This window comes from Gordonia sp. Swx-4 (assembly GCF_030316175.1).
GTDB classification, from domain to species: Bacteria; Actinomycetota; Actinomycetes; order Mycobacteriales; family Mycobacteriaceae; genus Gordonia; species Gordonia alkanivorans.
This window is the reverse complement of record NZ_CP128197.1, coordinates 4,940,797-4,998,014: the sequence shown is the minus strand read 5'-3', so window position 1 is coordinate 4,998,014 and position 57,218 is coordinate 4,940,797. Positions and strand designations below refer to the sequence as shown.

The 57,218-nt window shown below is 67.9% G+C and carries 52 protein-coding genes and 2 pseudogenes (2 of these 54 only partly in view); 31 read left to right on the top strand and 23 right to left on the bottom strand.

All coding sequences use genetic code 11. From position 1 onward, the window contains the following. Positions 1-364: the end of an OPT family oligopeptide transporter gene (locus tag PWF70_RS22635; RefSeq protein ID WP_006358057.1), read on the top strand. The gene continues 1,664 nt to the left of window position 1, outside the view; the window shows 364 of its 2,028 coding nt (coding positions 1,665-2,028); its start codon lies beyond the left edge, outside the window; its stop codon occupies positions 362-364. Positions 365-388: 24 nt separating this feature from the next. Here the strand turns inward: PWF70_RS22635 and PWF70_RS22630 are convergent. Next, positions 389-1,710, bottom strand: a pseudogene (locus tag PWF70_RS22630) (aspartate aminotransferase family protein). 136 nt (positions 1,711-1,846) lie between these two features. Here PWF70_RS22630 and PWF70_RS22625 point away from each other — a divergent pair. Then, positions 1,847-2,464: a maleylpyruvate isomerase family mycothiol-dependent enzyme gene (locus PWF70_RS22625; protein ID WP_006358054.1), complete on the top strand. Its 618-nt coding sequence runs from the start codon at positions 1,847-1,849 to the stop codon at positions 2,462-2,464. 2 nt (positions 2,465-2,466) lie between these two features. Here the strand turns inward: PWF70_RS22625 and PWF70_RS22620 are convergent, their stop codons facing one another. Further along, positions 2,467-3,036 carry a type 1 glutamine amidotransferase domain-containing protein gene (locus PWF70_RS22620; RefSeq protein WP_006358053.1) on the bottom strand — a complete coding sequence of 190 codons (570 nt, stop codon included), beginning with the start codon at positions 3,034-3,036 and terminating at the stop codon, positions 2,467-2,469. 227 nt (positions 3,037-3,263) lie between these two features. Here PWF70_RS22620 and PWF70_RS22615 point away from each other — a divergent pair, with 227 nt between their 5' ends. Beyond that, positions 3,264-4,331, top strand: a complete 1,068-nt coding sequence (locus tag PWF70_RS22615) for a polyhydroxyalkanoate synthase family protein (protein WP_006358052.1) — start codon at positions 3,264-3,266, stop codon at positions 4,329-4,331. Here PWF70_RS22615 and PWF70_RS22610 read toward each other — a convergent pair. Both PWF70_RS22610 and PWF70_RS22605 read right to left on the bottom strand, forming a co-directional pair. After that, positions 4,328-5,464: an Rv3169 family protein gene (locus PWF70_RS22610; protein ID WP_035753664.1), complete on the bottom strand. Its 1,137-nt coding sequence runs from the start codon at positions 5,462-5,464 to the stop codon at positions 4,328-4,330. The genes PWF70_RS22615 and PWF70_RS22610 overlap by 4 nt on opposite strands. Before the next feature lie 4 nt (positions 5,465-5,468). Further along, complete coding sequence (locus tag PWF70_RS22605; RefSeq protein ID WP_006358050.1) at positions 5,469-6,602, bottom strand: phosphotransferase family protein; 1,134 nt, start codon at positions 6,600-6,602, stop codon at positions 5,469-5,471. 104 nt (positions 6,603-6,706) lie between these two features. Between PWF70_RS22605 and PWF70_RS22600 the strand changes: the two genes are divergently transcribed. From PWF70_RS22600 to PWF70_RS22590, 3 genes are read left to right on the top strand one after another with little or no spacing between them, the layout of a single operon-like run. After that, positions 6,707-7,339: a TetR/AcrR family transcriptional regulator gene (locus tag PWF70_RS22600; protein WP_035753667.1), complete on the top strand. Its 633-nt coding sequence runs from the start codon at positions 6,707-6,709 to the stop codon at positions 7,337-7,339. 58 nt (positions 7,340-7,397) lie between these two features. Continuing rightward, entirely contained in the window at positions 7,398-7,838 is a 441-nt protein-coding gene (locus tag PWF70_RS22595; RefSeq protein WP_006358048.1) for a CoA-binding protein, read from the top strand. Positions 7,839-7,856: 18 nt separating this feature from the next. Then, a complete protein-coding gene (locus PWF70_RS22590) occupies positions 7,857-8,633 on the top strand; it encodes a hypothetical protein (RefSeq protein WP_006358047.1) in 777 nt (258 codons plus the stop codon). A gap of 10 nt (positions 8,634-8,643) precedes the next feature. Here the strand turns inward: PWF70_RS22590 and PWF70_RS22585 are convergent, their stop codons facing one another. Next, on the bottom strand, positions 8,644-9,522 hold the full coding sequence (locus PWF70_RS22585) for a LysR family transcriptional regulator (RefSeq protein WP_006358046.1): 879 nt from the start codon (positions 9,520-9,522) through the stop codon (positions 8,644-8,646). A gap of 98 nt (positions 9,523-9,620) precedes the next feature. On the opposite strand from PWF70_RS22585, the pseudogene PWF70_RS22580 reads away from it, so the two are divergent. From PWF70_RS22580 to PWF70_RS22565, 4 genes and pseudogenes are all read left to right on the top strand, one after another. After that, positions 9,621-9,996, top strand: a pseudogene (locus PWF70_RS22580) (YybH family protein). A 115-nt stretch (positions 9,997-10,111) separates the two neighbouring features. Then, on the top strand, positions 10,112-11,506 hold the full coding sequence (locus PWF70_RS22575; RefSeq protein ID WP_035753826.1) for a phosphotransferase family protein: 1,395 nt from the start codon (positions 10,112-10,114) through the stop codon (positions 11,504-11,506). A gap of 31 nt (positions 11,507-11,537) precedes the next feature. Further along, positions 11,538-12,809, top strand: coding sequence for an acyl-CoA dehydrogenase family protein (locus PWF70_RS22570; protein WP_006358043.1), 1,272 nt, complete (start codon positions 11,538-11,540; stop codon positions 12,807-12,809). Between the two features lie 58 nt (positions 12,810-12,867). After that, positions 12,868-13,344, top strand: a complete 477-nt coding sequence (locus tag PWF70_RS22565; protein ID WP_006358042.1) for a hypothetical protein — start codon at positions 12,868-12,870, stop codon at positions 13,342-13,344. A gap of 13 nt (positions 13,345-13,357) precedes the next feature. Here PWF70_RS22565 and PWF70_RS22560 read toward each other — a convergent pair whose 3' ends face one another. From PWF70_RS22560 to PWF70_RS22550, 3 genes are all read right to left on the bottom strand, one after another. After that, positions 13,358-13,897: a DUF1697 domain-containing protein gene (locus PWF70_RS22560; protein ID WP_006358041.1), complete on the bottom strand. Its 540-nt coding sequence runs from the start codon at positions 13,895-13,897 to the stop codon at positions 13,358-13,360. A 21-nt stretch (positions 13,898-13,918) separates the two neighbouring features. Further along, positions 13,919-15,205 (bottom strand): glycoside hydrolase family 183 protein, encoded by a 1,287-nt coding sequence (locus PWF70_RS22555; RefSeq protein WP_006358040.1) that lies wholly within the window; start codon positions 15,203-15,205, stop codon positions 13,919-13,921. 101 nt (positions 15,206-15,306) lie between these two features. Continuing rightward, complete coding sequence (locus PWF70_RS22550) at positions 15,307-16,074, bottom strand: methyltransferase domain-containing protein (RefSeq protein WP_006358039.1); 768 nt, start codon at positions 16,072-16,074, stop codon at positions 15,307-15,309. A gap of 117 nt (positions 16,075-16,191) precedes the next feature. Here PWF70_RS22550 and rnhA point away from each other — a divergent pair, with 117 nt between their 5' ends. Genes rnhA through PWF70_RS22535 form a run of 3 tightly spaced genes read left to right on the top strand, consistent with a single transcriptional unit; the run spans position 16,192 to position 18,439 of the window. Beyond that, complete coding sequence (gene rnhA / locus PWF70_RS22545; protein ID WP_006358038.1) at positions 16,192-16,680, top strand: ribonuclease HI; 489 nt, start codon at positions 16,192-16,194, stop codon at positions 16,678-16,680. Continuing rightward, a complete protein-coding gene (locus PWF70_RS22540) occupies positions 16,677-17,588 on the top strand; it encodes a D-isomer specific 2-hydroxyacid dehydrogenase family protein (RefSeq protein WP_006358037.1) in 912 nt (303 codons plus the stop codon). Before rnhA ends, PWF70_RS22540 begins: the two co-directional genes overlap by 4 nt. Before the next feature lie 59 nt (positions 17,589-17,647). Then, complete coding sequence (locus tag PWF70_RS22535; RefSeq protein WP_006358036.1) at positions 17,648-18,439, top strand: SDR family oxidoreductase; 792 nt, start codon at positions 17,648-17,650, stop codon at positions 18,437-18,439. A gap of 44 nt (positions 18,440-18,483) precedes the next feature. Here the strand turns inward: PWF70_RS22535 and PWF70_RS22530 are convergent, their stop codons facing one another. Next, positions 18,484-19,053, bottom strand: a complete 570-nt coding sequence (locus PWF70_RS22530) for a YdeI/OmpD-associated family protein (RefSeq protein ID WP_006358035.1) — start codon at positions 19,051-19,053, stop codon at positions 18,484-18,486. A 46-nt stretch (positions 19,054-19,099) separates the two neighbouring features. Between PWF70_RS22530 and PWF70_RS22525 the strand changes: the two genes are divergently transcribed. Further along, positions 19,100-19,795: a hypothetical protein gene (locus tag PWF70_RS22525; RefSeq protein ID WP_042377118.1), complete on the top strand. Its 696-nt coding sequence runs from the start codon at positions 19,100-19,102 to the stop codon at positions 19,793-19,795. A gap of 101 nt (positions 19,796-19,896) precedes the next feature. On the opposite strand, the gene PWF70_RS22520 is transcribed toward PWF70_RS22525, so the two are convergent. The 6 genes from PWF70_RS22520 to PWF70_RS22495 all read right to left on the bottom strand — a co-directional run bounded on the left by PWF70_RS22520 (position 19,897) and on the right by PWF70_RS22495 (position 28,796). Further along, positions 19,897-21,816 carry an ABC transporter ATP-binding protein gene (locus tag PWF70_RS22520; protein WP_286352780.1) on the bottom strand — a complete coding sequence of 640 codons (1,920 nt, stop codon included), beginning with the start codon at positions 21,814-21,816 and terminating at the stop codon, positions 19,897-19,899. Next, on the bottom strand, positions 21,813-23,546 hold the full coding sequence (locus PWF70_RS22515; RefSeq protein ID WP_127962151.1) for an ABC transporter ATP-binding protein: 1,734 nt from the start codon (positions 23,544-23,546) through the stop codon (positions 21,813-21,815). The genes PWF70_RS22520 and PWF70_RS22515 overlap by 4 nt, the downstream gene beginning before the upstream one ends. Before the next feature lie 63 nt (positions 23,547-23,609). Next, a complete protein-coding gene (locus PWF70_RS22510; protein ID WP_280072668.1) occupies positions 23,610-24,410 on the bottom strand; it encodes a family 1 encapsulin nanocompartment shell protein in 801 nt (266 codons plus the stop codon). Between the two features lie 50 nt (positions 24,411-24,460). Beyond that, positions 24,461-25,465: a Dyp-type peroxidase gene (locus PWF70_RS22505; protein ID WP_127962152.1), complete on the bottom strand. Its 1,005-nt coding sequence runs from the start codon at positions 25,463-25,465 to the stop codon at positions 24,461-24,463. Between the two features lie 115 nt (positions 25,466-25,580). Further along, on the bottom strand, positions 25,581-27,242 hold the full coding sequence (locus tag PWF70_RS22500; RefSeq protein WP_035753677.1) for an FAD-binding dehydrogenase: 1,662 nt from the start codon (positions 27,240-27,242) through the stop codon (positions 25,581-25,583). A gap of 75 nt (positions 27,243-27,317) precedes the next feature. Next, complete coding sequence (locus PWF70_RS22495) at positions 27,318-28,796, bottom strand: amidase (RefSeq protein WP_075863723.1); 1,479 nt, start codon at positions 28,794-28,796, stop codon at positions 27,318-27,320. 410 nt (positions 28,797-29,206) lie between these two features. Between PWF70_RS22495 and PWF70_RS22490 the strand changes: the two genes are divergently transcribed. Continuing rightward, a complete protein-coding gene (locus PWF70_RS22490) occupies positions 29,207-30,169 on the top strand; it encodes an alpha/beta hydrolase (protein WP_006358027.1) in 963 nt (320 codons plus the stop codon). Between the two features lie 321 nt (positions 30,170-30,490). Here PWF70_RS22490 and pgfA read toward each other — a convergent pair whose 3' ends face one another. Together pgfA and PWF70_RS22480 are read right to left on the bottom strand one after the other, a co-directional pair. Continuing rightward, complete coding sequence (pgfA, locus tag PWF70_RS22485) at positions 30,491-31,849, bottom strand: cell envelope lipid trafficking protein PgfA (RefSeq protein WP_035753681.1); 1,359 nt, start codon at positions 31,847-31,849, stop codon at positions 30,491-30,493. A 104-nt stretch (positions 31,850-31,953) separates the two neighbouring features. Continuing rightward, entirely contained in the window at positions 31,954-33,330 is a 1,377-nt protein-coding gene (locus tag PWF70_RS22480) for an ABC1 kinase family protein (protein WP_035753683.1), read from the bottom strand. Between the two features lie 199 nt (positions 33,331-33,529). Here PWF70_RS22480 and PWF70_RS22475 point away from each other — a divergent pair, with 199 nt between their 5' ends. After that, positions 33,530-34,573: an NAD(P)-dependent alcohol dehydrogenase gene (locus PWF70_RS22475; protein WP_006358024.1), complete on the top strand. Its 1,044-nt coding sequence runs from the start codon at positions 33,530-33,532 to the stop codon at positions 34,571-34,573. Positions 34,574-34,870: 297 nt separating this feature from the next. On the opposite strand, the gene PWF70_RS22470 is transcribed toward PWF70_RS22475, so the two are convergent. After that, complete coding sequence (locus PWF70_RS22470; RefSeq protein WP_035753689.1) at positions 34,871-35,116, bottom strand: DUF6480 family protein; 246 nt, start codon at positions 35,114-35,116, stop codon at positions 34,871-34,873. A gap of 140 nt (positions 35,117-35,256) precedes the next feature. Here PWF70_RS22470 and PWF70_RS22465 point away from each other — a divergent pair, with 140 nt between their 5' ends. The 3 genes from PWF70_RS22465 (at position 35,257) to PWF70_RS22455 (ending at position 38,107) form a co-directional block, all read left to right on the top strand. After that, positions 35,257-35,463 (top strand): hypothetical protein, encoded by a 207-nt coding sequence (locus PWF70_RS22465; protein ID WP_006358022.1) that lies wholly within the window; start codon positions 35,257-35,259, stop codon positions 35,461-35,463. Positions 35,464-35,538: 75 nt separating this feature from the next. Next, positions 35,539-36,588, top strand: a complete 1,050-nt coding sequence (locus PWF70_RS22460) for a hypothetical protein (protein WP_035753692.1) — start codon at positions 35,539-35,541, stop codon at positions 36,586-36,588. Positions 36,589-36,637: 49 nt separating this feature from the next. Next, entirely contained in the window at positions 36,638-38,107 is a 1,470-nt protein-coding gene (locus tag PWF70_RS22455) for an aminotransferase class I/II-fold pyridoxal phosphate-dependent enzyme (protein WP_035753828.1), read from the top strand. A 53-nt stretch (positions 38,108-38,160) separates the two neighbouring features. Here the strand turns inward: PWF70_RS22455 and PWF70_RS22450 are convergent, their stop codons facing one another. Both PWF70_RS22450 and PWF70_RS22445 read right to left on the bottom strand, forming a co-directional pair. Next, positions 38,161-38,595, bottom strand: coding sequence for an SRPBCC family protein (locus PWF70_RS22450; protein ID WP_006358018.1), 435 nt, complete (start codon positions 38,593-38,595; stop codon positions 38,161-38,163). A gap of 14 nt (positions 38,596-38,609) precedes the next feature. Further along, positions 38,610-40,205, bottom strand: coding sequence for a phytoene desaturase family protein (locus tag PWF70_RS22445; RefSeq protein ID WP_035753694.1), 1,596 nt, complete (start codon positions 40,203-40,205; stop codon positions 38,610-38,612). Positions 40,206-40,329: 124 nt separating this feature from the next. Between PWF70_RS22445 and PWF70_RS22440 the strand changes: the two genes are divergently transcribed. After that, on the top strand, positions 40,330-41,226 hold the full coding sequence (locus PWF70_RS22440; protein WP_051405965.1) for an SDR family NAD(P)-dependent oxidoreductase: 897 nt from the start codon (positions 40,330-40,332) through the stop codon (positions 41,224-41,226). Positions 41,227-41,237: 11 nt separating this feature from the next. Here the strand turns inward: PWF70_RS22440 and PWF70_RS22435 are convergent, their stop codons facing one another. Beyond that, positions 41,238-42,773, bottom strand: a complete 1,536-nt coding sequence (locus PWF70_RS22435; RefSeq protein ID WP_006358015.1) for an FAD-dependent oxidoreductase — start codon at positions 42,771-42,773, stop codon at positions 41,238-41,240. Positions 42,774-42,905: 132 nt separating this feature from the next. On the opposite strand from PWF70_RS22435, the gene nadB reads away from it, so the two are divergent. The 7 genes from nadB to PWF70_RS22400 all read left to right on the top strand — a co-directional run bounded on the left by nadB (position 42,906) and on the right by PWF70_RS22400 (position 49,992). Then, a complete protein-coding gene (gene nadB, locus PWF70_RS22430) occupies positions 42,906-44,558 on the top strand; it encodes an L-aspartate oxidase (RefSeq protein WP_006358014.1) in 1,653 nt (550 codons plus the stop codon). A gap of 74 nt (positions 44,559-44,632) precedes the next feature. After that, a complete protein-coding gene (locus PWF70_RS22425) occupies positions 44,633-45,637 on the top strand; it encodes an alpha/beta fold hydrolase (protein WP_035753695.1) in 1,005 nt (334 codons plus the stop codon). A 165-nt stretch (positions 45,638-45,802) separates the two neighbouring features. Then, complete coding sequence (locus PWF70_RS22420; protein WP_035753696.1) at positions 45,803-46,723, top strand: hypothetical protein; 921 nt, start codon at positions 45,803-45,805, stop codon at positions 46,721-46,723. Between the two features lie 171 nt (positions 46,724-46,894). Further along, on the top strand, positions 46,895-47,188 hold the full coding sequence (locus tag PWF70_RS22415; RefSeq protein ID WP_006358011.1) for a metal-sensitive transcriptional regulator: 294 nt from the start codon (positions 46,895-46,897) through the stop codon (positions 47,186-47,188). Positions 47,189-47,235: 47 nt separating this feature from the next. Beyond that, positions 47,236-47,442 carry a heavy-metal-associated domain-containing protein gene (locus PWF70_RS22410; RefSeq protein WP_006358010.1) on the top strand — a complete coding sequence of 69 codons (207 nt, stop codon included), beginning with the start codon at positions 47,236-47,238 and terminating at the stop codon, positions 47,440-47,442. Between the two features lies 1 nt (position 47,443). Further along, positions 47,444-47,668 (top strand): hypothetical protein, encoded by a 225-nt coding sequence (locus PWF70_RS22405; protein ID WP_035753697.1) that lies wholly within the window; start codon positions 47,444-47,446, stop codon positions 47,666-47,668. Then, positions 47,668-49,992, top strand: coding sequence for a heavy metal translocating P-type ATPase (locus tag PWF70_RS22400; protein ID WP_035753699.1), 2,325 nt, complete (start codon positions 47,668-47,670; stop codon positions 49,990-49,992). The genes PWF70_RS22405 and PWF70_RS22400 overlap by 1 nt, the downstream gene beginning before the upstream one ends. 134 nt (positions 49,993-50,126) lie before the next feature. On the opposite strand, the gene PWF70_RS22395 is transcribed toward PWF70_RS22400, so the two are convergent. Beyond that, positions 50,127-51,602: an FAD-binding protein gene (locus PWF70_RS22395; RefSeq protein WP_006358007.1), complete on the bottom strand. Its 1,476-nt coding sequence runs from the start codon at positions 51,600-51,602 to the stop codon at positions 50,127-50,129. A 169-nt stretch (positions 51,603-51,771) separates the two neighbouring features. Between PWF70_RS22395 and PWF70_RS22390 the strand changes: the two genes are divergently transcribed. The 4 genes from PWF70_RS22390 to PWF70_RS22375 all read left to right on the top strand — a co-directional run bounded on the left by PWF70_RS22390 (position 51,772) and on the right by PWF70_RS22375 (position 56,592). Further along, the gene (locus tag PWF70_RS22390) at positions 51,772-53,334 is read left to right on the top strand and encodes a molybdopterin-dependent oxidoreductase (protein ID WP_006358006.1); all 1,563 of its coding nucleotides are present in this window, start codon (positions 51,772-51,774) and stop codon (positions 53,332-53,334) included. A 332-nt stretch (positions 53,335-53,666) separates the two neighbouring features. Further along, on the top strand, positions 53,667-54,758 hold the full coding sequence (locus PWF70_RS22385) for a Re/Si-specific NAD(P)(+) transhydrogenase subunit alpha (RefSeq protein ID WP_006358005.1): 1,092 nt from the start codon (positions 53,667-53,669) through the stop codon (positions 54,756-54,758). After that, positions 54,758-55,063, top strand: coding sequence for an NAD(P) transhydrogenase subunit alpha part 2 (locus PWF70_RS22380; protein ID WP_006358004.1), 306 nt, complete (start codon positions 54,758-54,760; stop codon positions 55,061-55,063). Before PWF70_RS22385 ends, PWF70_RS22380 begins: the two co-directional genes overlap by 1 nt. Beyond that, positions 55,060-56,592 carry an NAD(P)(+) transhydrogenase (Re/Si-specific) subunit beta gene (locus tag PWF70_RS22375; RefSeq protein ID WP_006358003.1) on the top strand — a complete coding sequence of 511 codons (1,533 nt, stop codon included), beginning with the start codon at positions 55,060-55,062 and terminating at the stop codon, positions 56,590-56,592. Before PWF70_RS22380 ends, PWF70_RS22375 begins: the two co-directional genes overlap by 4 nt. A gap of 69 nt (positions 56,593-56,661) precedes the next feature. Here the strand turns inward: PWF70_RS22375 and PWF70_RS22370 are convergent, their stop codons facing one another. Continuing rightward, positions 56,662-57,218: the 3' end of a thiamine pyrophosphate-binding protein gene (locus PWF70_RS22370; protein ID WP_085948632.1), read on the bottom strand. Its footprint extends 1,738 nt past the window's final position; 557 of the gene's 2,295 nt are visible here — the last part of the coding sequence; its start codon lies off the right edge, out of view — the gene reads right to left on this strand; it ends in the stop codon at positions 56,662-56,664.

Here is a 57,218-nt window from a genome sequence, read left to right as displayed (position 1 = left end):
GATCATCCCGGTGGGCGCCTTCCTCGGTCACTTCTACAACCGCTGGGCCGAGCGCAGCGGCGGCGCAGTCGAACACAAGAAGCGCATGGGAGTGCTGCTCGCGACCGGCCTGATCGTCGGTGAGGCACTGTTCGGCGTGGTCTTCGCGGGCATCGTCGCCGCGACCGGCGACGACTCCGTGCTGGCCATCGTCGGCGACGGCTTCGAGACCTGGGCGCAGATCCTCGGCGTCATCGTGTTCGCCGGCGTCGTCGCCCTGCTCTACGACCGCATCGCCAAGCTGGCCGCCGCCAGCGGTGTGGTGCCGGAGAAGGCGGCTGCTTTCGACGCCGGTGACACCACCAAGACCGACCCCAAGGGCTGAGACCGAGAGGTCAGTCTCGGCGGATCAGACTGCCGCCGAGACGCATTCGGCGATGGCGGTGTCGAGGATGTCGAGACCGGTGCGGATCTCCTCGTCGGAGGCGGTCAGCGGGGGTGCGATGCGGAAGATCCCGCCCATGCCCGGTAGCTGGACGACGTTCATGTGGAGTCCGAGCTCGAAACACCGTGCGGTCACGGCAGACCCGAGCCGGTCGGCGCCCTGCTTGGTCGCACGGTCGGTGACGAGTTCGATGCCCTGCATGAGTCCGCGGCCGCGTACGTCGCCCACGCATTCGTGGCGCTCCTGTAGTTCGAGCAGTCCGGCGCGTAGGGCCGAACCTGCTTGTGCTGCACGGGTGTCGAGGCCGTCGCGCTGCAGGACGTCGAGCACGGTCACGCCGACGGCCGCCACCAGCGGGTCGGACACGTGGGTGGTGAAGAAGAGGTAGCCCCGGTCGTGGGCTGCCTGCTCGATCTCGGCGGTGGTGATGACCGCGGCGAGCGGGAGCCCCGCACCGAGCGTCTTCGACAGGGTGAGGATGTCGGGCACGATGCCGTCGCGCTCGAAGGCGTACCAGGAACCGGTGCGGCACAGTCCGGTCTGCGCCTCGTCGACGATGAGCAGCATCCCGCGCTCCTCGCACTTGCGTTTGAGTGCGGCGAAATAACCGGCCGGTGGGTCGATCACACCGCCCGAGGAGAGGATCGGTTCGACGATGCACGCCGCCAACGATCCGGTCGACTGGGCGTCGATGAGTTCGAAACCGAAGTCGAGCTGGCGCTGCCAGTCGAGAGCGCCGTCGGGGTTGGTGAAGTCGGGGCGGTAGGGGTTGGGCGTCGGCAACGCGAAATTGCCGGGCGCGACCGGACCGTACCCGTGCGGCCGGCGCTGTAGGTCGACGCCGCCGCGGCATGCGTCATGCCGTGCCACGACCGCGCGAAGGACACGATCTCGTGCTTGCCGGTGACGAGCTTGGCCATGCGGATCGCGGCCTCGTTGGACTCCGCGCCGGTGCTCAGCAGCAGCACCTTGTCGAGAGCGTCGGGCAGCGTGTCCGACAGCCGGGCCGACAGTTCCAGTACCGGAGGCGAGATCATCCCGCTGAACAGGTGATCGAGTTCGCCGATCTGCCGGGTGACGGTCGCGACGATGTCCGGATGCGAATGCCCGAGGATCGCCGACATCTGTCCCGAGGTGAAGTCGAGAACGGGTCGATCGTCCGCGGTGTGGACCCAGCTGCCCGATGCCCGGACGATCAGCTCCGGCGAGAACTGGCCGCCGTAGCGGACGAGATTGCGGGTGTCGACGCCTGCGGCGCCGGTGATGCTGTCGGGCTGCGTGGTCATGACAGACACCGTACGAGCGACGACCACTCCGCGCGCATCCAGACCGGGGCCCAGGTGACCTCGGACACCACGGCGGCACGACGCCGAATATCGTGTGCTGTGCAGTCGGTTTCCTCCGAAGAACCAGGGAGACACCATGGCAGTCGAGCAACCGTTGAGCGCGGCGATCGAGGACTACCTCGCGGGCGCCGACCATTATCTGGCACTGGTCGCCGAGGTGAGCCCGCAGCAGTGGGACCAGCCGGGACTGGGGGACTGGTCGGTCCGTTCACTGGTCGGACACACGAGCCGCTCGTTGACGACGGTCGCCGACTATCTCGCCCAACTCGAGCCGGACGTCGTCGACATCGATTCGGTGGCAGGCTATTACGCCCGAATCCAGGGGCTGGCGTCCTCGCCGGAGGTGACCGCGCGCGGCGTCGCCGCCGGCGTCGACCTCGGCGAAGACCCGCTCCGAAGGGCGACCGAACGCCGGGACCGCGCGGCCGAGGCGATCAGCGGTATCGCCGACCGGCGGGTCGCCACCCCGTGGGGCTCGATCCTGTTGTCCCACTATCTGCCGACGAGAACCTTCGAACTGGCCGTCCACGGACTCGACATCGCCCGCGCCATCGGATCGTCGTCGACGCTGCCGCGGACGGTGCTCGCCTCGGCCCTGGCCACGGCGGTGGAGGCGGCCGAGCTGACCGGCCAGGGCGAGCAGGCGTTGCTGATCCTCACCGGACGCGAGCAGGGTCCGATCTCGGTGGTGTGACCTCAGCCGGGAACCCGGCTGTGGGCGAACTCGGCGACGATCGCGGCGTTGAACGCCGGGAGGTCGTCGGGCTTGCGGCTGGTGATCAGCACGTTGTCGCCGCTTCGACAGGTCACGACCTCTTCGTCGATCCAGTTGCCGCCGGCGTTGATGACGTCGGTCTTGATGCTGGGGAACGAGGTGAGGGTGCGGCCGCGTACGACGTCGGCCTCGATGAGGGTCCACGGTGCGTGGCAGATCGCGGCGACCGGTTTACCGGCCTCGAAGAAGCCACGCACGAAGCGCACGGCCGGCGCCGAGGCGCGCAGGAAGTCGGGGTTGGCGACGCCACCGGGGAGAACCAGGGCGTCGAAGTCGGCGATGCGGGCATCCTCGAGGACCTTGTCGACGGGGAAGGTGTCGGCCTTGTCCAGGTGATCGAAGGCCTGGATGGTGCCGGAATCGGTGGACACCAGAACCGGCTTCCCGCCGCAGGCCTCGACAGACTTCCAGGGCTCGGTGAGTTCCACCTGCTCGGCACCCTCGGTGGCCACCAGGAATGCGACGGTGACGTTGTTGAGTTCTTCGGCCATGGTGTCTCCTCCTCGTACGCACCGGCGGACAGGGATGTGCAACGCCGTGCGGGCTGATCGGTTCGACCGCGTCTTGATCGCCGGCACCGGCCTCCCGCCGTGGTGCCTCGATCCGGACATACCCGCCCACGCTCTGCCCCAACCATGTCGCTCGCCGACGCACCGTGTTGAATGGCCTGCGATCACGCGCGCCCGCGGGGGCGGACGAAGTGAAGGGGGAAGCGGTCATGGGTGGTCTCGACGGCGTCGCGACGCTGGTTCACCTGGCCCGAGGCGGGGAGATCGGGGAATCGCACCAAACCCCGCACACCGTGCTCGTGACCGCGCCGCACCGGCAGGTGCGGCGGTACGGCACGGTCGAACAACTCGACTCCGCCCGGCGGGCCTCGACGCGGCCGGTGCTGCTCGTCCCGCCGCTGGCGGTGTCGACCGACTGCTACGACCTCTCCCCGGGACTGAGCGTCGTCGAACACCTGCTCTCCACCGGACGGGTGCCGTACGTGCTCGACTTCGGGGACATGACCCGCGGCGACCGCCACCTCGGGTTCGCCGACTTCTTCGCCGACATCGTGCCCGGCGCGATCGCCGCGACCCTGGCGGACTTCGATGGCGGCCGGTCGACCGGCGAGGGCGTCGACCTGCTCAGCTGGAGTCTCGGCGGCACCATCTCGTTCCTCACCGCCGCCGCGGACCCTGGTCTGCCGGTGCGGTCGATCACAGCGGTCGGAACCCCCCTGGACTACGACCAGGTCCCGCCGTACCCGCTGGTGAAGACCCTGATGCGGCCCATCGGGACCAAACCGGTGTCGCTCGCGCTGCGAGCCCTGGGTGGCATCCCGGCCCCGCTCGTGCGGACCGCCTACCGCGGCACCGCCTGGCAGCGGGAACTCAAGAAGCCCGGCTACATCATCCGCAACGCCGACGACACCGAGGCGCTGACTCGGATGAAGGCCATCGACCGTTTCCAGGAGACGATGCCCGGATATCCGGGCAAGGCGTCCGAGCAGATGTGGGAAAACTTCATCATGCGCGGCGAGCTGGCACGCGGCGTCCTCACCTTCGACGACGTCACCGTCGACCTCGCGAAGGTCTCGGTGCCGGTGCAACTGTTCGGCAGCCACCGCGACGCCATCGTCAGCTGGGCGGCGGCCCACCACGGCGTCGATCTGTTCACCGGGTCACCTCGCGTCGAGTTCGCGACCGTCGAGACCAGCCATCTCGGACTCATCGCCGGGTCGGCGGCCGTCGAGCAGACGTGGCCGCGGATCGACGAATTCCTGTCGAGTCTGAACTAGGGTGCGACGCTGAGCCAGTCGGCGAAGCCCGACGGGTCGTGGCGGCCGAGCGCACCGTGCTCGAACAGGCCCCAGCCCGTGCGGGTGGTGCCGTCGCCTTCCCGGCAGGTCGCCCGTCCCACGTGGTCGATGACGCCGAACGGCATGCGCCCCACGATCTCCGGGCTGGTCATGTCGTAGGTGAGCCGCTCGGTGAAGTCCTCACCTCGCCAGACACCGTGGAGCCAGTCGGGATCGCCACCGTAACCGCCCCCGACGTGGATCGGGACGGGGAGAAGTGACTCCACCTCGAACGTCACCGCCGATCCGTCCGATGCGGTGGCGGAAATGGTTGCACCGGTGGGAATCCGGGTCCCTGAGGCGTAGTGCACCGAGATTCGCGGCCAGCCGAGTTGTTCGACGCGGCCGTCCTTCCACACGCGGGAGCAGTCGTTGAGGGTGTGGAATCCGTTGGGCTCCTCCTGGACGATGAGGACGAGCTGGAAGTCGTCGAAGGCCATCGGCACGTACAGCCACCACATGCCTTCGAAGGGCGGATCTGCCGGTCGCCCTGCGGGTTCCGGCTCGCCTACCGGCCGGATTCCCCAGGATCGGTCGCGGGTCCCGATCCATGTGGACGGGTCGACCGCGATGTGTTCGCCGTCGACGGTGATGGACCCGCGCCAGGTGCCCACCTGGGCGAAGCGCTGTGCATCGAGGGTGACCTTGGTGCCCTGCCGCATGATGTGGGGCTGCTCGAGGACTGGGTCGAACAGGCCTTCCCAGTGCAGGTCGACGGCGATACCCTCGGTCTCCTCGAGAGTGAGATGCAGTGAGCGCAAGGGCTCGTCGACGGCGAGCCGGTAACCGCCGACATGCTGGTCGAGGCGATCACCGTCGATGGCATCGGACAGGTGCACCGCGGTCTGGGTGTCCGGACCGTCGTCCTGGCGACGCCGGATCAGGACGAAGGCATCCTTGATCCCGAGGTTGGGGTAGTAACCGATCCCGGTTATCAAGAAGATGCTGCCGCTGCGATCGTGGGCGTTGAGATAGGCGCGGTCGTAGAAGTTGCGATCGGAGTTCGCGGGCCACGCGATCGGTTGTGGCAGTTGATGAATCGGGAACTCGTCGAGCGGTCCGAGACCGGACATGCGATCAGCCTTCCTCGAGGAGACGTTCGAGCAGTGGACGGTGGTAGAAGAGCGTGCCGTCGACGTCGTCGGGCCGCTCGAGTTCGCCGAAGTGCACGCGTCGGGCGCCGGTACGCATGAAGACGCAGCACCACTGCACGGCGGCGTAGACATAGAACCAGCGCAGGTCGCCCAGCTCGGCGCCGGAACGTTCCCGATAGGTTGCGCGGACGTCCTCCTCGCGGAGGAGGTCGGGTAGGCCGGGAAGTCCGGCCATCGTCGCGAGCTCCTGGAACACGCTGTGCGCGAATATCACCCATGCCGCATCGAGCTCGCGTGGGCCGATCTTCGCCATCTCCCAGTCGAGCACGGCGGTCGGTTCGAAGTCGACGAACATCATGTTGCCCAGCCGGGAGTCGCCCCACGACAGCACGGGGTCGGCGGAGGCGGCGTCGTCGGGGAAGTTCGTGGTGAGCCACTCCAGAGCCCGTTCGACGAGGGGTGACCTACCGATGTCCTCGACCGACAGGTCGTACCAGTCCTGCAGCCAGGCGAGCAGTCGCGCCAGGATCGAGTCCCCCGCGGGCAGGTCGTCGAGCAGGAAATCGAAGTGCTCCGCCGCGTCGGGGATGGCGTGCAGGTCGGCGATGACGTGGACCGCGGAGTCCTGCGCACGACGACGATCGGCCGGGTCCGCGTCGGCAAACCAGTTGTCGCCGAACGTGTACGGCATGACATCGGGCGGCACGTCACCCTCCAGACGGTCCATGAGGAAGAACGGCGCACCGAGTAGCGATCCCGTCGGCTCGAGGTGATGCACGCGCGGGACCGGGACGTCGGTCAGTGCGGCGACCTTGCGCATGACCTCGAACTGATGGTCCATCCGGTAGGTGCGGAACACCGGGATGTCACCGGCCGCGGGCGCCATCCGCATCACCCACTCGCGGGTGTCGGAGCCCGGCCAGGTCGCGGTGACCGGGATGGTCTCCGACGACATGCCGTTGGCGTCGCCACCGGCCGCGACCGTCACCTCCGGAGTGGCGTCGGGGGTGTCGGGTTGTCGGGCGAGCCAAGACGCGAGGATGTCCGGGACCGAGGTGTTGTCCCTGCTGGATCGTTGTAGGTGGTCGATGCGTTCGACGGCGGGTTCGGTGGCCACGGGCACCCCCAAGATTCGCTACGGTGAGTAGCGTAATGACAGCAGACGGGTCGCGGGACCGCAGCGACTTCGGCAAAACAGCGACTGCGACGAGAGTTGGGCCCATGGACGCTGGACGTGATGGTGCTGGTCTCGCTGCTGCCGGCCTTGATCGAGCGGAATCCGTCGAGGCGGCAGCCGGCCGGCCCCGTGATGCGCGGATCGACTCCGCGGTGCTCGACACCGCGGCCCGACTCGTCGTCGAGGTGGGCTACCACCGCCTGACGATGGCCGCGATCGCCGAGCGGGCGGGTACCACCAAGACGGCGCTGTACCGGCGATGGTCGGGTAAGGCCGAGCTCGTACACGACGTGGTGTTCGCGCAGATGACGCGCTTACCTCCGTCGACCGGAGAGATGGAGGCCGATCTGCGGTCGATGGTCGACGCCGCCCGGGACCTGTTCGCGAGACCGGTGACCCGGGTCGCGCTGCCCGGCCTGATCGCCGACATGTCCGCCGACCCGGCCCTCGCCGCCCGTGTCCACGCCGGCTTCGCCGCGGTCTTCGGCGGTGTGCGCGAGAGGTTGGTGGTCGCGGTCGAACGCGGCGAGGTGCACCCCGACGTCGACCCCGACCGTCTGATCGAGGTGGTCGGCGGATCGGCGATGTTGCACGTGCTTCTGCTGCGGGACCAGGAATTCGACGACACCTGGGCAGAGCGATTGGTGGCCATCGTCCTTCACGGTGTGATGCGCTGACCCTTCCGATCGCCGGTGACGTGGCGAATCGTCCGTCGTCGGCACATACACTCACAGAATGGCTACCCCAGACTCCGCCGGCCCCCGCACCACAGACGAGATCGTCGAGAAGATCCTGTCCACCTACGACACCATCACCGTGGTCGGTGCCAGTGCCAACACGGCCAAGCCCGCCAACGAGGTGCCCGCGCACATGAAGCACCTCGGGTGGCGGATCATCCCGGTCAACCCGACCGCCGACGAGATCGTCGGCGAGAAGGTCCACCGATCGCTCGCCGACGTCCCCGAACAGGTCGGCCTCGTCGACGTGTTCCGCCCCGGTCCCGAGTGCGCCGACGTTGCGCGCGCCGCGGTCGAGGCCGGCGCGACGGCGCTGTGGCTGCAGCTCGGAATCCGGTCGGAGGAAGCCCGCAAGATCGCCGAGGACGCCGGACTGCTCTACGTGGAGGACCGCTGCCTGATCATCGAGCAGCGGCGCACGGGCATCGTGCCCGCATGATGAGGGAGTGAGTCGACGGTGGAGTTCCTCGATGATCTGACACATCAACGACTTCCGCTGTTCCTGTTGTTCGCCTCGTTCACGGTGACCTTCGTGGTGACACGGGTGATCACCCGGCTGATCCGCGCCGGCAAGGGACCGTTCAAGAACAACGTGTCCGATGGCCTCCACGTCCACCACATGGTCCCGGGGCTCGCCCTGATGATCGTCGGGGCGTTCATCTCCGTCGGCGTGAACGGCGTCGAACCGGGTGCGTCGATCAGTGCTGTCCTGGTCGGGGTCGGCGCATCGCTGGTGCTCGACGAGTTCGCGCTGATCCTCCGTCTCCAGGACGTGTATTGGTCACGCGAAGGCCAACTCTCGGTGCAGGTCGTCGCCCTGACGGTGGCCGCCCTGGGGATGGTCATCCTCGGCTTCAACCCGTTCAACGTGGAGGCGGACGTCGAGTTCGGCCCCATCGCGTTCGCCCTGACCGCACCGATCAACATCGCCGCCGCCATCTTCTGCGTCGTCAAGGGCAAGTACTCGACCGCGATCGTCGGCGTCTTCATCCCGATCTTCGCGTGGGCCGGTGCCATCCGTCTGGCCCGGCCGAAGTCGACGTGGGCCCGGCGCCGCTACTCGCCGGCCAAGCTGGAGAAGGCTACCGCGCGGGCGCAGAGGTTCGACCATCGTTGGGGCCGTCGCGGATTGAGCATCGGCGACTGGATCGCCGGCGCACCCACCGATGATCCGATCGACCCGGCTGTTCCGGAGAAGCCGACCGAAGAGACCGGGGACGCGCTGGCGAGCTGAGCTCGCCGCGTCAGTCCGGACCGAGGCCGAAGGCCTCGTGGGCGACGTCGACGAACCGTCGCGTCGCGGGAGACGGGTCGCTTCTCCACAGGAAGCCGAGTCGTGCGCGGACGTCGACGCCCTCGATCGGCAGGCCGGTTACCCGATCGTCCGCCGCGGCGATGGATGCACTCAGGATGCCGGTTCCCATGCCGCCGCACACCAATTCGACGATCGCGTCGGGAGACGACGCCTCGATCGCGGGTCGGATGGGACCGCCCTGCGCGACTGCGGCGTCGTCGAAGACGGCCCGGATACCCGCGCCGCGCGGCAGGCAGATGAGAGACCGTTGTCGCAGGTCCGCAAGCCCGGTGGAGGTGCTTCGCTCTACGTCGGCCGGGACCACCGCGACGACGGGTTCGGCGATGACGGTGAGTGATTCGATGCCGCGCGGTAGCTCGTCGCCGTAGCCGGTCAGCGCCACGTCGAGACTGCCGTCGACGACCGAGGAGATCAGTTGATCCGATGGGGATTCCCGCAGGCTCAGAGCGACTTTCGGATGGGCGGAACCGAAGGTGCCCAATGCGGCGAACAGCGGTGCGATGGTGCACCCCTCGACCATTCCCACCGACAGACTCCCGCGGAGCAGGCCGCGAACCTCTGACACCGCATCGGTCACCTCTCGGGCCGCAGCCAGAGCCGCGCGAGCTGCGGGGAGGGCGGCCCGCCCGGCATCGGTGAGCCGGACCGACCGTGCGGAGCGATCGAAGAGCGCTGATCCCAGCTCGCGTTCGAGGCCTCGGATCTGTGCGCTGATGTTGGGTTGCGTGGTGTGCACCCGCTGCGCCGCCGAGGTGAAGCTCTCCTCGTCGGCCACGGCGACGAAGTACTCGAGCTGGCGCATCTCCATAACTGAGGATGATACCCACCATCACAACCATCACTTGGAATTATTCATGCCGGCGACGCATGGTGAAGGAGCCTGGAAAGTCCAGCTGAAAGGAAGTCATGACCAACCGCGAAACCGCCCGCACCCCCGAAGACGTCACCCGACTCTTCGTCGAGTTCTCCAACGCCGGCGATGCCGACGCCGTCGCGTCGCTCTACCATCTACCACGAGGACGCGGTCATGGCCTTCCCGCCGGGGCAGGTCACCCGGGGCAGGGCGGCGATCCGGGACCTCTGGGCCTCGGTCCTCGAACACCGGCCGACCTTCGTCGCCGAACCCCCGCTGCCGACGCTCGTCTTCGGCGACGATGTGGCCTTGACCTCGACCCCGCCGCGCGACGGCGCAGGTGCTCGCGCACAGGTCGTCACCCGACGCTCCGACGGATCCTGGGTGCGCATCATCGATCAGCCGGAGTTCCAGACCCCGGCGCGCTGACGCCGGGCCGCCACGGCCGTTTTTCTGACAGTGGATTCAGCTTCCGTGCTAGCTTCGCTGTGTCGGGGATTACACCGGCACGGCAGTCGATCGGCGCGTGAAGGGATGGGTCTGCGTGGGAGTGCCTGAGGCCGGCGAAGTCGCCGCACGAGTCGCCGAACGACTCGGCACGATGCGAGGCGCCCCGGTGTCGGTCGAATCCGCCAGGCAACTACCCGCGGGCGCGAGTCGCGCGACCTACGCCGCGACCCTCGTCGACGCCGCCGGCGTACCCGAACCGATCATCATCCGCGCCGTTCCGGCCGCGGAGGACGACGGGGGACTGGGCGCGGAAGCCGAGGTCCTGCGGGCCGCCGCCGACGCCGGGGTTCCGGTGCCGGAGATCCTCGACGTCGGCCTGGGCGACGACAGCGTCCTCGGGTTCCCCTACCTGGCAATGAATTTCATCGGTGGAGAGTCGATCCCGCGGCGGATCCTCCGCGACGACACGTATGCCGCCGCACGCGGCCGGTTCGTCGAGCAGTGCGGCGGGATCCTGGCGCGCGTCCACCGCATCGACGCCACGCAGACGCCGGGACTCGACGAACTCGTCGACCCGGTCGAGGCGCTTCACGCGCTGTTCCCGCGTGAGTTCGACGCGATGCCGGCCGGCCTGGTCCTCGCGACCCAGTGGCTCGTGGCCAATCCGCCGCCGTCGTCTCCCGGTTCCTGCGTCGTCCATGGTGATTTCCGGCTCGGTAACCTCCTCGTCGATGCCGATGGTGTTGCCGCGGTGCTCGATTGGGAACTTGTCCACATCGGCGACCCCGTCGAGGATCTCGGCTGGCTGTGCGCGAAGGCCTGGCGTTTCGGCGGCGCCACCCCGGTCGCCGGAATGGGCGAGCGTGCTTCACTTCTCGACGCCTATGCCGAGGTGGCCGGGTGGCGACCCACCGAAGAAGCCCTCCGCTGGTGGGAGTTGTACGCCACGGTGAAGTGGGGTCTGATCTGTGCGGTGCAGGCCAACCGGCACCTCGACGGCATCGAACGGTCCGTCGAACTCGCCGCGATCGGACGACGAAGTGCCGAGCAGGAATTCGACGCTCTGCTCGATCTGGGAGTCGTCTCGCCGGAGGTTGTCCCGGATCCGCTGGGCGTCGAAGCCACTGTCCCCGACGAGGAGCCGCACGGGTCGCCGTCGTCGTTCGAGTTGCTCGATGCCCTCGCCGGCTTCCTGCGCTCCGACTCCGTGACCGCCGAGATGTCACCGCAGGTCAGGTTCCACACCCGGGTCGCCGGCAACGTCGTGGACGTCGTCCGGCGCCAGGTGCTGCTCGGCGCGACCCACGCCGCGGAGAGTGCTCAGCGCCTGGCGGCCCTGGGCGTCGCCGATCAGCGTGCCCTGTGCGACGCGCTGCGGTCCGGCGAACTCGACGGCACCGACGAGAAGGTGCGCGCAGCGATCGCCGCCGACGTCCGGGCGCGGTTGCTGGTCGCCAACCCGAAGTACTTCGCGGTCCCGCATCCGTGACCGCGTGACACCCGATCGAGAAGGATTCACCGTGGACTTCGCACTGCCCGAGTCGCTGAGCGACTACCTGGAAGAACTCGACGCCTTCATCGAGGCGGAGATCAAGCCGCTCGAGCAGGCCGACGACAACATCCGGTTCTTCGACCACCGGCGTGAGGACTCGCGCACGGACTGGGAGCGCGGTGGTCTGCCGAATGCGGAATGGGAGGCGCTGCTCGGCGAGGCGCGTCGGCGGGCCGACGCCGCGGGCCATTTCCGCTACCCGTTCCCCAAGGAGTTCGGTGGCCGCGACGGATCGAACCTCTCCATGGCGATCATCCGCGAGCACCTCGCGTCGAAAGGGCTGGGCCTGCACTGCGATCTGCAGAACGAGCACGCCATCGTCGGCAACAACATCGGACTGCTGCTGATGCTGGCGTACGGCTCCCCCGAACAGCAGGAGGAGTGGGTCGAGGGGCTCGCTGCCGGGACCAAGTTCTTCGCCTTCGGAATCACCGAGCCCGAGCACGGTTCCGACGCGACGTACATGGAGACGACCGCGGTTCGCGACGGCGACGACTGGATCATCAACGGCGAGAAGACCTGGAACACCGGCATCCACGCCGCCCACCGCGACATCGTCTTCGCCCGCACGAGCGGCGAACCCGGTGACGCACGGGGCATCACCGCGTTTCTCGTCGACCCGCAGGCGCCGGGTTTCGCTGTCGAGGAGTACCTGTGGACGTTCAACATGCCCACCGATCACGCGCACATCAGCCTGCGCGATGTGCGGGTGCCGGAGTCTGCGGTGTTCGGTGAGGAGGGCGCCGGTTTGCAGGTGGTGCAGCACTTCTTCAACGAGAACCGGATTCGGCAGGCCGCTTCGAGTCTCGGTGCGGCGCAATACTGCGTGAACCGTGCCGTCGAGTACGCCAACGAGCGGGCGCCGTTCGGCAAGAAGCTCTCGACCAACCAGGCGATCCAGTTCCCGCTCGTCGACCTGCACACGCGCTGCGCGATGGTCCGCGCGCTCATCCGGGAGACGGCCTGGAAGATGGACACCTACGGCAACTTCGCGGCGTCGGCGGAGGTGTCGATGTGCAACTACCAGGCCAACCGGTTGTGCTGCGACGCCGCCGATCAGGCCATGCAGGTGTTCGGCGGCAAGGGTTACTCGCGGCACGAACCGTTCGAGCACATCTACCGTCACCACCGGCGTTACCGCATCACCGAGGGCGCCGACGAGATCCAGATGCGACGCGTCGCCGGATACCTGTTCGGTTTCATGTCGGGCAAGGCGCCCAAGGGAGTGGGCTCGGCCTGAGTAGGCTGAACACCATGCGAGATCGTGTGCGAAGCGTGCCGAATCGGGTGATCCGGTCATGATCGCGGTCATCATCATCGTCGCGACCGTGGTGGTCGCACTGTTCGTCCTGGGCGGGGCGGCGTGGTTCGCCTGGGACTCCGACAAACGGGTGCGCAACTTCGCGCGGTCCACCGACCTCATCCCCGGCCGGCCAGGACGCGCACCGGCGAGTTGGACCACTGACAACAGCCGAGAGGCATTGCTGCATCGGCGTATTCGTTACGCGATCGCCGACGTGCACGCCAATCCGGCCATCCCACTCGACGAGGAACTGGTGTCGGCGCGCGACCGGCTGGACGACGCGGTCTTCGAACTCGACGACCGGCTCATCGCGGCTGCCGAGACCGGTGGCGACGAGGCCACCGAGGTCCTCGACAGCGCCGAATCGGCGGTCAAGGCGCTCGAGGCCCTGCCCAAGAAACTGTGGGAGGCGCCCACGTCGGATCAGCTCGCCGACCTGGATCGCGTGACGCGGGTCCTGTCGCGCGGCTGACCCGCAGATCTCGTCAGCCCTCGGTGAGATCCAGCAGCTTTCGCACAGTGCGCAGGTTACGGCCGGTGCCCTGCACACCCAGCCCTCGCGCGATCGCAGGAGCGGTGAGTTTCGACCGGCCGGCGCCCTCGGCGTAGCGGATGTGGAGATCGGAGCCGATCACCCGTTTGATGTCACCGCCGAAGTCCTTCCCCTCGAAGGCGGCAGCCTTGTCGGCATCGGGTTCGGCGACGAGGAAGTAGACGTAGGAGTACTTGTCGTCGACAACCTCGAAGGGGTGCGCGTCGAGCGCTGCCCGCACTTCGGCGGGTGTGCGACTGACGACCTCGCGGAAGAACCCGTAGCGCTTCTCGATCTCGTGCCCGAGTGCACGGTCGAACTCGGCGGGATCACCCGGTGGTGAGCAGAGAAGATTGCCGGACGCGATGTAGGTCGAGACATCGGTGGCTCCGAGTTCGGTTGCGATCTCCCGTAGTTCGGCCATCGGCAGCTTGGCGCCGCCGACGTTGACCGCTCGGATGAGGACGATGCGCGTCGTCGATGATTCGCTCACCGGTTCATGATGGCAGCGGCCTCACAACTTGGACAGGTCGGTGCGCGCCAGCATCACGTTGTAGTCGTCCCAGCGCGACACCACGAAGTACAGATTCTTTCCGCTCGAACGTGGGTGGATGTACGGCGTGTACAGGCCGCTCGACTGCTTGTTGGAGACGAGCACGCGCTCGCCGCTCCACGGGCCGACCGGGGTGGGGGACGTGCGCATCATGACGGTGCCGGCACGTTCGGTGAGCATGACGAACTTCTTGAGGTAGTTGTTGTAGGCCACCGACATCTCGCTGACCGGCCGCCCGACGATCGGCGCGGCGTCGGCCGGGTTCGGCGACCATGCGTTGCCGCCCCGGAAGTATTGGTAGCGGCTCAGATTCAGGATGTCCGCGGGTCGGAAGCGAGCGACGAACGCCGAGCCGTGCCGGCCGTTGGGCGTGCCGTACTGGTAGATGTAGTCGCCGCTGCGCAGGAAGGCGCCCATCTGGAATCGGCTGTGGCCCTGCGCGATCTGCGGTACGCCGGGCACGGTCAGTTCGAGGTTCGCACGGATGGTGTTGTTGTCGACGGTCCAGGTCTGACCGTTGTTGCGTGACACCGCGATCGCCGAGTAGTTGGTGGCCCATCGTCCCGGACCCAGCCACTTGTGGATCGACATGAAGCTCAGGAACTGGGTGCCGTTGATCGAGATGCCGCCGGTCGGGATGCGTCCGACCTCGGTGTTGCGGACGCCTATTGCGTTGAACATCGGCTGCGAATAGGTGGGATGCGCGGGCGTCACCGATGCGCCGGAGCGGACCGACCCGGGTATGGCGGTCGGGAAGCGGATGGCCTTGTCGAGATTCGAGTTCGCGTCGCTGCGGAGCATCGTGTTGTGTCGCCACACCATCTGACCGGCGCATTTACCCCAGGTGTCGCCGAAGGCCATGAGGACCTGACCCGAACCGTTGTCCCACGGCACCCCGACGTCGGTGGCGGTGATCCCGAAGCGGGCGTCGGTGCGTTCAGGGCTCCGCGGTCCGGTGACCCACGAGACGGCGGTGGTCGCGCCCTTGAGCTTGGGCAGCGGCCCCTGCGGCTTCTTGCCGTCGGCGCGGTAACTACCGAAGTCGATGCTGCCCCAGCCGAGGTCGCTGGACCCGGAGCTGCCCGTGCTGCCGACGTCGCCACCGGTGATGCCGGTGACGTTGCAGACCGCCGCGGCGGCGGGGGAGGCCGCCGCGGAGAGGAGGCCCGCGACCAGGCCGACGGTCACGCCACCGACCACGAGGGCGTGCGAGAACGGGCGCAGGCGTACACGGCTGCGTCGGGACATGGGGACCCCCTGTGGCTACGGCTGATGCCAGTGTTGCAGAAGTGGCAGGTCCGAGTGGTGGAGGTGGCCAAAGCTTGACCGGGGCGTGATCCGGGAGCCGCTTAGTGGCGCGTCGCGACCGCGAAGGCGCGCCGGAACGGCATGAGCGTGCCCCAGTCGTGGCGAGGGTAGGCCTCGGCGAGCCGACGCTTGAGCTCGGGGACGAACTCCTCGCGCAGATGGGTGGGCAAGGCCTGCAGGTACGACCGGGCGCCGGTGCTGAAGATCCAGTCGAACACCGGATCGTTGCCGCCAAGGACATGCAGGTAGGTGGTCTCCCACGCGTTCACCCGGAAACCGCGATCGACGAAGAACCGCAGGTAGTCCTCGGCGTCGAGGCGTGGGAGCGGCTTGACCTCGCTCAGCGATTCGGCGAACGGTTCGGTCGTGGCGAGATCGGCCAGCGCGGTGCGGAACGGGGCGTCGTGCCCGTTGGGGACCTGGATCGCGAAGGCGCCGCCGTCGGAGAGGTGGCCCAGCAGACGGTCGATGACCTCGAGCTGGTCGGGGACCCACTGGAACATCGCGTTCGAGATCATCAGGTCGAACGTGCGGTGCGGTGTCCAGTCGACCACGTCGGCGACGTCGAAGTTGGCGCGTGGATCGAAGTTGTCGCTGATGGCACGGTCGATCATGGCCGCGGACTCGTCGATGCCGAGGATCTCGGCGCTCGGCCACTGGGCGCGCAGATGTTTGGTGAGATGACCCGGGCCGCATCCGAGATCGACGATCGTCGTGGGATTGGTGGGGATCTGCGCGATCAGGTCGAGGAAGGGTCTCGACCGGTCGTCGGCGAATTGCAGATAGCGTGCTGGATCCCAGACAGCCATGTGTCCACACTAGGGGTCCGGCGGGGGTGGTGTCACGGAGCGAGAGCTTCGGCCGGCGTGGTTCTGCGACAGGATCGGTCTGGGGAGTCGTCGTGGCGCTGCCGTAGGCTTCCCTGCGTGACAGATCCCGCGAACCCTTCTTCCGAGAACCCGACCAGCACCGATGGTGCGGCTGTCGTGGAGATATCCACCGATGGCGCATGCCTGGGCAACCCCGGGCCCGGCGGGTGGGGTGCGGTTCTGCGGTACAAGGGCACCGAGAAGCGGATCTCCGGGTCGGAACCCGAATCCACGAACAACAAGATGGAACTCACCGCTGCCATCGAGGGTCTCGCCGCGCTGACCAGGCCGTCGAAGGTGATCATCTACACCGACTCCACCTATGTGCGGAACGGCATCATGAAGTGGGTCGCCGGCTGGCAGGCGAACGGCTGGAAGACCAAGGACAAGAAGCCGGTGAAGAACGCCGACCTGTGGCGCCGCCTCATCGAGGAGGAGAAGCGTCACGAGGTCGAGTGGCGCTGGGTGAAGGGTCACGCCGGTGACCACTTCAACGAGATCGCCGACGAACTCGCGACCACCGCGGCCCGGGCGGTCACCCGGTGAGCAGCCTGCCCGTCGCCGTCGAGCCCAACCGGGACGAGCACCTCGTCGCCGCAGTCGAGGGCGCCGGCGGCACGATCGTCGGGCTCGACGAGGCGCGGGTACTGGTCTGGATCGGCCCGCCCGCCGAGTTCCCCGAGCTGCCGGATGCCGTCGAGTGGGTGGCCCTCAAGACGGCGGGTATCGAGGACTTCCTGGATGCCGGCCTCCTCGACAACCGCCGTGTCTGGACCAACGCGGCCGGTTTCTACGCCGAGAACGTGGCCGAGCACGCGCTCGCGCTGCTTCTCGCCGGTCTCCGCCAGATCAACACCGCGGTCACGCGGCACTGGGACAAGGAGCGGATCGACACCTCGGTGCGGTCGCTGCACGGTTCGACGGTCGCCATCATCGGCGCCGGCGGCATCGGCGCGTCGCTGGGCCCGCGGTTGAAGGCGTGCGGAGCGCGTGTCGTCGCGGTGAACCGTTCGGGCCGCGATGTGCCCGGCGCCGACGAGGTGCGACGCTCCAGCGAACTGGACTCGGTGTGGTCCTCGGTCGATCATGTGGTGCTCGCCGCGCCGTCGACGGCGAAGACGCGGCACATGATCAACGCCGAAACCCTTGCCGCACTTCCGAGTCACGCGTGGGTCGTGAGCATCGCGCGCGGTCCGCTGGTCGACGAGGAGGCCTTGTACCGAGCGCTGGTCGACGGTGAGATCGCCGGCGCGGCGCTCGACGTGACCGATCCCGAACCGCCGGCCGAGGACCACCCGCTGTGGTCGCTGCCGAACGTCATCATCACTCCTCACGTCGCGAACCCGGCCTCGGGCCTGACACGCGAGATGGCGCCGTGGCTGGCCGAAAACGTGCGCCGATTCGCGGCGGGCGAGGAACTGATCTCGGTGGTCACACCCGGCCGCGACTACTGAGCAAGGCCAGTTTCTAGAACACGTTCTCGTTTCCGGCCCGTTCGTGGCAAGGTCGGGGAGTGATTCTCGACAGATTCCGTATCGATGACCATGTCGCCGTCGTCACCGGTGCCGGTCGCGGCCTGGGTGCGGCCATCGCCGTGGCCTTCGCGCAGGCAGGTGCCGACGTGGTGATCGCGGCGCGCAGCGAGTTCGACCTCGACCAGGTGGCCGGACAGATCGCCGACGCCGGGCGGCGCGCCCACGTCGTCCCGGTCGATCTCAGCAATGCCGACGCCGCCGCCGCGCTCGCCCAGGCGGCGGTGGAGGAGTTCGGGCGGCTGGACACGATCGTCAACAACGTCGGCGGCGCGATGCCCCGGCCGCTCCTCGACACCACTCCCAAGCACCTCGTCGACGCCTTCGACTTCAACGTCGCCAACGCTCACGCGCTCGTCGTGGCCGGCGCCAAGCAGATGCTCGCGACGACCGGTCACGGCTCGATCATCAACATCACCTCGGCCGTCGGCCGGGTGCCCGGTCGCGCGTATGCCGCCTACGGAACCGCGAAAGCCGCTCTGGCGCACTACACCCGGATCGCCGCGATGGACCTGAACCCGAAGATCCGGGTCAACGGCATCGCGCCGGGCGCGATCCTCACCTCGTCGCTGGAGATCGTCGCAGGCAACGACGAGATGCGGACCGCCGTGGAGAGTGCCACCCCGATGCACCGGCTCGGCGAGCCGGAGGACATCGCCGCCGCCGCGCTCTACCTCGCATCGCCGGCGGGCGCGTACGTGACCGGCAAGATCCTCGAGGTCGACGGCGGGATCATCGCCCCCAACCTGGACCTGCCGATCCCGGACCTGTAGGGGTTTCGACGGGGCTCAACCAGCGGGGAGGGCTCAGCCGACAGTCAGGGGCGGATGTTCTGCGCGGCCTGCTCGACGATGGTCGCGATCCGCTTGGTCTTGGTCTCGGGTCTCTTCGCCAGCGCGATCTGAGCCAGCCCCATCTTCCGGGCGCTGGGTGGGAAGGCGTCCCAGCTGGCGCGGGCCGTCGGGTCCGCGTCGAGGGCGGCGGCGAGTTCGGGGGGCTCGATGCCGGCCTCGGCGTCGTCGAAGATGGTCCACAGGCCACGTGCTTTGGCGTCGTCGATGACCGCCTGGCCGGCCGGTTGCATGCGGCCGGACTCGATCAGGTCGGCGACCCGCGCCTTGTTCGACGCCGCCCACGGACTGTTGCGGCCACGCCGCGTGAACCACAGGCCGCGCCGCGCGTCGTCGAAGACACGGCTGTGGCCGTCGATCCAGCCCCAGCAGCGCGCCTCCCGGACCGCTTCGTCGTAGTCGAGCGGCTCGCGTCCGGAGTCTTTGCGCCAGAAGATGAGCCACACACCGGACGAGCTCTGGTGGTTGTCGCGCAACCACTCTCGCCACTCGTCGAGGGTGTCGACGGCGAGCTGTGGCGCACGCGGATCGGCCATGCGTTCACCCTAATCGCGGACCGTCCACCTCGGTACAGTTGAGAACGTGACCGGCATTCTCGAGTTCGCGAGCAACAACTGGTGGCTGATCTTCCCCATCGGTGGTGTCGTCGGCGGCTGGGCCGGGTCGATCGCGAAGTACAACGAGAAGCGGCGCAAGGACAAGATCGAACTCGCGCGCATCAAGGCCGCCGCTCAGACCGAACAACTGAAGCTGACCACGACGTCCGTCGAGCAACTCCGCAAGACACTCAAGCAGCATGACGGGCTCAACGAGAAGTGGTTCGCCTACGAACTCGACCTGGCCACGCTGATCGAGTACCCGCTCATGACCGACATGCGCGAACCCCTCACCCTCGCCTTCCATCGTGCGCGGGTCCACGCCGACGACCTGAGACCGGAACCGCCGCACGCCGGCGACACCGAGACGACGCTCGCCCCGGCGGACTTCGTTGATTACCGGGACGCGGTCGGCGACTACGCTGCGACCTTCGACGCCGCGGAACGGGAGGCACGACGCCGCAAGCAGGCCGGCTTCTCGCCGATCGAACGGGAAGCGCTCGACCGCGCCCGCAAGCTGATCAGCGTCGCCTCCGACTCGGGTGCCACCGCCGCGGAACGCCAGGCCGCGTACAAGAAGGCGCGCGCCGAACTCGACGGGCTCATCGACGTGCCGCCCTTGGCCGCCGAACGCCTCGAGCGCCAGATCGCCGGGGAGCTCGAGCGGGGGCGCGGAGACTGAGCTCGCGGCAGATGTCGCCTTTCGTGTCGCCGGGCGATACGAAAGGCGACACCTGCCCCCTGGTGACTACCCACGGTCTTCGCACCTCGGGGAGCGGGAGGTCAGCCCGCCTCGATCGCCCCGGTGAACTGGCTCTCGTAGAGGCGGCAGTAGGCGCCGCGGGCGGCGAGGAGTTCCTCGTGGTTGCCCTGCTCGACGATGTGACCGTCCTCCATCACGACGATCACGTCGGCGTCGCGCACCGTCGAGAGTCGGTGTGCGATCACGAAACTCGTGCGATCGGTGCGCAGGTTGGCCATCGCCTTCTGGATGAGCAGCTCGGTGCGGGTGTCGACGGAGCTGGTGGCCTCGTCGAGGATGAGGATCGTGGGCCGGGCGAGGAACGCCCGGGCGATCGTGATGAGCTGACGCTCACCGGCACTGACGCCGCCGCCCTCGTCGTCGAGAACGGTGTCGTAACCGTCCGGGAGTGTCCGGACGAAATGGTCGACGTGGCTCATCCGGGCGGCTTCGAGCACCTCCTCGCGGGATGCGGAGGGGTCGCCGTAGGCGATGTTGTCGAAGATCGTCCCGCCGAACAGCCACGAGTCCTGCAGCACCATGCCGGTGCGCTCGCGCAGGTCATCGCGGGTCATCTCGGCCGAGTCCACGCCGTCGACGCGGATGGTCCCGGAATCGACGTCGTAGAACCGCATGATCAGGTTGACCAGGGTGGTCTTGCCGGCGCCGGTCGGTCCGACGATCGCGACCATGTGTCCGGGACGCGCTGTCAGGGTGAGGTTCTCGATCAGCGGCTTGTCCTCGACGTAGCGGAACGAGACGTCGTCGAACTCGATGAGCCCGTTGTCGACCGCGGGGGTCTTGGGGTTCGCCACGTCCGGGGTCTGCTCGTCGGCGTCGAGGATGTCGAAGATGCGCTCGGCAGAGGCGACACCGCTCTGCATGAGATTGATCATCGACCCGATCTGGGTCAGCGGCTGCGTGAACTGGCGGGAGTACTGGATGAACGCCTGCACCTCGCCGAGGCTCAGCGAACCCGACGCCACGCGCAGGCCGCCGACGACGGCGACGGCCACGTAGTTGAGGTTCCCGAGGAACATGATGGTCGGCATGATGACGCCGGAGATGAACTGTGCACGCCAACTCGACTGGTACAGCTTCTCGTTGCGTTCGTCGAAGGTGGCCTCGATCTCGCGCTGACGGCCGAAGGCGGTGACCAGCTCGTGGCCGGTGAACGCCTCCTCGACCTGGGCGTTGAGAGCCCCGGTCGACGCCCACTGCGCGGAGAAGTGCGGCTTGGAACGCTTCGCGATGACGGCGGTCGCGATGATCGCCAGCGGGACGGTCGCCACTGCGATGAGGGCCAGCAGTGGCGAGATCCAGATCATCATCACCAGCAGTGCGATGACCGTCAGCACCGAGTTCACGAACTGGGCGACGGTCTGCTGCATGCTCTGCGACAGGTTGTCGAGGTCGTTGGTGACCCGGCTGAGCAGCTCGCCGCGCGGCATCGTGTCGTAGTAGCGCAGCGGCAGGCGGTGGACCTTCTCCTCGACCTGCGCGCGGAGCTCCCGGATCGTCTCCACCACGATGATGTTCAGCAGGTACGCGGCCAGCCACGCCAGCCCCGACGCCACGACGTACATCACGAGGGTGATGAGCAGGACGCGGCCGACGTCGCCGAAATCGACTCCGACGCCGGGCGTCACGTCCATCGACGAGACCATGTCGGCGAAGGTGTCGTCGCCCCGGTCGCGCAGACCGGCCACCGCCTGGTCCTTCGACAGTCCCGCAGGCAACATCCGGCCGATGACGCCGTTGAAGACCAGGTCGGTTGCGTGACCGAGGACGCGCGGCGCGATGGCCAGCAGGATGACCGAACCGACGATCGAGGTGAGGGTGACCGTCATCAGGCCGCGGTACGAACCGAGCTGGGCGACAACCCGTTTGATCGACGGCCAGAACGAGCGCGGCTTGGACTCGGGGCCGCCGGCGGCCATCGGTCCACCCGGGCGGGTCATGCGCGCTCCTCCATGGCCAGCTGGGATTCGGCGATCTCGGCGTAGGTGGGACACGAGGTCAGCAGGTCGTCGTGTGTGCCGATGCCGACGACGCGGCCCCGGTCGAGGACGACGATCTGCTCGGCGTCGACGATGGTCGAGATACGTTGCGCGACCACGATCACCGACGCGTCGCGGGTAGCCGGACGCAGCGCCGCCCGCAATCTGGCGTCGGTGGTGAGGTCGAGGGCCGAGAACGAGTCGTCGAACAGGTAGATCGCGGGGCGCCGGACCAGTGCACGCGCGATCGCGAGCCGTTGCCGCTGTCCGCCGGAGACGGTGGTGCCGCCCTGGGCGACGCGGGTGTCGAGGCCGTCGGGCATCGCCGAGACGAACTCGTCGGCCTGGGCGATGCGCAGCGCCTCCCAGATCTCGTCGTCGGTGGCGTCGGACTTGCCGTGCAGGATGTTGGACCGGATGGTCCCGGAGAACAGGTACGGCCGCTGCGGGACCAGGCCGATCACCGAACGCAGTTCGTCGGGATCGAGTCGCTTCACGTCGGTGCCGCCGACGCTGACCCTGCCCTCGGTGGCGTCGATGAGGCGGGGCACGAGTCCGAGGAGCGTCGTCTTGCCGGACCCGGTCGAACCGACGATGGCGGTCGTGGTTCCCGGCGTCACGCGGAAGCAGATGCCGCTCAGCACCGGATCGTCGGCGCCCGGATAGCGGAACTCGGCGGCGTCGAACTCGACGGTTCCGGGATGGCCGGCGAATCCGATCGGGTCGCTCGGCGGATGCACCGAGGTCTCGGTGTCGAGGACCTCGGTGATGCGCTCGGCGCACACCGCGGCGCGCGGCGCCATCATGGCCAGGAACGACGCCATCATGACCGACATCAGGATCTGCATCACGTAGCTCATCAACGCGGTGAGCGCGCCGATCTCGACGCTGCCGTCCGACACTGCGTGCCCGCCGAACCAGATGACCGCGACGATCGTGACGTTCGTGATCACCAAGACCAGCGGGAACATCAGCGCCATCAGCTTGCCGACCCGTAGCGTGGCGTCGGCGAGATGGTCGTTGGCGGAGCCGAAACGCTTCCGCTCGTACTCTTCACGGACGAAGGCGCGTACCACGCGGATACCGGTGATCTGTTCGCGCAGAACACGATTCACCGCGTCGATGCGTTCCTGCATCGACCGGAACCCGGGAATCATGCGGGCGATGACGAGACCCATCGACAGCCCGAGAATCGGCACCGCGATCGCGATGACCCACCACAGTGCCGGGGCCTCGCGAATACCCATGATGATCCCGCCGAAGCACATGATGGGAGCCATCACGAGGATCGCGCTGCTCATCACGATCAACATCTGCACCTGCTGGACGTCGTTGGTGGTGCGCGTGATCAACGACGGTGCGCCGAAGGTGCCGACCTCACGGGCCGAGAACGAGTTCACCCGGTGCAGCAGGTCGCCGCGGATGTCGCGGCCCACACCGAGAGCGGCCCGGGCGCCGAAGAACTGCGCGATGATCGTCGCCACGATCTGCACGACGCTCACCAGCAGCATCCAGCCGCCGATGCGCATGATGTAACCGGTGTCGCCGGTCGCCACGCCGTTGTCGATGATGTCGGCGTTGAGGCTCGGCAGGTACAGCATCGCCGCGGTCGCCACGAGCTGCAGCGACACCACCATGACGATGTTGATGCGGTACCGCTGCAGGTACGTACTGATGAGGCGGGTCAACATGGCACGATCACCTGCGCCAGACTAGTTGCCTCCGCTAAAGGGCGAACGTCGGTCTCCCGTCGATCAGCCGCCGAACAACGCGACGGCCGCCTCCCCGGTGTGGGTGAGGTAGGTGAACGATTCCTGGAAGTAGAGGTTCACCACGTCGGCGTCGTGGGAGTCGTAGCCGATCGACACGTCCTGCCCGATCGTCAGTTCGAAGTCGCCGCCGCGGGTGCTCATGACGAATGCGCCGCGGATCGCCGGCGCCCACACGATGTCCCCGTCGAGGAGCCGCTGGATGTGCTGGCGGATGGGGTATCCGTGGTTCGACGTCTCGTTGACCTGCGTGTACACGTCGGCCGACATGGCGACGGAGTACGGCCCGTCGACAGAGGCGAGCCGCAGCGTGGTCAATGCCTGGCTGACGGCCTCCGGGTAGTCGCGGACGTCCTCGGGCAGCTGGATCGGGGTCGCGGTGGCCTCGGAGCGGATGCCGGTGATCGACGCCGCCGCGTAACCCTCGAAGATCGCGCGGTCCTCGGCGAGCGCGAGTTGGCGTGCGGCCTCGACGACCGGGTCCCAGTCGGAGTCCTGCGCACCGCGATCCACATCGTCGATGGCCTCCCGCGAGACGGTGAACGGCACCTTCAACTCGACCAGCGACTGCGTCCGCCTGATGAACGCCTGGATGCCGTCGGCCGGCGAGTCGATCTTGCTGCGATGGCCCAGCGTCACCGCGGCCGTGTCGGCCCCCATCGGGCCCCTCACGTCGACGAGCCGGCGGCCGGCGATGTTCCGCTTGAACGACCGGGTCGCCTCCTCCTCGATCTCCGCCCACGCGGCATCGGAGATGGGAGCGAGCTCGCGGTGCAGGTTGTTCATGGTGGCCTCCTGGTGCGGTGGTGTCGGGCGATGGTCTGTCTGTGGTGGCGCTAGTGCAGGGAACCGATCCCCAGGGAACCGTCGGTGCGGCGGGCCGGGGCCGCGACGGTGGGCTCGACTGTGCCGGGTGCGGGCGGCAGGTCCTCGAGGAAGTCGAGGGTCGGGGTGAAGAACTGCGACCCGGTGACAGCGGTGGTGAAGTCGAGGAGGCGGTCGTAGGTACCCGGCGGATCGCCGATGAACATCTTGCGCAGCATCTCCTCGGTGACGTCGGGGCCGGCGGAGTAGGCGATGTAGAAGGTGCCGTTCTCGCCGTTCCCGGAGACGTCGCCGTAGGGCATGTTGTCGCGGACGACGTCGATCTCCTCGCCGTTCTCGTCCTCGACCTTGTTGAGCGCGATGTGGGAGTTGGGGGGTTTCACGTCGTCGGACATCTCGACGTTGTCGAGCTTGGTGCGCCCGATCGCGGCTTCCTGCTCACTCGTGCTCAGGTCGTTCCACGACGAGAGGTCGTGGACGTAGCGCTGGATGGCGACGTAGCTGCCGCCGGCGAAGGCGGGGTCCTCGTCTCCCACCGTGATCGCGTCGATCGCTGCCTGTCCCACGGGGTTCTCGGTGCCGTCGACGAATCCGATGAGGTCGCGCAGGTCGAAGTAGCGGAAGCCGTGCACTTCGTCGACGACGGTCACCGCGTCGCCGAGGGCGTCGGTGATGAGGCGGCCGAGCTCGAAGCACAGGTCCATCTGGTCCGACTTGATGTGGACCAGCAGATCCGCAGGGGTCGCCGGCGCGGTGTGGACCGCGCCCTCGTAGGGGACGAAAGGCCGCAGCGAACGCGGGCGGGGGCCGTCGAACAGCCGGTCCCATGCCTCCGAGCCGAGCGAGACGATGCCGGCCAACGCCGCCTCCGGGGCGCGCGAGGACACCGCGTTGTTCAGTCCCGGGATCTCCTCCAGCACATCACGAACCGTGTCCTCGCCACCGTCGTTGATGGTGAGGACGAGAAAGATCGCCGACTTGGTCTTACGCGTCAGGATCGTCTGCGGCACGGGCACGCCCAATACCCTAGCCGACCCATGTCCGAAATGGGATCGCCGACCGTGCCGTCAAAAAGTAGGGCAGGCAACCCTTTTCGGAGCCGTCCCGAACCGCCGTGCCGGGACGTCGAGATCAGCTGCGCGCGACGGCCCTTCCGGCGGCACGTCCGGAGAAGATGCACCCGCCCAGGAAGGTGCCCTCGAGGGCGTTGTAGCCGTGCACACCGCCGCCGCCGAAACCCGCGACCTCGCCGGCCGCGAACAGGCCGTCGAACGCGCTGCCGTCGGGTCGCAGCACCTGCGAGTCGAGGTTGGTCTCGAGTCCGCCGAGGGTTTTGCGGGTGAGGACGTTGAGCCGCACCGCGATCAGCGGGCCGTGCGCGGGGTCGAGGATCCGGTGGGGCTTGGCCACCCGAACGATCCTGTCGCCGATGAACTGTCGGGCGTTGTTGATCGCCATCAGCTGGGCGTCCTTGGAGAACTTGTTCTCCACCTCGGCGTCGCGGGCGGAGATGACGCGTTCGATGTGCGCGAGATCGAGCTCGGGGCCGCGGGCGATCGCGTTCATCCCGCTGACCAGCTCGGGCAGGTTGTCGGCGACGACGAAGTCGATGCCGTTGCGCACGAAGGCATCCACCGGCCCGGCGGCACCCTTGGCGAGTCGGCTCTTCGCGGCCAGCTTGAGGTCCTTGGAGGTGATGTCGGGGTTCTGTTCGGAACCCGAGAGCATGAACTCCTTCTCGACGATGGACTGGGTGAGGATGAACCACGAGTAGTCGTGGCCGGCGGCCAGGATCGCCTTCATCGTCGAGTTCGTGTCGAAGCCGGGAAAGTTCGGCGGCGCGAGGCGGTTGCCGTTGGCGTCGAGCCACAACGACGACGGTCCCGGGATGATCCGGATGGCGTGGTCCGGCCAGATCGGGTCCCAGTTGTGGATGCCCTCGGTGTAGTGCCACATGCGGTCGCGGTTGACGATGCTCGCACCGGCGTCCTCGCTGATCCCCAGCATGCGTCCGTCGACATGTGCCGGGACGCCGGAGATCATCGTCTTGGGTGCGGGGCCGAGACGGTCCACCGGCCAGTTCTTGCGGATGAGGTCATGGTTGTGGCCGATGCCGCCGGACGTCACGATGACCGCTCCGGCGCGAATCTCGAAGTCGCCCACCACATCGCGGTTCGACGCCTTGCCGCGTTCGAGGTCGGTCGGTGCGAGGGTGGCGCCCCGCACGCCTGCGGCGACGCCGTCTTCGATGATGAGTTCGTCGACGCGATGGCGGAACCGGAACTCGACGAGCCCTCGCTTCTCGGCCTCGAGGACCGGTTCGGCGAAGATCCGGACGACCTCGGGGCCGGTGCCCCAGGTGAGGTGGAAGCGTGGCACGGAATTGCCGTGCCCGTCGGCGAAGCCGCCACCGCGTTCGGCCCAGCCGACGATCGGGGTGATGCGCAGCCCGAGATCGTGCAGATACTGCCGCTTCTCGGTCGCCGCGAAGTCGACATAGGCCCGGGCCCACTGACGCGGCCAGTAGTCCTCGTCGTCGCGGTCGAATCCCGCCGACCCCATCCAGTCCTGCAGGGCGAGGTCCGCGGAGTCGGAGATGCCGAGCCTGCGCTGTTCGGGGGTGTCGACCATGAAGAGTCCGCCCAGCGACCAGAATGCCTGTCCGCCAAGATTGTTGCGGTTCTCCTGGTCGACGACCACCACGCGTCGTCCGGCCTTGGTGAGCTCATATGTCGCGACCAGACCCGCCAGACCCGCACCGACGACCACCGCGTCGGCCACCTGCTTCGTCACGACAACTCCTCACCGCGTCGATGTGCCGCCTGTCCCCACCCGGACACGCGCCCCAGAGAGAACATTAGCGCCGCGTCACACCGAGATGTCGGCGTACCGGTGGAACCACGGCGCGGCGTCTTCGAGGGATGCGGCGAGCGCCAGGAGATCACCGTCGGCGCCCAACCGGCCGACGAACTGGACCCCGAGCGGAAGCCCGGTCCCGGTCCAGTGCAGCGGCACACTGATCGCCGGACGTCCGGTCATGTTCGCCAGCTGCGTGTAGGGCACCCAGCCGAGGTTCTCCTCGATGAGCTGGTCGACGATCCCCACCCGCGACATCACCTTCCCCACGCGGGCGCGGGCCGCGAGCCGGGCCGCCCGCTGCAGGAGCGGCGGGGTCGTCATCGACCCGACGGCCGGCGGCGGAACGGCGAGGGTCGGGGTCAGGAGCAGGTCGTGCGTGTCGTGGAAGCGTTCGAGAGCGCGAACGTGGTGGTTGACGTGGTCGAGTGCCCGGAAGAGCGGCACGACCCCGGCCGCCCGGCCGATCTCGGCGAGGGCGAGCGTGTCCGCCTCGAAGTCGGCGTCCCCCGCGCCGGACAGGCGGCGTGCCTCGTCGACCTGGGCGGCCGCATTGGCGAACCAGATCTCGAGGAAGTCGCGTGCCAGCTCCGCGTCGTCGTGCGGCGGGTCCACCTCCTCGACATGGTGGCCGAGTTCGGTGAGCAGCTGCGCGGCGTGCTCGACGGCCGCGACCGCCTCGGGATGAGGTGCCGGGTTGATGGCCGAACGGGTGGTGAACCCGATCCGCAGCAGCCGCGGGGGAGTGGCGATCCGCGCCGTGAACGACTCGGTGTGGAGGGGTGCGGGATAGGTCGACGACGCGGTGGGCCCGATGATCGCGTCGTAGAGCGCGGCCGCATCGCGCACCGTGCGGGTCACGACGCCCTCGACGCCCATCCCGAAGAGCGGCTCGCCGGTGGCGGGTCCGAACGGCATCAGGCCGCGCGACGCCTTCAGTCCGACGAGTCCGGTACAGGCCGCCGGGATGCGGATGGAGCCGCCGCCGTCGTTGGCGCCGGCTGCGGGTACGACGCCGGCGGCCACGGCCGCAGCGCTGCCTCCGGATGAGCCGCCGGGGGTCACGTCGAGGTTCCAGGGGTTGCGCGCCGGACCCCACAGGTCGGATTCGGTGATCGCCTTGGAACCGAACTCCGGGGTGTTGGTCTTGCCGAAGACCACCAGCCCGGCGTCGAGGAAGCGCTGGACGACCGTCGCGTGCTCGGTGGCGACGTGCCGCGCCAGCGACCGGGAGCCGCGCGTCGTCGGATAGCCGCGGTAGTCCTGCGCGAGGTCCTTGATCAGGAAGGGAACGCCGGCGAACGGGCCGGTCAGCTCTGTGCGGGCCCGGTGGTCGGCCTCGGCCTCGATCGGGATGACGATCGCATTCAGGTCGGGGTTCACCGCGGCGGCACGGGCCCGCGCCAGGTCGAGGAGTTCGGCAGCCGTGACCTCACCCGATGCGACGAGCCCGGCGAGGGCGGTGGCGTCGGCGCCGAGGTATTCACCCATGTCCACGGCCCCGACCCTAATGAGTGCGGGGTCGGGGTGCGGCCTGGATGGCCGATACGGCTGCCTCGGTGATCGAGCTGATCCCCACATCACCGTTAACCACCCAAACGAATAACGGTGCGGTCGCGACAATTTCGTCCGTTCAAAGGGCAAAATCCGACACTTGTGCCGCATATGGGTCATATGAGCTGTTCACAATGAGGCAGATGTGACGCGCACCACTGCCCATCGGTGTCACGAAGGCCCGTCCAGCCTTTGCCGCGACGTTATCGTGCCGTTACACTTCACAACGACGGGTACCGCTCCTGACGGGGATCAATAGAATCCCCCTACGTATGACTTCCGCAGTACCCGGTAGGCAAGACCCAGAAGCGGCCGGCTCCGGCCGAGATCCAAAGGAAAACTGACGAATGCTGACTCGCGCCCGTAAGCGCCTCGTCGCCGGACTCGTGGCTCTCGTGGCCGTGTCAGGTGCCACGCTGGTCGCAGCTCCGCCGGCGTCCGCAGCCAATGGTTGCAACGTCGAGTACGTCCGCTCGAACGCCATGAACCGGACCGTGCCCGTGTGCATCGTCTCGGCTGGTGGCGGCGGACCGAAGCCGACGCTGTACCTCCTCGACGGCCTGCGTGCCCCCAACAACAACAGCGGTTGGCTCATCAACACCGATGTCGCCCGCTACATGGCGGGCAAGGGCACCAACGTCGCCATCCCGTTCGGCGGCGGCGGCAGCTTCTACACCGACTGGCAGTCCTTCGACCCCAAGCTCGGCAACAACAAGTGGGAGACCTTCCTGACCCGCGAGCTGCCGCGCTACATGGCCGCCCGCCATGGCAGCGACAACCGTCGCAACGGCATCGCCGGCCTGTCGATGTCGGGCACCTCGGCGCTCAACCTCGCGTCGCGTCACCCGGGCTTCTACCAAGCGGTGGCCTCCTACAGCGGCTACCCGACGGTCACCCTGCCGGGCTTCACCCAGGGCATCCAGGCCTCGGTCATCGAGATGGGCGGCAACCCGTCCAACATGTGGGGCTTCTACCCGGCCGGCAGCTGGTTCCAGAACGACCCGTTCCTGAGCGCGGGCAACCTGGCCGGCAAGCACGTCTACATCTCGTCCGGTAGCGGCGTCGGCAGCAAGTACGACTCGTCGGTCAACCCGACCAGCAGCAACTTCGACCCGGTCAAGTTCGCGCAGATGATCCCGCTGGAGGTCGCCGCGTCGACCAGCAGCCAGCTGTACGTCGGCCGCGTCGCGCTCGTTCCGGGCGTCAAGCTCACCACCCGGATCACCCCGGACGGTGCGCACTGGTGGGACTACTGGCAGAGCACCTTCAAGGAGTCGTGGGCCAAGACCTTCCGCCCGGCGTTCTTCTGAGCCGCGTAGGCGGTCTCGCAACTTCATAGAGACAACGGCAAGGGCCGGTGACCTTCGGGTCACCGGCCCTTGTTGTTGTGCGGGTGGCATGCGGCCCGGAGCTTGCGGAGCCTCTCGTCCGGCTCCCTGAGGAGGTCCCGGAGCTTGCGGAGGGGCCGTCTCGAAGGGCTGGTGAGGGTTCGCGACGGGAGCGCCCGAGGGCAGATGCAGCGGAACGTATCGCCGACCGACACCTTTCGCTACATCTGCACCCATACGAAAACACCGCGGGTGCATCCGGTGATCCGGATGCACCCGCGGTGGTCGTTCTGGCAGCTGGCCCTACTCGGGCGGCGGCTGCTTGCGGAAGGAGCGCGTCGACGAGTCGTCGGCGGGCGGTTCGCCGCCGTCGACCTTCGGGATCTGCTCGGTCGGACGCTCCCACGGGTTGCCGGCCGACGATGCGGTACCGGCCGCCGGACCGTCCCGCTTGATCATGGAAGTCCGGCGGTCATCTGCGGCGGGCGCGGTGGCAGCCGGGCCTGCGGTGGCCACGGCGGCGTCGTCGCGACGTCCGCGGAAGAACATGAAGGCCGCAAGCGCCAGCATGATCACGCCGAGCACGCCGAGGACGATCGGCAGCCAGAAGCCCAGGAGCTTCAGCTGCGTCACGTATCCGCTGGCGGTGTCGGCCTGCTTGGTGACGATCCCGTCGGCCCACTTGAAGGTGCCCTTCAGCGCGTCCATGCGGAAGTTGCGGACGACCTCGGGGTTGGACTCGCTCTGGTCGGGCGACTTGAAGTACTGGTGCTGATCCTCACGGCCGTCGACGATGGTGCCGGTGATCGGCTCGACGTAGACGTGGCGCACCGCCGCAGCGTGGCGGTGCATCGTGATCGGATCGTTCGGGCGGACGCCCTGACCGCTGATGCCCCACCACTTGGCAGGCATCGTCAGCATGGTGCCGAGGGCGGCTTCGCCCTGGGCGTTCGGCAGGCTCGACAGGTCCTTCTCCGGGACGTCGCAGGCGAAGTGAAGGGTCTTGATGCCCTTGATCTCGACCTCGTCCTGGAACTTCGCGGTGCAGTCCTGGCGGGTGTTGAGGTCGTAGTAGAGGTAGTCGCGCTGCTGGACGTCGAACCCGAACTTGTACTGGAAGCCCTTGCGGTTGTCCAGGGCGACCGAGACGTCGTTGACGTTGCCGCCCGGCGGCACGGCCTCGAGCTGCAGCGAACTCACGGCACCGTTGGGGACCGACGTCTTGCGGTTCACCGACACGCGGTCGATGCTCGCGGTGAGCAGGCCGTCCTTACAGGTACGGGTCTCGCCGGCAGCGGCGACGGTGGGCTCGGTCTCCTGACCGTCGGCGTCGCGCAGGCGGTCGATCAGGACGGTCTGCGCGGACTGCAGAGTCGCCTGGCGGCTGTCCGAAGGCTCGACGATCACCGAGCGGCGTTGCTGGGTGAGATGCGCCTCGAATGTGCGGGCACGATCCTCCGACACCGAGCAACGGTCGAAGATCACCGCCGGGAAGCGGTCACCGGTGGACCCGTCGGCGGCGACGGTCGTGGCATCCGAGGTGATGTCGAGGTCGAGGGGCACCACCTTCAGCGTCGGCACCAGGTACAGCGGGATGGCAAGGGCGACCGCGAGGAACGCGGCACCGAAAAAGGCCAGCAGTGCCGGCACGAAACGTCTCATGTGTGACTCCTGTGAATCAGCAGCGTAATCGGTATCACCCTAGCGGGCGTCTCGCGTTCCGTACGCGTCAGTAGGCCCGACATGCCGGGATTCGCGATCGTGCATCAGTTCGTGCGGGTCCGGTCGGCGCGCCGATCGCGTTCGGCCTCCTTCAGGATGCCGGCCATGTACCCGTAAATCTCTTTGTCGGACATCGCTTTCCACCTCGGGGCCAGGAGCTTCGTGTACTTCTCGACGTACAGCAGCTGTTTGCCGACCAGAACCAGCTCGCGGGGGAGTCGGGCGTCGTGGGCCTTGGCCACCGCGGCGAGCTGTCGGCCCAGGTCGGTGTAGGACATCGAGCCCAGATCGGTCGTCGACAACGGGGTCGTCACCTTCTTGATGTCCTCGGCGCCCTTGGTGGTCGACCCGGGCTTGTGCACGGCGCCGAGCAAGAAGATCGCTCGACCCGCGGATTCGTAGTCCGCGCGGACCACCAGGTCGACGACGAGCTGGCGGAGGATGCGACGGGTGCGGGGCGTGAACCGCCCGACGATGCCGAAGTCGAGCAGCACGATCTTCCCGGCGTCATCGACGAGGACGTTCCCGGCGTGCAGGTCGCCGTGGAAGAGACCGCCGTGGAATGCCGAGTCGAGCAGCGACAACAAGAGGTTGCGGCACAGCGCGACGCCGTCGTGCCCGGCCGCCCGGACCGCCGCGGCGTCGTCGATCCGGACGGCGTGGATGCGCTCCATCGTCAGCACGCGCGGCGTCGTGAACTCGTCGTAGACGCGCGGCACACGGACGCGGTCGCCGAAGGGGCCCGGCTGTAGGCATTCGAACCACTCGCGCATGGTGTCGGCCTCGATCCGAAAATCGAGTTCGGCGTCCAGACCGGCCGCGAAGTCCTCGACGACGTGGCGTGCACTGAGCATCCGGCCGTACTCGGAGATCTCGACGAGACCGGCGACCCTCTCGAGGATCGCGACGTCGGGGGCCAGGCGGTCGGCGATCCCGGGTCGCTGGATCTTGACGACCACCTCGTCGCCGCTGTGCAGGGTCGCGGTGTGGACCTGGGCGATAGACGCCGAGGCGATCGGCACCGGATCGAACTGTGCGAACACCTCTTCGGGCGGGCGGCCGAGTTCGGCGACGAACTGTGCGCGCATCGCGTCGGGATCGGCCGGCTTCACGCGGTCGAGCAGCGACTCGAATTCCGAGGAGAGGGCGTCGGAGAAGACGCCGGGACTGGAGGCGATGAGCTGCCCGAGCTTCACATACGTCGGGCCGAGATGTTCGAAGGTGGCGCGTAGTTCATGCGCGGCGCGCGCAGCACTGGGTGCGCGACCGCGCAGCGCGTCGCCTGCCGTGTGGAGGACGAAGCGTCCGAGGCCCGCAGCCGCGTGCGCAGTGGTCGTCCCGAATCGCGTGACCTCGGCGATGGGCGACACCGGGTGCAACTGCGTGCGCCGGCCGTCGTCGGCCGAGCTGTTGATAGTCACCGTCGGCCATTGTAACGATCATCGATGTCCGATCCAGTGTCTCCACGGGCTGCGTCGGGCTCCGACGTGCCGAGGTGGCGGAGACGCACGGACGACGGCAGACTTGTTCCGTGCCGACCCATGCGCCCTCGCGCATCGGTCCTTCGACCGCGAACAGTGTCGACACCCTCTAGCACCCCACCCCCTAGGAGATCCCCGTATGCCCACGACGGTCAACGCGTACATAGCCACGGCAGCGGATCGCCCGCTCGAACCGACCACGATCGAGCGACGCGACCTCGGGCCGAACGACGTCGCGATCGCCATCGCCTACGCCGGCATCTGCCACTCCGACATCCACACGGCGCGAAACGAGTGGAACGGCACCAAGTTCCCGGTGGTGCCGGGGCACGAGATCGCCGGTACGGTCTCGGCCGTCGGTGCAGGCGTCACCCGCTACGCCGTCGGCGATCGCGTCGGCGTCGGCTGCTTCGTCGACTCCTGTCGTGAATGCGAGCCGTGCCGCCTCGGTGAGGAGCAGTACTGCGAGCGGGGAAACACCGGAACCTACAACGCGACCGGCCGTGACGGGCAACGCACCCACGGTGGATACAGCACATCCATCGTCGTCGACGAGAACTATGTCTGCCGCATCCCGGAGGGCATCGCGCTCGACGTGGCGGCTCCGCTGCTGTGCGCCGGGATCACCCTGTATTCGCCGCTGCGACACTGGGAGGCGGGTCCCGGCAAGAAGGTGGCCGTCATCGGGCTCGGCGGTCTCGGACACGTCGGCGTCAAGATCGCGCACGCACTCGGCGCGGAGGTGACGGTCCTGTCGCAGTCGCTGAAGAAGATGGAGGACGGGCTGCGCCTGGGCGCCGACCACTACTACGCGACGAGTGATCCGCAGACCTTCCGCGAGTTGCGGGGGCGGTTCGACCTCATCCTCAACACCGTGTCGGCCAACCTCGACATCGGGAAATACCTCGGCATGCTCGCGCTCGACGGCACGCTCGTCGAACTCGGTCTGCCCGAACATCCGATCGAGGTCCCGGCGGGCGCGCTGATCGGCAAGCGCCGAAGCTTCTCCGGTTCGATGATCGGTGGGATCGCCCAGACCCAGGAGATGCTCGACTTCTGCGCCGAGCACGGTATCGGTGCCGAGATCGAGGTGATCTCCGCCGACCGGATCAACGAGGCGTACGACCGGGTGGTCGCCTCGGACGTGCGCTACCGGTTCGTCATCGACACGGCCACGCTCTGACCCGACGACTCGTCTCGGCCCGGTCCGCTCAACCGGCGGCCGGGCCGGATGTTTGATGTACTCGTTGCTGGGAATCCGTACGCGGAACAATCCGCACCAACCTCGAGGAGGCGGCCGCGCATGACGTCAACGGAACTCGCGCCGGTCGAGCAACGCACCGATGCGCCGCGACACGTCGAACTTCCCTTCACTCATGAGGGGGTGGGCGCGACACAGATGGTGCCCTGGCGCAACGGAATTCGGCACGACGCCAGGTCCTCGACGATCCTTCCCGATCGCCGACGGGCCGATCGGACCTCAGAAAACCATCGTGATGAGCCCGATGATGATCACCACCATCGCGATCACCAGCAGCCCGACGCCCAGCAATGCGCCGACCCCGCCGGCCGGGAAGCGTTTGGTCCGATCGGGTTGTTCGTGCGAAAGGCCTGACGTCTGAGGGGTATCGGGAGGGGTGTCGCCGGGCGCGACGCCGCCACCGGCCTCGAGGTCGGGTGTCCCCTCCGGTGCTGGGTCCATTGACTCGCGTGGTTCGTCTGACATGTCAGTCGCATACCCGCGTCACCGGGGTCCCACACTTCGAGTCCAGCGCGTGGGGCGTGGGGCGGCGTTTGGAACACGTCCGTACCGGGAAACCGGACATCTGACGGATACCCGAAAAGGATTGGTGGTGAAGGCCCTACATGTCCGAAGAGCTTCCGATGGAGCCGGCCGAGACCGGCACACCGGACCAGACACCCGACGACGCGCGCCGCAAGGTCGACGAACTCGAGGCGGAACACGTCGACGAACCCGATGAGAAGCCGACGTCGGCTGAACCGACATCCACATCCGACGACGAGGACGATCTCGAGGCACCTGCGTCCGGCGACCCCGAGCCGCCGGACTGACCAGCGCCGAGGAGGCCGTCGGTGGATTCCACAACCGTCGAGCGCCAGGAGGGCAGGAGTATCCCGAGTCTGCGCATGGTGGCCGAGCACGGGTTGCCGGAGACGCTGATCACCAACGGGGAAGACCGGATTCGCGGCATAGCCGAACGGTTCGGTATGGACTACCGCGGGGTCACGGTCACCCGTGACACAACACTTCAGATGACCCCGCGCGGTGATCTCGAGACCGTCTGGGGATCCGACCGGATTCCGGACGAGGTCGTGGTCTTCGTGACGGAGATGCCCCGTCTGTTCAGTGGGCTCGGTGGTGACACCCGTGCCCGGGACAGCGTCGTGCTGGCCGAACTCGACCGGGAACGCGGCGCCGCGGTGATCTCGCTGCCGGCGCTGGGGCCCTCGCCCCGCCGACGGCTGGGAAAACTGATCACGATGGTCGTGTCCGTGCTCAAGGATTCCTCGACCGAGCCGTTCGAACTGTCTCGCGGACTGGTGGTCGAACGGGACGGCGAGACGGAATACGTTGTGGCCCAGGGTCTTGTCTCGCGAGCGCTGCTGACGGCGGGGATGGTCCGCGGCAACCGGCCGTGGCGTCTGATCCCGATGCTCACGGGTATGACAGCAGCGGCGGCCGCGGCGGCGTCGTTCGGTGTCTTCTTCTCCACCATCTGGTCGATGGCCAACGCGCTCAGTCCGTGGCGCCTGGCCGCCATCTCCGTATTGTCGATGGTGCTGGCGACACTCTGGCTGATCGTCAACAACCGCCTCTGGGAGCGGACCACCGACACCTACCGGCCCCGCGCCCGCCTCTACAACACGGCCACGGTCTGCACCGTCGTCTTCAGCGCGGTGGTTCTCTACGTCGGCCTGTTCCTCGCGGTCCTCGTCGCCGCGATGACCGTCATCGACGAGACCTTCCTGTCCTCACAGCTCGGATTTCAAGCAGGACTGAACAATTACCTCAACCTCGCCTGGCTGGCGACCTCGATGGGGATCTTCGCCGGCGCGCTGGGGTCCAGCGCCGACAGCCACGACGACGTGCTCCGGGCGACGTACGGTTATCGAGAACGCCTGCGACGCCGCGCAGCGCAGTCGTCGCAGGGCGGCGAGATGAGCGAATCCCACTGACCCGCAGCATCGTGCTGCCACAAACTGATCGGAGTCCGACATGCCGTCTCTGGATCAATCTCGAGCTCCGCTCCTGGAAGCGCTCGACAAGTACCGTCGCAACAACCGATACGGCTACACGCCGCCCGGCCACCGGCAGGGGAGAGGCGTCGACGAGCGCACCCGTACCACGATCGGAGCGGCCGCGTTCGAATCGGATGTCCTCGCGTCCGGCGGCCTCGACGACAGGCGGATGTCCAACGCCTACTTGTCCGACGCCGAAGAGCTGATGGCGGATGCCGTCGGAGCCGAACTGGCATTCTTCTCCACCTGCGGCAGTTCGTTGTCGGTGAAGGCAGCGATGATGGCGGTGGCCGGCGGTGAAGGCGGTGAACTGCTCATCACCCGGGACGCGCACAAGTCGATCGTCGCCGGGTTGATCTTCTCCGGCCTTCGTCCACGGTGGGTGCGCCCGCGCTGGGACGAGAATCTCCACCTGACGCATCCGCCGTCGCCCGAGGAGGTACGCAAGGCGTGGGAGACGGATCCGCAGGCGGCCGGCCTCCTCATCGTCAGTCCGACGCCGTACGGCACCTGCGCGGACATCCGGGCGATCGCCGACGTGTGTCACGAGTACGGCAAGCCCTTGATCGTCGACGAGGCGTGGGGTGCGCACCTGCCGTTCCACGACGAGCTGCCTACGTGGGCAATGTATGCCGGAGCCGACCTGTGCGTCGTCAGCGTTCACAAGATGGGCGCGGGATTCGAACAGGGGTCGGTGTTCCACGTACAGGGGGACCTGATCGACCGCTCCCGGCTGTCCCAGTGTGCAGACCTGCTCATGACCACGAGCCCGAGTGTCCCGATTTACGCCGCGCTCGACGGTTGGCGCCGGAACATGGTCGAATCGGGTCGCGAAATCTTCGGTGGTGGATTGGAGTTGGCCCGACACATACGACGGAGCGTCGACGAGATGGAGGGTCTGATCGTGATGCACGACGAACTGCTCCACGAGGAGGCCAGTCACGATCTCGACGAGATGCAGGTCCTCATCGACGTCCGAGATCTCGGGGCCAGCGGCTATCAGTGTGCGGACTGGCTCCGAGCGCACCACTGCGTCGACGTCGGAATGAGTGACCACCGCCGTATCCTCGCCACCATCTCACACGCGGACGACGAGGACACCGCGGATCGGTTGCTCACCGCGCTGAGCGACCTCGCTTCCGCCGCAGGATCTTTCGATCACCCTCCGGCGATCCACCAACCGACTCCGGAGGAGCTGCAGCTGGAGACAAGGATGCTCCCGCGGGATGCGTTCTTCGGAGACACCGAGCGGGTACCACTCGACGACGCGCCGGGACATGTTGCCGCCGAACAGATCACGCCGTATCCCCCCGGCATCCCGGTGGTGGTCCCGGGCGAGGTGCTGAACGATGCGGTGGTCGAGTACCTGCGGACCGGCAAGAACGCAGGGATGAACCTGCCCGATGCCGCAGACGACGATCTGGACACCATCAAGGTCGTGTGCCGCCCTTCCTGATATCGAAGGGCGCAGACGCCATGTAGACGGTTACCCGCGAACGGCGGGGGAGGTCAGCTGGGTTGGCGCTCGGCGAGCATTGCCAGACGGGTCAGACACTCGTTCAGCCGGGGAGACATGACCGTCTGCTGCACAACCGGCGGAATCCATTTCAGTGGTGCGGTCTCGACGAACTCTTCCATACCGATGATCGAGCCGTTGCCGTCCTTCTCGATCGTCATCCGGATGCGGGCGCGACCGAAGGGCCAGCCGGCGGCGGAGAGCTCCAGCAGCCCGGCCTTGGATTCGCACGACGTGGTCTCGTCGTTGAGCAGCGCCGGCCAGACACCCACCGAGTGGTGGATCCTCGACCCGGCCTGAGGCCAGTTGGCATCGACGTCGCGGATGCGTGATGCGCCGACCACCCAGGAGGCGTAGAGCCAACCGTTGGACAGCACCGACCAGACCTGTGCGGGAGTTGCGGATGTGTGGCGTTCGACGCGATTCATGGAATGTTCTCCGTTCAGTCTTTGTCTCGGGACTTGGTGAGGTGTCTGCTGATGGTGCGGCTCAACGTCCGTCGTGGTAGCCCGCGCAGGCCGTCAGAGGCGAGGGCGGCGCGGGCGGCGTTGCTGCCGCAGGCGCCGTGGACTCCGCCTCCGGGATGTGCGGCTGACCCCGCGAGGTATAGGCGGTCCACGGGGGTCGTGGCGCCACCGAGGTTCGGCGTCGGCCGGAAGACCAACTGCTGGAACAGTTGTGCCGTACCGCCGTTCACCGTCCCGTGAACGAGGTTCGCGTTGGCGGTCTGCAGGTCGTGTGGGGTCTGCACGTGGCGGCCGACCATCATGTCCGAGACACCCGGAGCGTGTTCCTCGAGGACCTCGTCCATTCGAGCGGCGAGGAGTCGAGCGGCCTCGTCGTCGGTGACGCCACGGGGGAGATGGCTGTAAGACCACGCGCTCTCGGTGCCGGTAGGCGACCTCCCCGCGTCAGCCGTCGTCATCTGACCGAACAGCAGGAACGGGTGTTCCGGGATGTTGCCGGTCTCGATGTCGGCGGTGGAGTAGGCGATGTTGCGTGCGTCCGCCCCGAGATGCACGGTCCCCGCTCCGGTCAGATTCGAGCTGCGCCAGGGGATCTTCCCGTCGATCGCATAGTTCACCTTCACGACCGGGGTGTCCCAGACGAACCGCTGGAGGTCGTCGAGCACCCGCGCTGGCACGTCGGCTGGCGAGAGCAGTTCTGTGTAGAGCGCAGATGCCGAGACGTCGGCGAGGACGGCCCGATCGGCCTTCCACCGCCGTCCGCCGCGGTCGACGACGCCGACCGCCCGGCCGCCCCGGACATCGATCCAGGAGACTCGGCTGCCGCAATGTATCTGTGCACCAGCACTCTCTGCGCGACGCCGGAGTGCGGCCGAGAGGGCGCTCGCCCCACCGACTGGAACCGGGTATCCGGTGTCCTGACCCAACATGGTCAGCAGGTATCCCATCACGCCGCTCCCCGGTGCTTGAAGGGGGATGTCGGCATGCAATGCGTTGCCCAGGATGAGTAATCCGGCCTTCTCGCTGCGGAAGAGCTCTCGCACCATCTGGTCGGCCGGGAGCACCAGGAACCGCGCGAGACGCAGTGCTTCCGCGGTGCCGATCGAGCGCAGGAGGGACAGGACCGCGCGAACCGGCGGAAACGGCCCGAAGAGGGTGTTGAGGATGGCGGGTCGGAGCGTCTCCCATTGACCGACCAGATCGAGCCAGGCCTGGCCGTCGCGGCGGTCGAAGGTGGCAAGGTGGGCTGCGGTGTCGGCGGCGTCGGGGTGGATGACCGGGGCGTCGTCGTCCTCGGGGCCGGCCGGGTGGCCGAACGCCAGCGGTGCCCGGCTCCACTTCAGGCCGTGTTCGTCGAGTGCGAGGTCGGTGAACACGGGGGAGGCGACCGCAAGAGGATAGAAAGCGCTGAACAGATCGGTGACATAACCGGGGGTCAGCTCGGCACTCTTGATCGCGCCGCCGACCTCGGGGGCGGCTTCGAGGACCGTGACGTCCCAGCCGGCGTCGGCCAGCCTGATGGCGGAGATGAGCCCGTTGTGTCCGGCGCCGACCACGACCGCGTCCGACACTCGCCCCAACTCCCTTCGCTGCTACGCGGGCCGTCCGGCCCATGGGTGGAAGGGATACCCGTCCGGTCGCGTGGCAAACGCGGCGCGAAGGTGTAGGACGTGACCGCGCGGGTAGTCCGAAACGGTGAAGATCTCCCTGAATCTGGGCCACGTGTGGCATCCGCGAGTCACCGACGAACGCCTCCGCCGGTTGTGTGCGGGGCGGAGCGCCGTCATCACCGGCGCCGGCTCGGGCATGGGTCGATCGCTGGCGAACAGGGTGGCCGCGGCGGGGATTCCGGTGCTGATCAGTGACGTGGACATGCGGGCCCTCGCCGAGACCGCGAGATCGGTGGCACGCCATGGGGTGGAACCGGACGCCACCGAGGTGGATGTCGCCGACGCCGCGGCTGTCACCGCCTACGCCGACGAGGTGACGCGACGGCACGGTGCACCCGCGCTGGTGTTCAACAACGCCGGCATTACCATGGTCGCGTCGGTCCTCGACGAGGACGACGACTACGCACGGCGGATCATGGCCGTCAACTTCGGTGGCGTGGTGAACGGTACGCGAGCGTTTCTCCCGTATGTCGATGCCGTTGGTGGACGAATCGTGAACACCTCGAGCGCATTCGGGTTGATGGGGTCCCCCGCGCAGTCCGCGTACTCGGCGTCGAAGTTCGCTGCTCGCGGGTTCTCGGAGAGCATGCAGAAACAGTTGCGCGCGAACGACTCCCGAGCCCGTATCCATATCGTGTGCCCGGGGGTCGTGCACACTGCGATCGCCCGGCGGGCCCGGTACGTGGACCCGGCGGTGCGAGAGTACGTCACCAAGGGATTCGACCGGCGACTGCCAGGTGCCCACCCCGACGCCGCGGCGACCGCGATCCTCGCGGGGGTGCTGGGCGACCGCGACCGAATCCTCGTCGGGATCGACGCACGGGTCCTCGACCTGGGCGTCCGACTGCTGGCCGGCGCTCTGCAACGCCCCGTCGCGACGGTGACCGGACCGGCGTTCCAGCGGATTCTCGGCGCGCGGTGACGTGCTGCGGATCAGCTGTCGGAGGAGTCCTGCGAGAACAGCTTTCGAGTCGCAGGACCTTCGAGTACCTCGCCAGAATGACTGAACCGAGAGCCGTGCAGCGGACAGTCCCAGGACTGCTCGGCGTCGTTCCAGCGCAGCACGCCGTACAGATGGGTGCACAGCGGTGCGACGGACTGCGTCTGGCCCGCCACGGTGCACACGCCCTTCGGTGAGGCCCCGGAATGCCCGACGCTGCCGTCGCCCTCGGCGGGTGAGGAGTTCGCCGGTTTCAGCAGGCCGAGGTAGCCGCCCACCATGTAGGCCGCCACCTGCGCGTTGGCCGATGCTGCCGACGCCAGTGATCCGGGCTTGGTGATCTCGGAGGAGCGCCAGGGGCGAACGGTCTTGGACCAGTGGGGTTCCGAACCGAGGATGCGCCCGGTCATCGACAACGCCGCCGCGACGCCGTTGGTGAGCCCCCACTTGGCGAACCCGGTGGCGACCTGAACGCTCTCCATGCCGGGGAGAAGTGGTCCGACGTAGGGCAATTCGTCGATCGTCGTGTAATCCTGCGCCGACCATCGCGCCACCATGCGGGCGGTGGGGAAATGCTTCTCGGTCCACGCGATCATGTCCAGGGCATGCTGCCGTTCGGATTTCGTGCGGCCCACCTCGTGTCCGAAGCCGCCGACCATCAGCAGCTCGCCGTCGTAGCCCGGCCGGGTCGCGGTCCGCAGCGAGACCGACGGATTGTCGGCGCCGAGATACATCTCGCGCGGGATCTCCTCGTCGACGGTGAACGCCGCCGCGTACGAGCGCTGCGGATGCACCCGCGCGAAGAACCCGGCGCGATCGAGGAACGGAACACCGGTCGCGATCACGACCGATTCGGCTCGGACGTCGCCGGCATCGGTGGTGAGGGTGTGCGGCGTGCCGTGGCGCAAGCCCTGCACGCGGACGCCCTCGTACAGGTGGCCGCCGTGCCCGCGCAGGTCGTCGGCGAGGGCGCGCAGCACCACCATCGGGTCGATCTGCGCTTGCCCGTCGAGACGGATGGCCGTCTTGACGTCGAACGGGAGTTCCGGAACGTCGACGTGTTCGACCGGGATGTCGTGCGCCCGGCAGGCCTCGAACTCCTTCTCCACGGTCTTCGCACCCGACGCGGTGGCGGCGAAGGTCAGCGCCGCACGCTCGTCGACCTGCAGACCCCGGTGGGTGAGGTAGTGCCGGAGCCAGGCCTGGCCCTCGAGGTTCGCGTCGACGTAGTCCTGCACTGCGGGCTTCCCGTGCCGACTCGAGATCGACGACAACCGCGTGCCCTGCAGCAGCGACAGCTTGCCGGTGGTGTGGCCGGTCGCGGCGGCGCCGATGTGGCGGGCTTCGAGGACGGCGACCTTCTGTCCGGCCCGCGCCAGCAGAAGTCCCGTGGTCAGGCCGGTGATGCCCCCGCCGACGACGATCTGGTCATAGGTGTCGACGGTCCCGAACGGGGTGGTCTCGGGACGCACGTCGGGGAGCCCGGCGTGATCGGAGTCGTTCGCCGGGTCGAACCAGAGGGTTTTCATGGTGGTCGGGGTTGCCGCGATCAGGCGCGATCAAACATTTCGCCGCCGGGAGCTGCGGGGTAGGGTTTTCGACTGGGAATCGAAAACATCCCGCCGGAGTTGAGACAGTACGACCGGCGAAAGGCGGATGACATGAGTACGTCCACATACGGACCGGGGGCGGACGCGGGTGACGCGGACCGTGCCGATCTCGTCGTGGTGGGGGCCGGTATCGCGGGCCTGACCGCCGCACTCTGCGCTGCGCAGAGCGGACTCTCGGTCGTCGTGGTCAACAAGGGCCCGAGCTGGCGTCCCGACCGTGGGGAGCAGCCGACCTCGACGTTCTACGCCCAGGGCGGCGTCGCGGTGGTCATGCCCGATGTCCGCTCGACCGGTCCGGACGACGTCGACTCGATCGATCTGCACCTCGCCGACACGCTCGCCGCGGGCGGCGGCCTCACCGACCCCGTGGCGTCGCGCCCGATCCTGGCCGACGGATGGTCGTCGGTGTCCGCGCTGATCGCGTGGGGCGCCGACTTCGATCGCGATGCGGACGGCGAGCTCCTGCGCACGCGTGAAGGCGGCCATTCGGTGCGACGGATCATCCACGCCGGCGGCGATGCCACGGGCGCCGCGATCCAGCGAGCGCTCCACAACGCCGTCGCGCAGCGGGAAGCCGGCCCCGGGCGGTGCATCCGCTTTCTCGACGACGCCATCGTGACCGGGATCCGGGTCGACGACGGCCGGGTCGCGGGGGTCTCGTATCTGCGGAACGCTCGATGGGGTGTGGTCGACGCGCCGACCGTCCTGCTCGCCACGGGCGGTGCGGGGCATCTCTACGCGGCGACGACCAACCCGTCCGGTGCCACCTGCGACGGCATCGCGCTGGCGCTGCGGGCGGGTGCGCACGTCGCCGACCTCGAGTTCATCCAGTTCCACCCGACGATGCTCTACACGCCGGGCGCCCGCGGGCGCCGGACGCTCATCAGCGAGGCCGTGCGAGGGGAGGGCGGTCGACTCGTCGACGTGCACGGACGGTCGGTGACCGACGGCGTGCACCCCATGGGCGACCTCGCACCACGCGATGTGGTCGCGAACGCCGTGGAGACCGCCATCGAGCTGACCGGGCATCCGTGCGTCTACCTCGACATCAGTGGGTTGCCCGACTTCGAGCGGCGATTCCCGACGGTGAGCGCCGGAATCCGGGCGGCCGGTATCGACCCTGCCGACAACCGCATCCCCGTCGTGCCGGGCGCCCACTACCTCTGCGGTGGCGTGGTGACCGACGACGAGGCGCGCACCGCCGTCGACGGTCTCCTGGCAGCCGGGGAGGTCGCGCGGACCGGCCTGCACGGGGCCAACCGGCTGGCGTCGAACAGCCTGCTCGAAGGGCTCGTCATGGGACGCCGTGCCGCAGCGGTCGCCGTTGGACGACGTCACCTGCGGCCGACGCGCCCGGTTCCCGTCACGACGCCGGGACCGGCGCCGATCCTCGACCGCGACCTGCTCCAGGACACGATGTCGCGCCGGGTGGCTCTCCGCCGGTCCGCCGACGGACTGGCAGCCGCGGCGGCGACGATCGCGAGTGCGCCTCGGCGAATCCCCGCAACGGTGCGCGAGGTCGAGGACGCGGCACTCACGCTGACCGCGTCCGCCGTCGTCGCAGCCGCGACCGCCCGGACCGAGTCGCGTGGCGCTCACGTCCGAACGGACTGCCCACTCACGGCCGAGGTCGGGGAATCCCACACCTTCCGCCTCGTCGACGGGGAGATCCGCGAGTCGGGATTCGCCGGCATCGCGGTCTGAACACCAGGCGCGCGCCGCGCACCCGAACACGCAAGTAGATGCGGTCGTCGGATACGAGCGATACATTGGCGCCGATGACCCACAGCTCACCAGACGCGCACGACGCCGAACCCCACGACCACTCCGATACCCCGCGACACGAGACCATCGACCTCGGACACATCACCCTCCACGCGCTGGTGTGGGGCCCGGTCGACGGCCCGGTTGCGGTGTGTCTGCACGGCTTTCCCGATTCGGCGTGGACGTGGCGTCTCCTCGCGCCCGAACTCGTCGCCGCCGGATATCGCGTCGTCGCACCGTTCACCCGTGGGTACGCTCCGTCGGACATCCCGCGGGACAAGGACTTTCATGTCGCGGCCCTCGCCTACGACGCCCGCGAGATCCACCGTGCGGTGGGCGCCGGTCCCGACGCGGTACTCATCGGGCACGACTGGGGTTCGTTGACGGTCAACGCCCTGTCGCACCGTTCGGACAACCCGTACTCGGCGGTGGTCGCGATGTCTGTTCCGCCGATACCCGCCATCCGGCGCGCGGTCGCCGAGGGGCCGGGAGCGGTCCGACTCCTGGCACGACAGGCGACGATGAGCTGGTACATCGGGTTCAACCAATTGCCGTGGCTGCCCGAGCGGAGTCTCGACTGGCTGATCCCCCTGCTGTGGCGACGCTGGCGGATCCGACGCCCCGGAACCCCGCGGCCGAATTACGACCTCGACGTCGACCGTGCCCTGGCCGCCCTGCCGACACGCGCACATCGCGCTGCCGCCCTGGGCTACTACCGCGCGATGCTCCGACCCCGGACCGATCCGCGGTACGCCGACCTCCGCGACGCCTGGTTGGGTGAACCCCGTTGCCGCACGCTGTATCTGCACGGCGCCGACGACGGCTGCATGCAGTCGAGATTCACCGACCACGTGCGGGGCGTGTTGCCCGACGGCAGTGCCGCCGCGGTCATCGCGGACGCCGGACACTTCCTCCACCTCGATCGCCCGGAGGAGGTGAATCGCCGGATCGTGATGTTTGTCGCCGGGACGCGCGGGGGCGAACAGGGTGGCACCGGACCGGCCTCCTTCGTAGACTGACGCCCGGGATCTTCACAGCACCGCGGCCGCCGGGGACGCCGTGGCGCTTGCCGGGGGGCGAGCCGAGGTCGGCACGAACACTCGAGAACCACTGCGAAGACCGGCGTGGCATGGCTGGATGGCGCGCGTAGACGTGAAGTACTGCAGGTATGAAGGGGAGTCCGTATGAACGGCGAAGGCTGTTGGTCGACGGTGGTGTGCCGGCCGACCGAACGGGCGGCGCTGGGACTGTCGGGTGACTCCGATTGGTTGTTGCAGTGCCGTCTCGCGATCGGCCATCGCGGGAACCACGCGACCGATGCGAGCACCCACCCGCGGCACGACCGCCGCCTCTGGCTCGAGTGGAACGACTTCGACGATCGCGCCCAGTCCCTCATCGAACGCAACCCGTGCCCGGTCCCATCGCCGGAAGGCGTCGGCTGCGTCTTCTTCGTCGGCCACGGCGGACCCCATTTCTATGCGCATTCGAACGGGCACGCCCCGTCGGTGATGTCCGGTGCCGGAACCGGTCATCATCAACGCCCTGCTCCCGGTCCCGACCGGACGGGGTCGCAGCCGCCGGCCCCGCATCCGCAGCGGATGGGGTCGCACCGGTTGCCGGACTCGCATCAGCCGCCCGCACCGCTTCCCCCGGCCGGGGCACCTGCTCCCGAGTCGGCCCACAGGGCCGAGCCCGAACCCACGCCTGAGTCGGGATACCGCGGCGGCCGCCGGTCGACGAACGCCGAACCGATCGCCGCCGAGGACTACCACGGCCGACGCCACCGGTCCGTCGCGCCGGGCCGAGACGTTTCCGGCCCGGCGGCACCGAACGCTCCGGCACCGAACGCCGCAGCACCCAACCCGGCAGCACCCAACCCTGCGGCACTCGGCCCGGCGCAACCCGGCCCGGTGGTGCCGCAGGCCGCTTCTCCGGCGGGCGCAGCTGTCCCGCCCGGGGTTGTCCCGGATGCGCAGGCAGAGGTTGCCGACCATTCCTCGGAGCCGGTTTCCGCAGCCGAAGCCGCACGTCGCGCCGAGATCAGCGCGGCCCTCGACGACGTCGCCGTAGCTCTGGCGCGCCTCGCCGCCGCATTGCGGCCGTAGCTCCCGCGATCCCCGAACCCCGACGCGCCCCGTGCCGGGGTTACGCGTTGCGCTCGCGCTCGACGGCCGCCGATCGAGATCACATACGGTAGGGGGGTACCGTCGACGGTTGAACGCTGGTATACCTGGTGAGGCATACCCCTGAGGGGTACCCGTCACAACAGGAGCGACATGGACGAGCACCAGCACGGCTACATCGGCCGCAAGGACGACTACCTCAAGCGACTCCGCCGCATCGAGGGTCAGGCACGTGGGCTGCAGCGAATGGTCGAAGAGGACTCGTACTGCATCGACATCCTCACCCAGGTGTCGGCCATGACCAAGGCACTGCAGGCGGTCAGCCTGGGTCTGCTCGAGGAGCACATGGCCCACTGCGTCGTGCGCGCCGCGCAGGAGAGCGACGCGGCCGGCAAGGAGAAGGTCGACGAGGCCATGGCCGCGATCGCGCGGCTCGTGAAGTCCTGACGTCGACGACCGGCCACACCCACGAGACTTCAACCAGAGGAGTACGGATGAGCACCACCAGCAACTACACCGTCACCGGCATGACCTGCGGCCACTGCGTCGCCTCCGTCCGCGAGGAGATCGAGGAGATCGCCGGCGTGACCAGCGTCGACGTCACCCTCGAGAACGGAGCCGTGCGCGTCGTCGCCGATCGTGAGATCCCGCGCGAGGAGATCGCCGGAGCGGTCGCCGAAGCCGGGTATTCACTGGTCTGACATGAGCATCCCCACGGGTCCTCTGGCCTACGTCGTCGCGCTGATCGCCGCTTTCGCGATCGCCTTCGGCGTCGGCCGGGCATGGGGACCGCAACCCGAGCCGGTCACCCACGACGCACCCTCGCACGGCGTCGTAGAGACGACCGTTCCCGACTCCAGCCCACGAGGCGACACGACACACACCGACACCGATCACGACGACATGACGAATGGAGGCGACCACTGATGTCCGCGAGTCCTGGCCTGCAACTGGTCGACCTCGACATCTCCGGCATGACCTGCGCGTCGTGTGCGAACCGCATCGAGCGAAAACTCAACAAACTCGACGGCGTGACCGCCTCGGTGAACTACGCGACCGAACGCGCCCACGTCGAGGTCCCCACCGGTCTCGCCGCCGACGACCTCATCGAGGTGGTCCGGGCCGCCGGTTACGACGCCGCGCCGATCCTGCCCGACCCGCCGACCGGGTCGGAAGCGGACACGACCGACACCGCACCGACCGCAGATCCGGAACTCGACGCGCTTCGGCAGCGGCTGATCGTGTCGGCGGTGCTGTCGGTCCCGGTGATCGCGCTGGCGATGATCCCGGCCTGGCAGTTCACCTACTGGCAGTGGCTGTCCCTGACGCTGGCCGCGCCGGTGGTCGTGTGGGGCGCCTACCCGTTCCACCGCGCGGCCTGGATCAACCTGCGGCACGGCGCGACCACGATGGACACGCTCGTGTCGGTCGGCACGCTCGCCGCGTTCGGCTGGTCGCTGTACGCCCTCTTCCTCGGCACGGCCGGTACGCCCGGCCTCACCCACGGATTCGACCTGCTGCCCCAACGAACCGATGGGGCATCGCACATCTACCTCGAGGCGGCCGCGGGCGTCACGACCTTCCTGCTGGCGGGTCGCTACTTCGAGAAGCGATCCAAGCGGCGCGCCGGTGATGCACTACGTGCACTCATGGACCTCGGGGCCAAGGATGTCGTGGTCCGCGGGCGCCGGGAGCGAAGCGAGCGGGCCCAGGATTCAGAGAGCGGCGTCGAGACCCGAATTCCCATCGGCCAGTTGGTCGTCGGCGACGAGTTCGTCGTGCGGCCGGGAGAGAAGATCGCGACCGACGGCGTCGTGATCGAGGGTGCTTCGGCAATCGACGCGTCGATGGTGTCCGGGGAATCGATCCCGGTCGAGGTGACCGCGGGTGATGCGGTCATCGGCGCCACCGTCAACACCAGCGGACTGCTCGTCGTCCGGGCGACCGCGGTGGGTTCCGACACCGCGCTCTCGCAGATGGCACGCATGGTCGCCGCCGCGCAGGAGGGCAAGGCCGACGCGCAGCGTCTGGCCGACCGCATCTCCTCGGTGTTCGTGCCCGCGGTGATCGCGATCTCCGTTGCCACGCTGGGCTTCTGGCTGGGTGCGGCGTCGTTGGACGACTTCGCAGGTGGTGACGTGACCTTCGCCTTCACCGCGGCGGTGGCGGTCCTCATCATCGCCTGCCCGTGTGCGCTCGGGCTCGCCACTCCGACCGCTCTGATGGTCGGCACGGGCCGCGGCGCACAGCTGGGCATCCTGCTGAAGGGGCCCGAGGTGCTGGAGTCGACCCGGCGCGTCGACACCATCGTGCTGGACAAGACCGGCACCGTCACCACCGGCGACATGTCGGTGTCGACGGTGACCGCGGCCGCCGGTAGGGACGAGTCGCAGGTCCTCGCGTGGGCGGCGGCAGTGGAGGCCGGGTCGGAGCATCCGATCGGACGCGCCGTCGTCGAAGCGGGGCGTGAGCACGTGTCGGAGAAGGCCCGGGACTTCGTGTCCACGCAAGGTGCCGGTGTTGCCGGCACCGTGGGAGACAGGCGAGTCCGGGTCCTCTCGCCCAGCAAGGTGACCGTACAGATACCCGCCGACCTCGCGGCCGCGGTGTCGACCGCCGAGTCGGGTGGCGCGACAGCGGTCGTCGTGCTTGTCGGGGATACGAAAGAGGATGCGTCCGAACCGGTTCCGGTCGGCGTGATCGCGGTGGCCGACCGGATCAAGGAGTCGTCGGCAGAGGCCATCGCCGAGTTCCGGCGCCTGGGTCTCACGCCGAAGCTGCTCACCGGCGACAACGAGGGTGCGGCCCGCGCAGTGGCCGACGAGGTCGGGATCGACGACGTGACCGCGGGTGTCAGCCCGCAGCGTAAGCTCGAGGTGATCGCCGAACTCCAGGAGCAGGGCCGCGTGGTGGCGATGGTCGGCGACGGCATCAACGACGCCGCGGCACTGGCGCAGGCGGACCTCGGTCTCGCCATGGGCACCGGCACCGACGTTGCGATGGCGGCCAGCGACCTCACGGTTGTGAGCGGTGACCTACGCGTGGTCGCCGACGCCATCAGACTGGCGCGTCGAACCCTCGGCACGATCAAGGGAAACCTGTTCTGGGCCTTCGGTTACAACGTCGCCGCGATCCCGTTGGCGGCCGCCGGAATGCTGAATCCGATGATCGCCGGGGCTGCGATGGCACTCTCCTCGGTGTTCGTCGTGGGAAACAGCCTGCGGTTGCGCCGGTTCTCCCCGACCCGCTGAGAACCGCCCCGGAAAACACGCCCAACTGAGAACCGCCCCTGAGAGCAACTCTCCAGAGAGGCGCCGGCGACATAGTGTCGTCGGCCCCGCTCCACAGGGTGTCTCTCAGGGGCGGTCTTCAGTGAGTGGGTACTTCAGCTCACACGCGAGGTCACCTTCGCCGCGGCGTGACGACCGGCGCGGCGACCGAAGTACGATCCCTCGCCCAATTGAGTTCCGCTGCAATACCCCTTGCAGTCTTGCGCGATGTTGGTGGCGCTCGCGCCCGCGGCGTACAGGCCCTTGATGACCGACCCCGACTCGTCGAGCACCTCGCCGTCGAGCGAGGTCGCCATGCCGCCCATGGTGAAACCGGCGTACACCGCCTTACCCAGTGAGAGGTCGTAGACGGCCCAGGGGCCCTTGTCCTGGGGTTCGAGGAACTCGGCCGCCTTGTGGAAGTCGGGATCCTCCTTCTTCGCGGCGTTCTCGTTGTACCGCGCCATCGTTTGCTGCAGATTGCCCTCGGGGATGCCGAGTGCGGCTTCCATCTCCGCGATGGATTCGTAACCGTCGATGAACTTGATCAGGTAATTGTGCTCCTGATTCATGTGCGATTCGTCGACGATGAGGTATGCCGTCGAATCCGGTTGTTCCAGAATGAATCCCGAGGTGCGGGCGTGGTACGAGTCCTCGGTGACGAATCGCTCGCCGAACTTGTTGACGATGACGCCCATGACCATGCTGGCCGGCGGGTAGATCGGGGCGGTGATGAACGCCTTGTCCATGTACTTCAGTTCGGCGCCGACCGAGCGGCCCATGCGGAGTCCGAGGCCGTCGTCGTAGGTGTTGCCCAGGACGAACGGCTTCTCGGCGAGGTGCGGCGTGTGCTCGGCGACCATCTCGGGGTTCATCACGAAGCCGCCGGCGGCGATGATCACCGAGGTGGCGCGGATGACGCCCTCCTCGCCGGGCCTCTTCCAGGTCACTCCGGCGACCGTTCCGTCGGAGTCGACGACGAGCTGCCGGGCGCCGGTTTCATACCGTACTTCGACGCCGAGCTCGCCGAGACGCTTGACCAGCAAATCGATGACCAGCGAGGCGCCACCGGTCTCGCCGGGAACCGGCACCTTGTGACCGCGCGGGGCGGGGACGGCCTGGTCCTTGAACGGCCAGACCTTCTCGTTGCCGGTGTACATCAGGCCTTCGGTGCCCGGTTGGATGACGGCTTTCTCCGGGTAGAAGCTGCGCTCGAAGGTGAAGCCCAGCCCCTCGAGCCAGTTGAAGTGGTCGACGCTGTCGACGCAGTACGCGTGGATCTTGTCGGCCTCGGGGTCGATGGACACCGCGGTCAGGTACTTCTCCATCTCCTCGGGCGAGTCGTCCTGACCCGTCGCCTTCTGGACGGCGGTGCCGCCACCGAGATAGAAGAAGCCTCCCGACAGTGAGGTGGTGCCGCCGGCCGCGGCGGCACGTTCGATGAGCAGGACGCGCGCCCCGTTCGCGGCGGCCTCTGCCGCGGCGCATCCGCCCGCGATGCCGAATCCGATCACGACGACGTCGACCTCGTCGGAGAATTCGGTCACCGATTCGAGGGCGACGGTCTCCGGGATCTCGGTACTGGTAGCCATGCGGCCAGATTAGCGGACTAACTAGAACCTGTTCTAGTCTTGGCGTCCATTCATCGGGACACCTTAGTGTTCGCACCGAATCAGCAGGTCAGCCGATTGATCGTCGGATGAACGGCGGGCCTTCGGCCGCGACCCGCCGCCACGTGCCCGAACTCCGGTATCAAGAAGTGTGACCTTCTCGTCGACCCCTCGTGCGCACACCGCGGCCCCGTGGCTGGCGGGGATCGTCGCGGTGGGTGCCGGACTGGCGGCCGGGGAGATCGCCGCGGTCCCGGTGTCGCCGGACGCGTCCCCGTACTTCGCGGTCGGCTCGTCGGTGGTCGACCACTCGCCCGAGGCGGTCCGGGAATGGGCCATCCAGACCTTCGGCATCGCCGACAAGGTCGCCCTCTTCGTCGGGATGGGCATCATCATCGCCGTGATCGCCGGCGCCTGCGGGTACCTCGAGCGGCGGCGTCCACCGCTCGGTTCCGCGATCATCGCGGTCTTCGCTGCCGTCGGAGTGCTGGCGGCGGTGAACCGGCCGGGCGCTACGTGGACGTATGCGCTGCCGTCGGTCCTCGCCGGGGTCGTGGGCATCGTCGTACTGAGGCTGCTGCTGGCACAGCTCGACGACGAGCCGCCGCCGGTCGAGGATGGTGATGCGGAAGATCGCGTCCACCAACCGATCTCGCGCCGGTTCGTCCTCGCGGCGGGTGGCGTTGCCGTGGCGGCCGTCGCGATCGGCGTCATCGGCCGTCGCATGCTCGCCGACACCGCGAGCACGCTGGCCGACCGTGCGCGGATCCTGCTGCCGAAGCCCGTCGACCCGGCACCGCCGATCCCGCCGGGTACCGAGATCGACCTCTCCGGCGCAACGTCTTTCATCACCGGCAACGACGACTTCTACCGCATCGACACCGCGCTCCAGGTGCCGACGCTCACCACCGTCGAATGGCGACTGCGGATACACGGCGAAGTCGACAGGGAGGTGACGCTCGCCTGGGACGACCTGCTGGCGATGCCGATGACCGAACGGCTCGTGACACTCGCGTGCGTGTCCAACGACGTCGGGGGAGACCTGATCGGCAACGCGCGATGGCTCGGCGTGCCGATGCAGATGGTCCTCGATCTCGCCGGAGTGCGGCCCGGAGCGGACATGCTGCTCTCCACCAGTGTCGACGGATGGACCTGTGGCACACCGATTTCGGACATCACCGATGGTCGCGACGCCCTGCTGGCGGTCGGTATGAACGGCGGGCCGCTACCCATCGAACACGGGTATCCGGTCCGTCAGGTGGTTCCCGGTCTGTACGGGTACGTGTCGGCGACCAAGTGGGTGGTCGACTGGGAGATCACCAGGTTCTCCGAGGCCAGGGCGTACTGGACCGATCGCGGATGGTCCGCGCTCGGACCCATCAAGCTGGCCTCACGGATCGACCGCCCGGCCCGGGGTACCTCACATCCTGCGGGTGAGGTCGTCATCGCCGGAACGGCGTGGGCGCAGCACATCGGCGTCGAGCGCGTCGAGGTCCGGATCGACGACGGGCCGTGGCAGCTCGCGGAACTGGCGACCGAGTACAGCGTCGACACCTGGCGTCAGTGGAAGTTCGTGTGGCAAGCGGACAAAGGCGACCACACGGTCACGTGCCGTGCGATCGACAAACAGGGGCGCCCACAGGTCGAGCGGTATCAGTCCCCCGCGCCCGATGGCGCGACCGGTCTGGACGAGCGTAGATACACCATCGCCTGATCGTCTCACCAGCGATTTCGGGGCCGGACGCTGGTCAGATAAAGATTATGAGAAATGGCGTTGTCAAGGGTTGAGTGAGGTATCCGACTCTCCTGAGATTGCGCTGAGAGCCCGTGTTATGTTTCTCCAACCTCTATATGTGAGCCGGGTGACAGTCATCGCTGTCAGAGCCCGAGCACTTCGTGACCTGCGTCAGGTCGTCCGCACCGCCGACACATGGCGGAGCTGCACGATTTGCACGCAGGTCACGGCGTTGTACGCATGTGCGCCGACGACGGCGCCGAAAACAAGGCGGCGCTGACTCAGCGTCGCCACCAGACAGGGTGAGAGTTATGACAGTGGGTGTCGTGCGCGAGACGGCCCCGGGGGAGCGCCGCGTGGCGCTTGTCCCGAAGGTGGCCGCCTCGCTGGTGGGCAAGGGTGTGCCCGTCGTGGTGGAGTCGGGGGCCGGTCTCGGCGCCCTGATTCCCGACGAGGCGTACACCGAGGCCGGGGCCACGATCGGTGATCCGTATTCGGCTGATGTGGTGCTGCGGGTGTCGCCGCCGTCGGATGCCGAGATCGGCAAGCTGCGCAGTGGGCAGAAGCTGATCGGTTTCCTGGCGCCGCGCAATGCCGACAACAAGATCGGCGCCCTGCGTGCGGCGGGTGTGGAGGCGTACGCGGTGGAGGCGATCCCGCGTATCTCCCGTGCGCAGGTGATGGATGCGTTGAGTTCGCAGGCCAACGTCGCCGGTTACAAGTCGGTGATCGTGGCGGCGGATCTGTCGACGCGGTTCTTCCCGATGCTGACCACTGCGGCGGGCACGGTGAAGCCGGCGACGGTGCTGGTGCTCGGTGTGGGTGTGGCCGGTCTGCAGGCGTTGGCCACGGCCAAGCGTCTCGGTGGGCGGACCACCGGCTACGACGTGCGCCCCGAGGTGGCCGAGCAGGTGCGGTCGGTCGGTGCGCAGTGGCTCGATCTCGGTATCGACGCCGCCGGCGAGGGCGGTTATGCCCGCGAGCTGACCGAGGAAGAACGCGCGCAGCAGCAGCAGGCGCTCGAGGACGCGATCAAGGGCTTCGACGTGGTGATCACCACCGCGCTGGTCCCGGGTCGTCCGGCCCCGCGCCTGGTGACCGCAGCCGCGGTCGAGGGTATGAAGCCGGGCAGCGTCGTGGTGGATCTGGCCGGTGAGACCGGCGGCAACTGTGAGCTCACCGAACCCGGTGAGACAGTCGTCAAACATGACGTGACGATCACCGCGCCGCCGAATCTGCCGGCGACCATGCCCGAGCATGCCAGCGAGCTGTACTCGAAGAACCTCCTCGCCCTCATCGAGCTGATGCTCGACGACAACGGTGCGATCACACCGAACTTCGACGACGAGGTGCTCGCTGCTTCGTGCGTCACGCGTGAAACACCCCAGGAGGTGAAGGCCTGATGTATTCCGGACTTCTGGCGAATCTGGCGATCCTGGTGTTGGCCGGGTTCGTCGGTTTCGCGGTCATCTCGAAGGTTCCCAACACCCTCCACACCCCGTTGATGTCGGGTACGAACGCCATTCACGGCATCGTCGTGCTCGGTGCGCTGGTGGTGCTGGGCAAGCTCCCTGCCGATGCCGGGTGGGGTGTGCGCATCATCGCATTCGTCGCGCTGGTGTTCGGCACGCTCAACGTGATCGGTGGCTTCGCGGTCACGGACCGGATGCTGGGCATGTTCAAGGGTAAGAAGGAGGCCGCCAAGTGATCGGCTCGCAATTGGTGCTCGCCGCAGGCGCGCACACCCCGAGCGAGGGCCTGTCCTACCTGGTCATGGCGCTCTACATCGTGTCCTTCTCGTTGTTCATCTACGGCCTGATGGGCCTGACCGGCCCCAAGACCGCGGTGCGCGGCAACTGGATCGCCGCGACCGGTATGGGTCTGGCGGTGGCGGCGACGCTGCTCTACATCTACAACGCGGGCGCGGTCGGCGAGGACGGACATTCGACCGTCGGTGTGCCGACGATCAACTGGGTCCTGATCGCGATCGGTCTGGTTCTCGGTGTGGTGCTGGGTATCCCGCCGGCGCTGAAGACCAAGATGACGGCGATGCCGCAGCTGGTGGCACTGTTCAACGGTGTCGGTGGTGGCACGGTCGCGCTGATCGCGTGGGCGGAGTTCATCGAGACCTCCGGGTTCTCGGTGTTCCACAACACCGAACCGGCCTCGCCGCTGGTGGTGGGCTCGCTCATCGCGGCGATCATCGGTTCGATCTCGTTCTGGGGATCGCTGGTGGCGTTCGCGAAGTTGCAGGAGATCATGCCGAAGGGTCTGGAGAAGACCTTCGTGGCGAACGCGAAGTTGTTCCAGGCCGCCAACATCGTGCTGCTGCTGGTTGCGTTGGGTCTGGCGATCTACCTCGGCGTCCAGGCCACCGACGGTGGCGGGGCGAGTGTGTGGTGGATGGTCGGGCTGCTGCTCGCCGCCGGTGTGATGGGTCTGTTCGTGGTGTTCCCCATCGGCGGTGCGGACATGCCGGTGGTCATCTCGTTGCTCAACGCGATGACCGGTCTGTCGGCTGCGGCGGCGGGTATCGCGCTGGACAACACCGCGCTGATCGTGGCCGGCATGATCGTCGGTGCGTCCGGTTCGATCCTGACCAACCTGATGGCCAAGGCGATGAACCGGTCGATCCCGGCGATCGTGTTCGGCTCGTTCGGTGGCGGCGACGCCGCGGTCGCCGGTGGTCCCGGCGCCGAGGGCGGCACGGTCAAGGCCACCTCCGCTGCCGACGCCGCGATCCAGATGGCGTACGCCAATCAGGTGATCGTGGTGCCCGGTTACGGTCTGGCCGTGGCCCAGGCACAGCATGCGGTCAAGGAGATGGCCAGCCTGCTCGAGGCCAAGGGCGTGGAGGTCAAGTACGCCATCCACCCGGTGGCCGGTCGTATGCCGGGGCACATGAACGTGCTGCTGGCCGAGGCCGACGTCGAGTACGACGCGATGAAGGAGATGGACGACATCAACGGCGAGTTCGGCCGTACCGATGTCGCGATCGTGATCGGCGCCAACGACGTCACCAACCCGGCGGCCCGTAACGATCCGTCCAGTCCGATTCACGGCATGCCGATCCTCAACGTCGACGAGGCACGCTCGGTGATCGTGCTGAAGCGGTCGATGAGTTCGGGTTATGCCGGCATCGAGAACCCGCTGTTCTTCGCCGACGGCACCTCGATGCTGTTCGGCGACGCCAAGAAGAGCGTCGACAGCGTCATCGAGGAACTCAAAGCGCTGTAGTCGCTTACGGTTTCGACGACAGACCCCCGGTGATTCCGCGAATGCGGGACCCGGGGGTCTGTTGCCTGATCAGGGCAGGATGTCGAGGGCGGCGGAGACGATGCTGTCGGTGTCGATGCCGTGATGCCGGTAGACGTCGTCGAGAGAGCCGACCTGACCGAACCTGGAGACGCCGAGATTGGTGCTGCGCACCCGGTTGATGCCGGCCAGGAAGGCCAGGGTGTGCGGGTGTCCGTCGAGGACCGTGACCATCGGGGTGGCACGGTCGCCCGGGAAGAGCTGATCGAGGATCCAGCTCTCACCGGTACCCCGCCCCTGCCGCGCCTGCCAGGCCTCGAAGAGAAGGCCGGGGCTGGTGATGCAGAGGACGTCGGCGTTGATCCCCGACTGCTGCAAGCGATCTGCGGCGCTGAGGGCTTCGGGGACCAGGGCCCCCATCGCCACGATCGTCACCTGTGCGTCCCCACCCCGCCGGAGGGGATAACCGCCGGCGACGACCTGGCGGCGTCGACGCTCACGCGCAGCGGGGTCGGCCGGTACCGCGGCGAGGGACTGATCGACCGGACGGGTCGAGAGACGCAGATACGCCGAGGTGCCGTCGGGGCGGCCGAGCCGGGACAGAGAGG

What these genes read in the sequence shown, in the direction of transcription:
- PWF70_RS22415 (WP_006358011.1), top strand. Translation starts at nt 46,895, where the DNA reads ATGGACGAGCACCAGCACGGCTACATCGGCCGCAAGGACGACTACCTC.
- PWF70_RS22515 (WP_127962151.1), bottom strand. Translation starts at nt 23,546, where the DNA reads ATGTTGACCCGCCTCATCAGTACGTACCTGCAGCGGTACCGCATCAAC.
- PWF70_RS22470 (WP_035753689.1), bottom strand. Translation starts at nt 35,116, where the DNA reads ATGTCAGACGAACCACGCGAGTCAATGGACCCAGCACCGGAGGGGACA.
- PWF70_RS22495 (WP_075863723.1), bottom strand. Translation starts at nt 28,796, where the DNA reads ATGGGTGAATACCTCGGCGCCGACGCCACCGCCCTCGCCGGGCTCGTC.
- PWF70_RS22450 (WP_006358018.1), bottom strand. Translation starts at nt 38,595, where the DNA reads ATGAATCGCGTCGAACGCCACACATCCGCAACTCCCGCACAGGTCTGG.
- pgfA (WP_035753681.1), bottom strand. Translation starts at nt 31,849, where the DNA reads ATGAGACGTTTCGTGCCGGCACTGCTGGCCTTTTTCGGTGCCGCGTTC.
- PWF70_RS22555 (WP_006358040.1), bottom strand. Translation starts at nt 15,205, where the DNA reads ATGTCCCGACGCAGCCGTGTACGCCTGCGCCCGTTCTCGCACGCCCTC.
- PWF70_RS22620 (WP_006358053.1), bottom strand. Translation starts at nt 3,036, where the DNA reads ATGGCCGAAGAACTCAACAACGTCACCGTCGCATTCCTGGTGGCCACC.
- PWF70_RS22385 (WP_006358005.1), top strand. Translation starts at nt 53,667, where the DNA reads ATGACAGTGGGTGTCGTGCGCGAGACGGCCCCGGGGGAGCGCCGCGTG.
- PWF70_RS22550 (WP_006358039.1), bottom strand. Translation starts at nt 16,074, where the DNA reads ATGGCTGTCTGGGATCCAGCACGCTATCTGCAATTCGCCGACGACCGG.
- PWF70_RS22490 (WP_006358027.1), top strand. Translation starts at nt 29,207, where the DNA reads ATGCTGACTCGCGCCCGTAAGCGCCTCGTCGCCGGACTCGTGGCTCTC.
- nadB (WP_006358014.1), top strand. Translation starts at nt 42,906, where the DNA reads ATGAGTACGTCCACATACGGACCGGGGGCGGACGCGGGTGACGCGGAC.
- PWF70_RS22510 (WP_280072668.1), bottom strand. Translation starts at nt 24,410, where the DNA reads ATGAACAACCTGCACCGCGAGCTCGCTCCCATCTCCGATGCCGCGTGG.
- PWF70_RS22585 (WP_006358046.1), bottom strand. Translation starts at nt 9,522, where the DNA reads ATGGAGATGCGCCAGCTCGAGTACTTCGTCGCCGTGGCCGACGAGGAG.
- PWF70_RS22475 (WP_006358024.1), top strand. Translation starts at nt 33,530, where the DNA reads ATGCCCACGACGGTCAACGCGTACATAGCCACGGCAGCGGATCGCCCG.
- PWF70_RS22400 (WP_035753699.1), top strand. Translation starts at nt 47,668, where the DNA reads ATGTCCGCGAGTCCTGGCCTGCAACTGGTCGACCTCGACATCTCCGGC.
- PWF70_RS22610 (WP_035753664.1), bottom strand. Translation starts at nt 5,464, where the DNA reads ATGTCCGGTCTCGGACCGCTCGACGAGTTCCCGATTCATCAACTGCCA.
- PWF70_RS22420 (WP_035753696.1), top strand. Translation starts at nt 45,803, where the DNA reads ATGAACGGCGAAGGCTGTTGGTCGACGGTGGTGTGCCGGCCGACCGAA.
- PWF70_RS22405 (WP_035753697.1), top strand. Translation starts at nt 47,444, where the DNA reads ATGAGCATCCCCACGGGTCCTCTGGCCTACGTCGTCGCGCTGATCGCC.
- PWF70_RS22395 (WP_006358007.1), bottom strand. Translation starts at nt 51,602, where the DNA reads ATGGCTACCAGTACCGAGATCCCGGAGACCGTCGCCCTCGAATCGGTG.
- PWF70_RS22565 (WP_006358042.1), top strand. Translation starts at nt 12,868, where the DNA reads ATGATCGCGGTCATCATCATCGTCGCGACCGTGGTGGTCGCACTGTTC.
- PWF70_RS22520 (WP_286352780.1), bottom strand. Translation starts at nt 21,816, where the DNA reads ATGACCCGCCCGGGTGGACCGATGGCCGCCGGCGGCCCCGAGTCCAAG.
- PWF70_RS22600 (WP_035753667.1), top strand. Translation starts at nt 6,707, where the DNA reads ATGGACGCTGGACGTGATGGTGCTGGTCTCGCTGCTGCCGGCCTTGAT.
- PWF70_RS22425 (WP_035753695.1), top strand. Translation starts at nt 44,633, where the DNA reads ATGACCCACAGCTCACCAGACGCGCACGACGCCGAACCCCACGACCAC.
- PWF70_RS22435 (WP_006358015.1), bottom strand. Translation starts at nt 42,773, where the DNA reads ATGAAAACCCTCTGGTTCGACCCGGCGAACGACTCCGATCACGCCGGG.
- PWF70_RS22380 (WP_006358004.1), top strand. Translation starts at nt 54,758, where the DNA reads ATGTATTCCGGACTTCTGGCGAATCTGGCGATCCTGGTGTTGGCCGGG.
- PWF70_RS22460 (WP_035753692.1), top strand. Translation starts at nt 35,539, where the DNA reads ATGGTGGCCGAGCACGGGTTGCCGGAGACGCTGATCACCAACGGGGAA.
- PWF70_RS22595 (WP_006358048.1), top strand. Translation starts at nt 7,398, where the DNA reads ATGGCTACCCCAGACTCCGCCGGCCCCCGCACCACAGACGAGATCGTC.
- PWF70_RS22625 (WP_006358054.1), top strand. Translation starts at nt 1,847, where the DNA reads ATGGCAGTCGAGCAACCGTTGAGCGCGGCGATCGAGGACTACCTCGCG.
- PWF70_RS22530 (WP_006358035.1), bottom strand. Translation starts at nt 19,053, where the DNA reads ATGGCCGATCCGCGTGCGCCACAGCTCGCCGTCGACACCCTCGACGAG.
- PWF70_RS22410 (WP_006358010.1), top strand. Translation starts at nt 47,236, where the DNA reads ATGAGCACCACCAGCAACTACACCGTCACCGGCATGACCTGCGGCCAC.
- PWF70_RS22465 (WP_006358022.1), top strand. Translation starts at nt 35,257, where the DNA reads ATGTCCGAAGAGCTTCCGATGGAGCCGGCCGAGACCGGCACACCGGAC.
- PWF70_RS22615 (WP_006358052.1), top strand. Translation starts at nt 3,264, where the DNA reads ATGGGTGGTCTCGACGGCGTCGCGACGCTGGTTCACCTGGCCCGAGGC.